55 protein-coding genes (2 of these 55 running past the window's edge) are annotated in these 56,380 nt (G+C 68.9%); 25 read left to right on the top strand and 30 right to left on the bottom strand.

The window, feature by feature from the left end:
* Positions 1-848, top strand: the 3' portion of a protein-coding gene (locus tag ACIG5A_RS16835) for a hypothetical protein (RefSeq protein ID WP_397241113.1). Its footprint begins 322 nt before the window's first position; the window shows 848 of its 1,170 coding nt (coding positions 323-1,170); its start codon lies off the left edge, out of view; it ends in the stop codon at positions 846-848.
* A gap of 127 nt (positions 849-975) precedes the next feature.
* On the opposite strand, the gene ACIG5A_RS16830 is transcribed toward ACIG5A_RS16835, so the two are convergent.
* The 4 genes from ACIG5A_RS16830 to pdxH all read right to left on the bottom strand — a co-directional run bounded on the left by ACIG5A_RS16830 (position 976) and on the right by pdxH (position 5,000).
* Complete coding sequence (locus tag ACIG5A_RS16830; RefSeq protein ID WP_397241112.1) at positions 976-1,335, bottom strand: FKBP-type peptidyl-prolyl cis-trans isomerase; 360 nt, start codon at positions 1,333-1,335, stop codon at positions 976-978.
* Between the two features lie 36 nt (positions 1,336-1,371).
* Positions 1,372-2,685, bottom strand: a complete 1,314-nt coding sequence (locus ACIG5A_RS16825) for a citrate synthase (RefSeq protein ID WP_397241111.1) — start codon at positions 2,683-2,685, stop codon at positions 1,372-1,374.
* A gap of 220 nt (positions 2,686-2,905) precedes the next feature.
* Positions 2,906-4,225 (bottom strand): MFS transporter, encoded by a 1,320-nt coding sequence (locus ACIG5A_RS16820; protein WP_397241110.1) that lies wholly within the window; start codon positions 4,223-4,225, stop codon positions 2,906-2,908.
* Between the two features lie 46 nt (positions 4,226-4,271).
* Complete coding sequence (gene pdxH, locus ACIG5A_RS16815) at positions 4,272-5,000, bottom strand: pyridoxamine 5'-phosphate oxidase (protein ID WP_397241109.1); 729 nt, start codon at positions 4,998-5,000, stop codon at positions 4,272-4,274.
* 131 nt (positions 5,001-5,131) lie between these two features.
* Between pdxH and ACIG5A_RS16810 the strand changes: the two genes are divergently transcribed.
* Together ACIG5A_RS16810 and ACIG5A_RS16805 are read left to right on the top strand one after the other, a co-directional pair.
* A complete protein-coding gene (locus ACIG5A_RS16810) occupies positions 5,132-6,280 on the top strand; it encodes a citrate synthase 2 (protein ID WP_397241108.1) in 1,149 nt (382 codons plus the stop codon).
* Positions 6,281-6,388: 108 nt separating this feature from the next.
* Positions 6,389-7,237, top strand: a complete 849-nt coding sequence (locus ACIG5A_RS16805) for a polysaccharide deacetylase family protein (protein WP_397241107.1) — start codon at positions 6,389-6,391, stop codon at positions 7,235-7,237.
* 3 nt (positions 7,238-7,240) lie between these two features.
* Here the strand turns inward: ACIG5A_RS16805 and ACIG5A_RS16800 are convergent, their stop codons facing one another.
* A complete protein-coding gene (locus ACIG5A_RS16800) occupies positions 7,241-7,876 on the bottom strand; it encodes a hypothetical protein (protein ID WP_397241106.1) in 636 nt (211 codons plus the stop codon).
* 64 nt (positions 7,877-7,940) lie between these two features.
* On the opposite strand from ACIG5A_RS16800, the gene serC reads away from it, so the two are divergent.
* The 3 genes from serC (at position 7,941) to ACIG5A_RS16785 (ending at position 11,383) form a co-directional block, all read left to right on the top strand.
* Positions 7,941-9,065 (top strand): phosphoserine transaminase, encoded by a 1,125-nt coding sequence (serC, locus tag ACIG5A_RS16795; RefSeq protein WP_397241105.1) that lies wholly within the window; start codon positions 7,941-7,943, stop codon positions 9,063-9,065.
* 269 nt (positions 9,066-9,334) lie between these two features.
* Positions 9,335-10,393, top strand: coding sequence for a septation protein SepH (sepH, locus tag ACIG5A_RS16790; protein WP_397241103.1), 1,059 nt, complete (start codon positions 9,335-9,337; stop codon positions 10,391-10,393).
* Between the two features lie 243 nt (positions 10,394-10,636).
* Positions 10,637-11,383, top strand: a complete 747-nt coding sequence (locus ACIG5A_RS16785; RefSeq protein WP_397241102.1) for a DUF6928 family protein — start codon at positions 10,637-10,639, stop codon at positions 11,381-11,383.
* On the opposite strand, the gene ACIG5A_RS16780 is transcribed toward ACIG5A_RS16785, so the two are convergent.
* The gene (locus tag ACIG5A_RS16780) at positions 11,380-11,703 is read right to left on the bottom strand and encodes a DUF2537 domain-containing protein (RefSeq protein WP_397241101.1); all 324 of its coding nucleotides are present in this window, start codon (positions 11,701-11,703) and stop codon (positions 11,380-11,382) included. The genes ACIG5A_RS16785 and ACIG5A_RS16780 overlap by 4 nt on opposite strands.
* Positions 11,700-12,503 (bottom strand): TrmH family RNA methyltransferase, encoded by an 804-nt coding sequence (locus ACIG5A_RS16775; RefSeq protein ID WP_397241100.1) that lies wholly within the window; start codon positions 12,501-12,503, stop codon positions 11,700-11,702. The genes ACIG5A_RS16780 and ACIG5A_RS16775 overlap by 4 nt, the downstream gene beginning before the upstream one ends.
* Before the next feature lie 77 nt (positions 12,504-12,580).
* Here ACIG5A_RS16775 and ACIG5A_RS16770 point away from each other — a divergent pair, with 77 nt between their 5' ends.
* The 3 genes from ACIG5A_RS16770 to ACIG5A_RS16760 all read left to right on the top strand — a co-directional run bounded on the left by ACIG5A_RS16770 (position 12,581) and on the right by ACIG5A_RS16760 (position 15,000).
* Positions 12,581-13,780, top strand: a complete 1,200-nt coding sequence (locus tag ACIG5A_RS16770) for a GNAT family N-acetyltransferase (RefSeq protein WP_397241099.1) — start codon at positions 12,581-12,583, stop codon at positions 13,778-13,780.
* A 184-nt stretch (positions 13,781-13,964) separates the two neighbouring features.
* Positions 13,965-14,375, top strand: a complete 411-nt coding sequence (locus tag ACIG5A_RS16765; RefSeq protein ID WP_397241098.1) for a YccF domain-containing protein — start codon at positions 13,965-13,967, stop codon at positions 14,373-14,375.
* 118 nt (positions 14,376-14,493) lie between these two features.
* Positions 14,494-15,000: a hypothetical protein gene (locus ACIG5A_RS16760; protein WP_397241097.1), complete on the top strand. Its 507-nt coding sequence runs from the start codon at positions 14,494-14,496 to the stop codon at positions 14,998-15,000.
* A gap of 4 nt (positions 15,001-15,004) precedes the next feature.
* On the opposite strand, the gene ACIG5A_RS16755 is transcribed toward ACIG5A_RS16760, so the two are convergent.
* A complete protein-coding gene (locus ACIG5A_RS16755; protein ID WP_397241096.1) occupies positions 15,005-15,442 on the bottom strand; it encodes a MarR family winged helix-turn-helix transcriptional regulator in 438 nt (145 codons plus the stop codon).
* A gap of 83 nt (positions 15,443-15,525) precedes the next feature.
* Between ACIG5A_RS16755 and ACIG5A_RS16750 the strand changes: the two genes are divergently transcribed.
* Positions 15,526-15,765, top strand: a complete 240-nt coding sequence (locus ACIG5A_RS16750; RefSeq protein WP_397241095.1) for a DUF2530 domain-containing protein — start codon at positions 15,526-15,528, stop codon at positions 15,763-15,765.
* On the opposite strand, the gene ACIG5A_RS16745 is transcribed toward ACIG5A_RS16750, so the two are convergent.
* Complete coding sequence (locus ACIG5A_RS16745; RefSeq protein WP_397241094.1) at positions 15,762-17,810, bottom strand: neutral/alkaline ceramidase; 2,049 nt, start codon at positions 17,808-17,810, stop codon at positions 15,762-15,764. The genes ACIG5A_RS16750 and ACIG5A_RS16745 overlap by 4 nt on opposite strands.
* 127 nt (positions 17,811-17,937) lie before the next feature.
* Between ACIG5A_RS16745 and ACIG5A_RS16740 the strand changes: the two genes are divergently transcribed.
* The gene (locus tag ACIG5A_RS16740) at positions 17,938-18,552 is read left to right on the top strand and encodes a TetR/AcrR family transcriptional regulator (RefSeq protein ID WP_397241093.1); all 615 of its coding nucleotides are present in this window, start codon (positions 17,938-17,940) and stop codon (positions 18,550-18,552) included.
* Here ACIG5A_RS16740 and ACIG5A_RS16735 read toward each other — a convergent pair.
* Together ACIG5A_RS16735 and ACIG5A_RS16730 are read right to left on the bottom strand one after the other, a co-directional pair.
* Complete coding sequence (locus ACIG5A_RS16735) at positions 18,540-21,629, bottom strand: sacsin N-terminal ATP-binding-like domain-containing protein (protein ID WP_397241092.1); 3,090 nt, start codon at positions 21,627-21,629, stop codon at positions 18,540-18,542. The two genes, ACIG5A_RS16740 and ACIG5A_RS16735, sit on opposite strands and share 13 nt — an antisense overlap.
* Positions 21,630-21,706: 77 nt before the next feature.
* Complete coding sequence (locus ACIG5A_RS16730; RefSeq protein ID WP_397241091.1) at positions 21,707-22,978, bottom strand: DUF3027 domain-containing protein; 1,272 nt, start codon at positions 22,976-22,978, stop codon at positions 21,707-21,709.
* A gap of 17 nt (positions 22,979-22,995) precedes the next feature.
* Here ACIG5A_RS16730 and ACIG5A_RS16725 point away from each other — a divergent pair, with 17 nt between their 5' ends.
* The 3 genes from ACIG5A_RS16725 to ACIG5A_RS16715 all read left to right on the top strand — a co-directional run bounded on the left by ACIG5A_RS16725 (position 22,996) and on the right by ACIG5A_RS16715 (position 26,213).
* Positions 22,996-23,769, top strand: coding sequence for a glutaminyl-peptide cyclotransferase (locus ACIG5A_RS16725; RefSeq protein ID WP_397241090.1), 774 nt, complete (start codon positions 22,996-22,998; stop codon positions 23,767-23,769).
* Positions 23,770-23,859: 90 nt separating this feature from the next.
* A complete protein-coding gene (locus tag ACIG5A_RS16720; protein ID WP_397241089.1) occupies positions 23,860-25,632 on the top strand; it encodes an MFS transporter in 1,773 nt (590 codons plus the stop codon).
* A complete protein-coding gene (locus tag ACIG5A_RS16715) occupies positions 25,629-26,213 on the top strand; it encodes a DUF2771 domain-containing protein (RefSeq protein WP_397241088.1) in 585 nt (194 codons plus the stop codon). Before ACIG5A_RS16720 ends, ACIG5A_RS16715 begins: the two co-directional genes overlap by 4 nt.
* A 155-nt stretch (positions 26,214-26,368) precedes the next feature.
* Here the strand turns inward: ACIG5A_RS16715 and ACIG5A_RS16710 are convergent, their stop codons facing one another.
* On the bottom strand, positions 26,369-26,791 hold the full coding sequence (locus tag ACIG5A_RS16710; protein ID WP_397241824.1) for a cold-shock protein: 423 nt from the start codon (positions 26,789-26,791) through the stop codon (positions 26,369-26,371).
* A gap of 200 nt (positions 26,792-26,991) precedes the next feature.
* Here ACIG5A_RS16710 and ACIG5A_RS16705 point away from each other — a divergent pair, with 200 nt between their 5' ends.
* Complete coding sequence (locus ACIG5A_RS16705) at positions 26,992-27,234, top strand: hypothetical protein (RefSeq protein ID WP_397241087.1); 243 nt, start codon at positions 26,992-26,994, stop codon at positions 27,232-27,234.
* Positions 27,235-27,641: 407 nt separating this feature from the next.
* Complete coding sequence (locus tag ACIG5A_RS16700) at positions 27,642-28,265, top strand: transglycosylase family protein (RefSeq protein ID WP_397241086.1); 624 nt, start codon at positions 27,642-27,644, stop codon at positions 28,263-28,265.
* An 84-nt stretch (positions 28,266-28,349) separates the two neighbouring features.
* Here ACIG5A_RS16700 and ACIG5A_RS16695 read toward each other — a convergent pair whose 3' ends face one another.
* A complete protein-coding gene (locus tag ACIG5A_RS16695) occupies positions 28,350-28,538 on the bottom strand; it encodes a hypothetical protein (protein ID WP_397241085.1) in 189 nt (62 codons plus the stop codon).
* 274 nt (positions 28,539-28,812) lie between these two features.
* Here ACIG5A_RS16695 and ACIG5A_RS16690 point away from each other — a divergent pair, with 274 nt between their 5' ends.
* A complete protein-coding gene (locus ACIG5A_RS16690; protein WP_397241084.1) occupies positions 28,813-31,053 on the top strand; it encodes a helicase-associated domain-containing protein in 2,241 nt (746 codons plus the stop codon).
* Between the two features lie 10 nt (positions 31,054-31,063).
* Here ACIG5A_RS16690 and ACIG5A_RS16685 read toward each other — a convergent pair whose 3' ends face one another.
* Entirely contained in the window at positions 31,064-31,564 is a 501-nt protein-coding gene (locus ACIG5A_RS16685; RefSeq protein ID WP_397241083.1) for a hypothetical protein, read from the bottom strand.
* A 405-nt stretch (positions 31,565-31,969) separates the two neighbouring features.
* On the opposite strand from ACIG5A_RS16685, the gene ACIG5A_RS16680 reads away from it, so the two are divergent.
* Positions 31,970-32,806 (top strand): hypothetical protein, encoded by an 837-nt coding sequence (locus tag ACIG5A_RS16680; protein WP_397241082.1) that lies wholly within the window; start codon positions 31,970-31,972, stop codon positions 32,804-32,806.
* Between the two features lie 85 nt (positions 32,807-32,891).
* Here ACIG5A_RS16680 and ACIG5A_RS16675 read toward each other — a convergent pair whose 3' ends face one another.
* From ACIG5A_RS16675 to ACIG5A_RS16640, 8 genes are all read right to left on the bottom strand, one after another.
* Complete coding sequence (locus ACIG5A_RS16675) at positions 32,892-34,289, bottom strand: M1 family metallopeptidase (RefSeq protein WP_397241081.1); 1,398 nt, start codon at positions 34,287-34,289, stop codon at positions 32,892-32,894.
* 57 nt (positions 34,290-34,346) lie between these two features.
* Positions 34,347-34,985 carry a LysE family translocator gene (locus ACIG5A_RS16670; RefSeq protein ID WP_397241080.1) on the bottom strand — a complete coding sequence of 213 codons (639 nt, stop codon included), beginning with the start codon at positions 34,983-34,985 and terminating at the stop codon, positions 34,347-34,349.
* Positions 34,986-34,991: 6 nt separating this feature from the next.
* Positions 34,992-35,630, bottom strand: a complete 639-nt coding sequence (locus ACIG5A_RS16665) for a LysE family translocator (RefSeq protein ID WP_397241079.1) — start codon at positions 35,628-35,630, stop codon at positions 34,992-34,994.
* A 39-nt stretch (positions 35,631-35,669) separates the two neighbouring features.
* Positions 35,670-36,338: a DUF3239 domain-containing protein gene (locus ACIG5A_RS16660; protein ID WP_397241078.1), complete on the bottom strand. Its 669-nt coding sequence runs from the start codon at positions 36,336-36,338 to the stop codon at positions 35,670-35,672.
* 40 nt (positions 36,339-36,378) lie between these two features.
* Positions 36,379-38,037 carry a DNA repair helicase XPB gene (locus ACIG5A_RS16655; RefSeq protein WP_397241077.1) on the bottom strand — a complete coding sequence of 553 codons (1,659 nt, stop codon included), beginning with the start codon at positions 38,035-38,037 and terminating at the stop codon, positions 36,379-36,381.
* A gap of 150 nt (positions 38,038-38,187) precedes the next feature.
* Positions 38,188-38,763 (bottom strand): hypothetical protein, encoded by a 576-nt coding sequence (locus ACIG5A_RS16650; protein WP_397241076.1) that lies wholly within the window; start codon positions 38,761-38,763, stop codon positions 38,188-38,190.
* Positions 38,764-38,890: 127 nt separating this feature from the next.
* The gene (locus ACIG5A_RS16645) at positions 38,891-39,634 is read right to left on the bottom strand and encodes a DUF2071 domain-containing protein (RefSeq protein ID WP_397241075.1); all 744 of its coding nucleotides are present in this window, start codon (positions 39,632-39,634) and stop codon (positions 38,891-38,893) included.
* Positions 39,634-39,960, bottom strand: a complete 327-nt coding sequence (locus tag ACIG5A_RS16640; RefSeq protein ID WP_397241074.1) for a metalloregulator ArsR/SmtB family transcription factor — start codon at positions 39,958-39,960, stop codon at positions 39,634-39,636. Before ACIG5A_RS16640 ends, ACIG5A_RS16645 begins: the two co-directional genes overlap by 1 nt.
* A gap of 118 nt (positions 39,961-40,078) precedes the next feature.
* Between ACIG5A_RS16640 and ACIG5A_RS16635 the strand changes: the two genes are divergently transcribed.
* Together ACIG5A_RS16635 and ACIG5A_RS16630 are read left to right on the top strand one after the other, a co-directional pair.
* The gene (locus tag ACIG5A_RS16635) at positions 40,079-40,723 is read left to right on the top strand and encodes a LysE family translocator (RefSeq protein ID WP_397241073.1); all 645 of its coding nucleotides are present in this window, start codon (positions 40,079-40,081) and stop codon (positions 40,721-40,723) included.
* Between the two features lie 132 nt (positions 40,724-40,855).
* Positions 40,856-41,524 (top strand): trimeric intracellular cation channel family protein, encoded by a 669-nt coding sequence (locus tag ACIG5A_RS16630; protein ID WP_397241072.1) that lies wholly within the window; start codon positions 40,856-40,858, stop codon positions 41,522-41,524.
* Between the two features lie 9 nt (positions 41,525-41,533).
* Here ACIG5A_RS16630 and ACIG5A_RS16625 read toward each other — a convergent pair whose 3' ends face one another.
* Both ACIG5A_RS16625 and sigJ read right to left on the bottom strand, forming a co-directional pair.
* Positions 41,534-42,712, bottom strand: coding sequence for a pyridoxal phosphate-dependent aminotransferase (locus ACIG5A_RS16625; protein WP_397241071.1), 1,179 nt, complete (start codon positions 42,710-42,712; stop codon positions 41,534-41,536).
* A 71-nt stretch (positions 42,713-42,783) separates the two neighbouring features.
* Positions 42,784-43,701 carry an RNA polymerase sigma factor SigJ gene (sigJ, locus tag ACIG5A_RS16620; protein WP_397241070.1) on the bottom strand — a complete coding sequence of 306 codons (918 nt, stop codon included), beginning with the start codon at positions 43,699-43,701 and terminating at the stop codon, positions 42,784-42,786.
* Positions 43,702-43,800: 99 nt separating this feature from the next.
* Here sigJ and ACIG5A_RS16615 point away from each other — a divergent pair, with 99 nt between their 5' ends.
* Positions 43,801-44,370 carry a GNAT family N-acetyltransferase gene (locus ACIG5A_RS16615; RefSeq protein ID WP_397241069.1) on the top strand — a complete coding sequence of 190 codons (570 nt, stop codon included), beginning with the start codon at positions 43,801-43,803 and terminating at the stop codon, positions 44,368-44,370.
* A 79-nt stretch (positions 44,371-44,449) separates the two neighbouring features.
* On the opposite strand, the gene ACIG5A_RS16610 is transcribed toward ACIG5A_RS16615, so the two are convergent.
* Positions 44,450-45,616: a 3-deoxy-7-phosphoheptulonate synthase gene (locus ACIG5A_RS16610; RefSeq protein ID WP_397241068.1), complete on the bottom strand. Its 1,167-nt coding sequence runs from the start codon at positions 45,614-45,616 to the stop codon at positions 44,450-44,452.
* 238 nt (positions 45,617-45,854) lie between these two features.
* Positions 45,855-46,325 carry a carboxymuconolactone decarboxylase family protein gene (locus tag ACIG5A_RS16605; protein WP_397241067.1) on the bottom strand — a complete coding sequence of 157 codons (471 nt, stop codon included), beginning with the start codon at positions 46,323-46,325 and terminating at the stop codon, positions 45,855-45,857.
* 173 nt (positions 46,326-46,498) lie between these two features.
* Between ACIG5A_RS16605 and ACIG5A_RS16600 the strand changes: the two genes are divergently transcribed.
* Positions 46,499-46,663, top strand: coding sequence for a DUF5993 family protein (locus ACIG5A_RS16600; protein ID WP_397241066.1), 165 nt, complete (start codon positions 46,499-46,501; stop codon positions 46,661-46,663).
* A 1-nt stretch (position 46,664) separates the two neighbouring features.
* Entirely contained in the window at positions 46,665-47,288 is a 624-nt protein-coding gene (locus ACIG5A_RS16595) for a disulfide bond formation protein B (protein WP_397241065.1), read from the top strand.
* An 18-nt stretch (positions 47,289-47,306) separates the two neighbouring features.
* On the opposite strand, the gene ACIG5A_RS16590 is transcribed toward ACIG5A_RS16595, so the two are convergent.
* Both ACIG5A_RS16590 and ACIG5A_RS16585 read right to left on the bottom strand, forming a co-directional pair.
* Entirely contained in the window at positions 47,307-48,185 is an 879-nt protein-coding gene (locus ACIG5A_RS16590; RefSeq protein ID WP_397241064.1) for an oxidoreductase, read from the bottom strand.
* A 75-nt stretch (positions 48,186-48,260) separates the two neighbouring features.
* Positions 48,261-51,734 carry an amino acid adenylation domain-containing protein gene (locus ACIG5A_RS16585; RefSeq protein WP_397241063.1) on the bottom strand — a complete coding sequence of 1,158 codons (3,474 nt, stop codon included), beginning with the start codon at positions 51,732-51,734 and terminating at the stop codon, positions 48,261-48,263.
* A gap of 146 nt (positions 51,735-51,880) precedes the next feature.
* On the opposite strand from ACIG5A_RS16585, the gene ACIG5A_RS16580 reads away from it, so the two are divergent.
* A complete protein-coding gene (locus ACIG5A_RS16580) occupies positions 51,881-53,497 on the top strand; it encodes a (2,3-dihydroxybenzoyl)adenylate synthase (protein WP_397241062.1) in 1,617 nt (538 codons plus the stop codon).
* A 38-nt stretch (positions 53,498-53,535) separates the two neighbouring features.
* Here the strand turns inward: ACIG5A_RS16580 and nbtS are convergent, their stop codons facing one another.
* Both nbtS and ACIG5A_RS16570 read right to left on the bottom strand, forming a co-directional pair.
* Complete coding sequence (gene nbtS, locus ACIG5A_RS16575) at positions 53,536-54,849, bottom strand: nocobactin biosynthesis salicylate synthase NbtS (RefSeq protein ID WP_397241061.1); 1,314 nt, start codon at positions 54,847-54,849, stop codon at positions 53,536-53,538.
* Positions 54,850-54,941: 92 nt separating this feature from the next.
* Positions 54,942-55,706 carry a DUF2127 domain-containing protein gene (locus tag ACIG5A_RS16570; RefSeq protein WP_397241060.1) on the bottom strand — a complete coding sequence of 255 codons (765 nt, stop codon included), beginning with the start codon at positions 55,704-55,706 and terminating at the stop codon, positions 54,942-54,944.
* 103 nt (positions 55,707-55,809) lie between these two features.
* On the opposite strand from ACIG5A_RS16570, the gene ACIG5A_RS16565 reads away from it, so the two are divergent.
* Positions 55,810-56,380: the 5' end (the start) of a glycerol-3-phosphate 1-O-acyltransferase gene (locus tag ACIG5A_RS16565; RefSeq protein WP_397241059.1), read on the top strand. 1,895 nt of this gene lie beyond the right edge of the window; only the first 571 of its 2,466 coding nucleotides appear in the window; its start codon is at positions 55,810-55,812; its stop codon lies beyond the right edge, outside the window.

Here is a 56,380-nt window from a genome sequence, read left to right as displayed (position 1 = left end):
ACAAAGGCGCCGACAAGGACCTGGTCAACGGCGCGGTGACCGAGGTGAGCCACCGGATCGGCGCCACCGGCGTCGACGCCGCGCTCACCGCGGTGGCGCAGGCGCGCTCGCAGATGTCCTCGGTGCAGTTCACCGCCCAGCTGCTCAACGTCGGCGTGCAGGCGGCGGCTTCGGGCGCCGACCAGTTCAGCTCCGGCGCCGATCAGCTGCTCGGCTTCCTGAACTTCGCCAAAGAGGGCTCGGCGCAACTGACTTCGGCGATCGCGATGCTCAACTCGACCGTCAGTGGCGCGGCCGCGCAGGCGAATCAGCTGGCGGACGCGCTCGGCACCACCGGCATCACCATCGCCCAGGTCTCGCAGACGGCGGGCGCGGTCAGCGGCGGCCTCGACCAGATCCTGCCGCTGCTGCGCGGCCTGCCCTTCGCCGGTGACCCGACGGTGGCCGACATCATCACCAAACTCGAAGCGCTGCGCAATGTTTCGGGCCAGGCGGGTGCCCAGCTCACCGGCGTCGGCGAACTGGTCGGCGGTGCGGTCGATCCGAATACCGATCTCGGCACGCTGCTGCGCACCTTCGTCGACCGATTGGTCGGCGCCAGTGCGCAATTGCAGCAGGGCGCCAAGCTCGCCGAGGGCCTGCCCGCGCTTGCCGATCAGGGCGGCGCCCAATTGATCAGCGCCATCAGCCAGCTCACCGCGGGCGTCACCCAATTGCAGTCGATCGTCAGCAATCTGAGCACGCAGACCGACAAAGCGCTTGCGACGCTGCCGCCCTCGCGCGGTCCCGCCTCGCAGGCCGCGCTCGCCATGGCGCTGACGGATCCGGTCGAGATCGTCCGCGAGTAGCGGAGATACAGCAATGGCCTGTGTCCACTAATGAAACACAGGCCATTGCTACACACTTCTGACGCACCCAGCCCCGCACGGTGCTCGTCTTACGAGCGCCGTTCGCGGCGCCGAAGGCGCTGCGAAATCAATTCGCGTTCAGCAGGTCGATCACGAAGACCAGGGTCTTGCCGGACAGGTGGTGACCGCCACCGGCCTCGCCGTAGGCCAGCTTCGGCGGGATGGTCAGCTGACGACGACCGCCGACCTTCATCCCGGGGATGCCGTCCTGCCAGCCCTGGATCAGGCCGCGCAGCGGGAAGGTGATGGATTCGCCGCGATCCCACGACGAGTCGAACTGCTCACCGGAATCGAATTCGACACCGACGTAGTGCACCTCGACAGTGCCGCCAGGCACGGCTTCCTTGCCCTCGCCGACGGTGAGGTCCTTGATCACCAGTTCGGTGGGCGCTGGCCCGTCCTGAAAATCGATCTGCGGCTTGGTCATTCGGCTATCCCCTTCGATAGGTGGATGGTTGGTGGATCAGCGGTTGTTGATTTCGCGGTAATCGCGCGCGCCGTAACCGGTGTAGATCTGGCGCGGACGGCCGATCTTCAGCGGCTCGCTGTGCATTTCACGCCAGTGCGCGATCCAGCCCGGGAGCCTGCCCATCGCGAAGAGCACGGTGAACATGCGGGTCGGGAAGCCCATGGCCCGGTAGATGACGCCGGTGTAGAAGTCGACGTTCGGGTACAGGCGGCGCTCGATGAAGTACTCGTCGGTGAGCGCGGCCTCTTCGAGCGCCTGGGCGATATCGAAGAGCTGGTCGTCACCGCCGAGCTTGTGCAGGATGGCGTCGGCGTGCTTCTTGGCGATGGACGCGCGCGGGTCGTAGTTGCGGTAGACGCGGTGCCCGAAGCCCATGAGCTTCACACCGTCTTCCTTGTTCTTGACCTTGCGGATGAACTCCTTGACATCGCCACCGCTGGCCTTGATGTCGTCGAGCATCTCGAGCACGGCCTGGTTGGCGCCGCCGTGCAGCGGGCCCCACAGCGCGTTGATGCCGCCGGAGACCGAGGTGAACAGGTTGGCGTCCGAGGAGCCGACCAGGCGCACGGTCGAGGTGGAGCAGTTCTGCTCGTGATCGGCGTGCAGGATGAGCAGCATGTCGAGCGCCGCGGCGACCTCGGGGTCGACCTCGTAGGGCTCGGCCGGGAAGCCGAAGGTCATCCGCAGGAAGTTCTCCACCAGCGACAGCGAGTTGTCCGGGTAGAGGAAGGGCTGGCCGACCGACTTCTTGTACGAGTAGGCCGCGATGGTCGGCAGCTTCGCCAGTAGTCGGATGGTCGATAGCTCGACCTGCTCCGGATCGCGCGGGTCGAGCGAGTCCTGGTAGTACGCGGACAGCGCGTTCACGGCGCTGGAGAGCACCGGCATCGGGTGCGCGTTGCGCGGGAAGCCGTCGAAGAAGCGCTTCAGATCCTCGTGCAGCAGCGTGTGCCTGCGGATCCGGTCGGTGAAGTCGTCGAGCTGGGCCTGGGTCGGCAGCTCGCCGTAGATCAGCAGGTAGCTGACCTCGATGAAGGTCGAGGTGCCCGCGAGCTGATCGATCGGGTAGCCGCGGTAGCGCAGGATGCCCGCTTCGCCATCAATGTAGGTAATGGCGGACTTGGTCGGCGCTGTGTTCATGAAGCCGGGGTCGTACGTGACGTAGCCGGTGCTGGCCAGCAGCTTCCCGAGCTCGATCCCGTCGTTGCCCTCGGCGGCCTTGGTGACCGTCATGGGGAACTCGCCGCCGGGGTAGGTGAGTACCGGCTTGGCGTCGTCGTCGACGTTCGTGATGTTCTCAGCGGGCACGGAAGGATCCCTCTCAGGCTAGAACCGTAGGCATCGCACGCGGTCAGCGGTCGACGCACTTGTACTCAACGGTAGATGTTCACCGACACGGTCTGGCACGGAGGGTAGCCCTCGGCCGGCTCACAATCCGGTCTCACCTCGGGTGAGGCCCTCCGTCCTTGTTGTCGGTATCGCCGTGATCACTGTGTCTGATTTGCGGCACTCCCGGCGCCCTCCGTGGTTACGCTCCGCTGCCTCCTCCGGGCGCAACGCTCGCGCCGCGGGGAACCATTTCGGCACGTGCGCGGCCCACTGTGTAGCGCACGAACATGGGGAAAGCGAGCGCCGCGAGCGCCACGCCGATCACCACGAGTACACCGCCTCCGGCCGCAGCAACAGCAGTACCCAGGCTCGCCGCCGCGAAACCGTGGGCAACATCACCGAGACGCGGCCCACCTGCGACAACCACGATGAACACGCCCTGCAGCCTGCCGCGCATCTCGTCGGTGGCCACCTGCTGCAACATGGTCACCCGCAGCGCCGCCGAGATCATGTCGACCGCGCCGCCGAAGGCCGAGCAGGCGAACGCGATCCAGAGCCCGGCGCCGAGCCCGAGGCCGTGTCCGGTGCGGCCGACGGCGAGCCCGAAACCGACCATCGCAAGGCCCCACAGTGTGATGCAGATCAGCACGGCGAGACCTTGGCGGCGAATGCGCGGTATCCAGCCGGAGAACACCCCGCCGAGCACCGCGCCCGCCGACATCGAGGCGAACAGCAGGCCGAGCGCGAAACCGCCGGTGGCCGGATCGCCGAAGGTCTCGTGCGCGATCTGCGGGAACAGCGCCCTCGGGAAGCCGAACACCATGGCGATCACGTCGACGGCGAAGGAGGCGAGCAGGATTCGCTGGGTCGCCAGGTAGGCGAAGCCGTCGAGCACCGTGCGCAGGCCCGCCTTGCGCGCCGTGCCGGTCGGCGGCAGCGCAGGCAGCCGCCACACCGCCCACAGCGTCGCGAGCAGGGCGATGGCATCGAGGAGATAGAGCGTCGGCAGGCCGATGACCGGAATCAGTACACCGGCGAGCATCGGCCCCGCGATGGCGCCGACCTGGAAGACCGTCATGCTGAGCGAATTGGCCGCGACCAGTTGATCTTCCGGCAGCAGCCGGGGAATGGTCGCGCTGCGTGTGGGATTGTTCACGGCGAAGAACGCCTGCTGCACCGCGAGCAGGCAGAGCACCAGCCACGCATTGCCGATGCCTGCGGCCGCCTGCACCCAGAACGCCAGCGCGGTGAGACCGGTGCCCGCGCTGGTGATCAGCAGCAGTTTGCGCCGGTCCATCACGTCGGCGAGCGCGCCGCCCCACAGGCCGAACACGATCAGCGGCACCAGCCCGAACAGCCCGGCCAGCCCGACATAGCCGGAGCTGCCGGTGATCTCGTAGATCTGCTGCGGTACCGCGACGACCGAGAGCTGCGCCCCGATCATGGTGACGATCCCTGAGGTCCACAGGCGCCGGTAGTGCGGGTGGCGCAGCGGGGTCACGTCGGCGAGCAGTCTCACCGGCAGCAGCGTATCCAGTTACATCCTATGAATCGAGCGCGAATTCTCAGGGCTGCAGGCGTTCGGCCTTCATCGTCGCACCATCGATGCGCACCCTGATCCGGTTGTGCAGCCTGCCGCGGCGGCCCTGCCAGAACTCCACCTCGTCCGGGCGCAGCAGGTAGCCGCCCCAGTGCGGCGGCACCGGAATCTCGTCGACCTCGGCGAACTGCGCGGTGGTCTCGGCGAGCATCCGGTCCAGTTCGGCGCGCGAGCCGATCGGCCGCGACTGCTGCGAGGCCCAGGCGCCGAGCTGTGAATCCCGCGGCCGGGAGCGCCAGTACAGGGTGGTGGTCTCCAGCGGCACCTCCTCGACCGGGCCGCGCAGATGCACCTGCCTGCCGAGCGCGGGCCAGACGAAGGTGGCCGCCGCGAACGGCACCGCGGCCAGCTGGGTCCCCTTGGCCGAGTCGTAGTTGGTGTAGAAGGTCACACCGTCGGGTGAGAGCCCCTTGCACAGCACGGTGCGCGCCACCGGGCGCGGCGTTCCGCTCGCCAGTGACACGGTGGCCACCACCATGGCGTTGGGCTCGGCGACACCGACGGCGGTCGCCTGCTCGATCCAGTGGCGTAGCAACGGTTCCCAACCGCCGGCCAGCCATGCCTCGTCCAGGTCGGTGTCCTCACCGTTGCCGAACGGATTGCCGGCATAGTCGGCCCGCATGGCGGCGAGATCGGTGCTGAAAGCCGGGTCGGCGGTTTCCTGACCGGCAGGTGAATTGTCCAGGTCACGCATGGGGCAAACGTTACTCCGCGGTAGCAAGGAGCTAAGGTTTTGATGATCGGCATGTGCTCGTGCGGAGCGAAAACCTCGACAACGAGAACAAGCCTTTGCGAGCGACCTGCAATTGCAAGGAGAGTCACAACATGACTACGAGCCCTGTGGCGCCCGGTACACCAGCCACCGTGCCCAGCGATTTCGTCAGCGGTCTCGAGGGCGTGGTGGCGTTCACCACCGATATCGCCGAACCGGACAAGGACGGCGGCGCACTGCGCTACCGCGGCGTCGACATCGAGGATCTGGTCGGCGGCCGCGTGACCTTCGGTGACGTGTGGGCACTGCTCGTCGACGGCGAATTCGGCCGTGGCCTACCGCCCGCCGAGCCGTTCCCGCTGCCCGTGCACACCGGTGACGTGCGCGTCGACGTGCAGGCAGGCCTCGCCATGCTCGCCCCGATCTGGGGCTACCAGCCGCTGCTCGACATCGACGACGAGGAAGCACGCGAAAACCTCGCGCGCGCCTCGGTGATGGCCCTGTCCTATGTGGCGCAGTCCGCGCGCGGCATCTACCAGCCCGCGGTGCCGCAGCGCAAGATCGACGAGTGCACCACGGTCACCGAGCGGTTCATGACCCGCTGGAAGGGTGACCCCGACCCCAAGCACACCGAGGCCATCGACGCCTACTGGGTCTCCGCCGCCGAGCACGGCATGAACGCCTCCACCTTCACCGCCCGCGTCATCGCCTCCACCGGCGCCGATGTGGCCGCCTCGCTGTCCGGCGCGATCGGCGCCATGTCCGGCCCGCTGCACGGCGGCGCGCCCGCCCGCGTGCTGCCGATGATCGAGGCCGTCGAAAAGTCCGGCGACGCACGGGCTCTGGTCAAGGGCATCCTGGACCGCAAGGAAAAGCTGATGGGCTTCGGGCACCGGGTGTACCGGGCCGAGGACCCGCGCGCCCGCGTGCTGCGCGCCACCGCCAAGCGACTCGACGCGCCGCGCTACGAGGTGGCCGCCGCGCTGGAGCAGGCCGCACTCGCCGAGCTGCGTGAGCGTCGTCCCGACCGCGCCATCGAGACCAATGTCGAGTTCTGGGCCGCGGTGATCCTCGACTTCGCCGAAGTACCGGCGCACATGATGCCCGCGATGTTCACCTGTGGCCGCACCGCTGGCTGGTGTGCGCACATTCTCGAGCAGAAGCAGCTGGGCAAGCTGGTGCGCCCGGCCGCGATCTACACCGGGCCGGGCCCGCGCAAGCCCGAAGAGGTCGCGGGCTGGAGCAGCGTCCACCACGCCTGATCCCCAGTCGAACACGACGCGAGAAGCTCCGCCTGGAAAGGCGGGGCTTCTCGCGTAATATCCGGGAAACGCTGAAAGAGGGCTGACCCGGAAATGCTGGATAGACAGATGTCGCGCCGCGGACTGTTCGGCGCCGCGGTGCTCGCCGCCGGTGTGGCGGCCACCGGATGTGCTGCCGCCCACGGAGAAACGAATACCCCCGACAAGCCCGCCGGACCGCCGAATACCCCGAAGGCGGCGCCGGTCTCCGAAACGATGACGCCGCCCGGCGGTCCCGCGGCCGTGGCGGCCAGGCACGCGGCCGAGCAGCCGCAGCTGTGGGGCACCGAAATGCGGGGCATCACAAGCACTTTCGCGGCCAATGGCAAGCAGATGGCACTCACCTTCGACGCCTGCGGCGGACCGGGCAACAGCGATATGGACCAGTCGCTGGTGGATTTCCTCACCGTGCAGCAGATTCCGGCCACGCTGTTCGTCAACAAGCGCTGGGTCGACGCGAATCCGGCGCGGGTGGCCCAGCTCGCCGGTAACCCGCTGTTCGAATTGGCCAATCACGGTGTCGCACACAAGCCACTGTCCGTCACCGGCCGATCCGCTTATGGAATCGCCGGAACCGGTTCGGCGCAGGAGGCCGTCGACGAGGTGTGGGCAAACCACGAGCGGCTGACCCAATTGACCGGCAAACCGCCACGCTTCTTCCGCGCGGGCACCGCGCATTACGACGAGGTCGCCGTCGCGATCGTCAACGAATTGGGCGAAACCCCGGTCGGTTTCAGCATCAACGCCGATTTCGGCGCCACCGCGAGTTCGACGCAGGTGCAGAAGTCGATGAATGCCGCGGCGCCCGGGGCGATCTCACTCGCCCACTTCCACCGCCCGCAATCGGGCACCGGCGCGGGCATGATCGCCGTACTGCCGACCCTGCGCGCCGCGGGGTTCACGTTCGTGCACCTGTAGCCGCTATTCCTCGCCCAGCGACGCCGCCCAATCCACAGCGACGGATTCGCCGCGGTCGACGGTGAAGAACGCGACCTCGAGGTGCTGACCGAGATCGACGAGGCCGATCGCGGCGAGCGGGACCGGTTGGACGATGCGCACCCGCCACGGTTTCGGCTCGTCCCACGCGCGCAATTCGAGGTCGAGGCGGAGCACCGGATCGTCGCGGCCGGAGTAATCGGTGGCGACCGGCGTCGCGGCGAGCACGGTGGCGTCGGCGCGGCGACCGTCGGCGAGGATCTTCGCGATGCTGGCCCGGCCCGCCTCCTCGATATCGGGTACATAGAGCACCAGCCGGTCGCGGTCGCCGGGGTCGACGCGGCAGCACACCACATCTCCCGGCTGCATCCACTCCAGATCCGCCTCGAGCACGCGCTGGCGTACCCGGACCTCGTAGGGCTCCTGGCCATGAATGTGCACCTGGACCCAGAAGTCGTGCCCCGGTTCGTTGCGCCGCGGCCGCGCGGTCAAGATCGTCGCGGAGCCGAGCACGCCGCGAATCAGCAACTCGCGCCTGGCGTCATCGGAAATCGCCGGTGCGCGCAGTCCGAGAGTTCGCCTACCACGCAGTCGCCATCCCGAGTTGGCCGCCGAGTTCATGGGTGCACACGTTAGCTGGAGTGTGGTCGGGGACACAGCAATACCACCTACTACCCTGTGTGCCATGACCACTGCCTTCCCGACCATTCCCGACGATCTCAAGCCCGCCGATGGTCGATTCGGCTGTGGCCCGTCCAAGGTGCGACCGGAACAGCTGCAGTCCCTGGTGACTGTCGGCGCGTCGGTGTTCGGCACCTCGCATCGGCAGAAGCCGGTCAAGGACGTGGTCGCGCGCGTCCGCAGCGGCCTGCGCGAACTGTTCGCGCTCCCCGACGGTTACGAGGTCGTGCTCGGCAACGGCGGCACCACCGCGTTCTGGGACGCCGCCGCGTTCGGCCTGATCCGCGAGCGCTCGCTGCACCTGACCAACGGCGAGTTCTCCAGCAAGTTCGCCTCGGTGGCCAAGGGCAACCCGTTCATCGGCGATCCGATCGTGGTCTCGGCCGAGCCGGGCAGCGCGCCGGTGCCGGTGTCGGATCCGTCGGCCGACCTCATCGGCTGGGCGCACAACGAAACCTCCACCGGTGTCGCGATTCCCGTGCAGCGCCCGGCGGGTTCGGAGCACGCGCTGATCGCCATCGACGCCACCTCCGGCGCGGGCGGCCTGCCGGTGAACATCGCCGACGCCGACGTCTACTACTTCGCGCCGCAGAAGTGCTTCGCCGCCGACGGCGGCCTGTGGATCGCGCTGATGAGCCCGGCCGCGCTGGCCCGCGTCGAGGAGATCAAGTCCTCGGGCCGCTGGACCCCGGAGTTCCTCTCGCTGCCGATCGCGATCGACAACAGCACCAAGGACCAGACCTACAACACCCCGGCACTGGCCACCCTGCTGCTGTTCGCCGACCAGATCGAGTGGCTCAACGGCAACGGCGGCCTGGACTGGGCGGTCAAGCGCACCCTCGACTCGTCGTCGCGGCTCTACGCCTGGGCCGAGTCCAGCGAGTTCGCCACCCCGTACGTCACCGATCCCGCGCACCGCTCGCAGGTCGTCGGCACCATCGACTTCGCCGACTCGGTCGACGCGGCCGCGGTGGCGAAGGTGCTGCGCGCCAACGGAATCGTCGACACCGAGCCCTACCGCAAGCTCGGCCGCAACCAGCTGCGCGTCGGCATGTTCCCGGCCATCGATCCGGAAGATGTCACCCAGCTGACCCGCTCGATCGACTGGGTCGTCAACAAGCTCGGCTGAATCTCTTTGTAGCCCAAGGGCCCGTCTGATCCGCCGTCGCGGAAATCAGGCGGGCCCTTTGGCGTATCTCGTCGGGTAGCCTCGTAAGTCCAGGCGTCTCGCGAACGTCTGGCAAATCGGACAGCTCAAAGTGAATAGAGCAGATTAGCGGGATGTGAGAGGCTGTTGGTTGATTTTGGCCCCGCGTGTCTTGCCACATGGTTCCCGCGAGTGCACTACTGTTTCGGAAAGTGGGCGGTGTCGCGAGCCGACGCGATAAGGAGGTAACGGTGCGTGAACTTCGAGTGATCGGGGTGACGCCCGACTCCACGCACATCGTGTGCATCGACACCGAGTCCGGTCAGAAGTATCGGCTGCCCGCCGACGACAAGCTTCGAGCCGCTGCACGCGGAGACCTTGCCCGATTCGGCCAGATTGAGATCGAAATGGAAGCAACTATGCGTCCCCGCGATATTCAGGCCCGTATCCGCGCAGGCGCGTCCGTAGAGCAGGTCACCGAGGAATCCGGCATGCCGGCGAGCCGGGTGGAGCGTTTCGCCTACCCCGTGCTGCTGGAGCGGGCGCGCGCCGCCGAACTCGCGCAGAAAGCCCACCCGGTGCGGCCCGACGGCCCCGCGGTGGAGACCCTCATCGATATCGTCACCGCCGCCTTCACCGAACGCGGGCACACGCTCGAGAACGCCGAGTGGGATGCCTGGAAGGACGAAAAAGGCTACTGGGTCGCGCAGTTGCAGTGGCAGAACGGCCGTTCCGAGATCGCCGCGCACTGGCGCTACCAGCCCGACGCGCACGGCGGCTCGGTGTCGCCGCTCGACGATCCCGCCTCGGATCTGATCGATCCCGACTTCGGCCGCGCGCTGCGCGGGCTCGCCACCATCCTGCCCGCCGCACCGGCCGAGGCCGCCGCGCCCGTACCAGCGCCGGAGCCACCGGTGGTCGAGCCACGTCCCGCGGCGCCCGCCCGTACCACGGGCAGGCAGAGCCAGCCGACCCTGGACGAGTACTACGAACAGCGCGCAGTCGCCGGTGGCACCGCCGCCGCCGTCCCGGCCGCGACCAGCCCGACCGCGATCCCGGCCGCTCCGGCGCCCGCCGCGGCGACGGCGAGCACCACGACGGCACCGGCCGCGAGCACCCCCACCCCGGCGCCCGCACCAGCACCCGCGGCGCCCGCCGCCTCGGCCTCGACCCCGGCCGCGCCGGAAGAGAACACCAAGCCGGGCAACGGAAAAGCCGCACCGGCCAAGCCCGCGCGCAACAAGCGCGGCAAGGCGCCCATGCCGTCCTGGGAGGACGTGCTACTCGGGGTCCGTAGCTCGGGCCACTGAGTTTGCTGCAGCGGCCACATCGGTTGCTGAGGGCTGGGGATCGGCGAATTTCTGAGTCCCGCTGGCGTGTTCGCGGGCCGAACACACGCCGTTGGCCGCACAGTGCGGGTAGATTTTTCGGTGTGTCGTCGACTTGGGCGTCGGCGTCGGGCAGTTCGCGGTAGCTGGGAGTTGTTCGGTACACACCGGGAGTTGCTCGAAGTTCGCGGAGCTGTTTCGTGCAACCATCGGGAGGTGCCGGAAATGCTGTCGAAAGCCTCGTCCCTCTGGTACGTCGACGCAACCGACCCGCTCGCGATCCTGCGCGCCAACCACGACCCCGATCCGGATGCCGCACTCGCGCTGGCCAGGCAACTGCACGCCGACCGCGATGTCGTGCCGATCATGGTCGGCACGCTCGGCGGCTGCGCTGGCCCGGAAACCGACGAGGTCTACATCGGCTGCTATCCCGGGGTGACCGTGGTGTGCTCGGCCGAGGCGTCGCTGATCCGTCCCACCGAGCTGCCGGAACTGCTTGTCCGCCCGCTCGCCTCCGAGCACACCTATCTGGTCTCCTTCGACGCCGCGCTCGGCTGGGGCGCGTTCGCGCATTGGGAGCGTGGCGAATTCCGTCGCGCGTTCAGTTCCAGCCGGGTGAACATCCTCGAGGACGAAGGCCTGCCGCTGGTCTGGGAGCGGCCGTACTGGGCGGGCGACCATCCGGTGCACTGGCAGGCGGGGGAACTCCCTGATCCGCAGTCGCTGCCGTTCGATCCGCCCGATTTCGCCGATGCCGCCAACAACGAATGGCTCGGATTCCATTACCGCGCACCGGCCGCCGACGGCGCGCTGATCCCGCGCGACATCTCGGTGTGCGGATTCACGCTGTACCCCAAGGGGCAGGCGCCCGACCCGGCGACGCTCGCACCGCCACCGGACGAGAGCGAGGCGGAGGCGGGTCGCAAACGCGGGCTGCTGCGCTGGCTGCGCGGCCGCGATCGCGTGTCCTAGAAGAGCACGCCGAGCAGCAGCACCAGCCAGCCGAGCAGCACGCCCACCGCGATACCGGCGGCAACCCAGCGCGTCACCGGCGTGGTGCGCCAGCGCCACAGCGTCGGCGCCGCGCCGCCCGCCGCAACGAGATTCACCACGATCGAGAGCAGCGTCCCGAACCTCTCGACCTGCGCCAGCGCCGAACCGAAGCCGTAAACGGCCAGCGCGGCGAGCAGCGCCACCATGATCGCCACCAGCAGGCCGCCGCCCCACGGCGTCGGATCCCGATCCGGCTGCGACCGCGGATACGAACCGTCCGGCAGATAGCCGCCCGTCACGACAGCCGCACTCGTTCGTAGAAGGCCATCGCCGCCGCGGTGGCCACATTCAGTGAGTCGGTGCCCGCCGACATCGGAATCCGTGCGCGAATATCGGTGGCGCGCATGGCTTCTTCGGTCAGCCCCGGGCCTTCCGCGCCGAGCAGCAGCGCCACCCGTTCCCCCGTCATCGCCGTGGCCAGGTTCACCGCCGCCGGGTTCGGCGTCAGCGCGATGATCTGAAATCCTTTGCGCCGCAGTATATCCAACCCGCTGGGCCACTCCGGTATCGACGCGAACGGCACCCGAAGCACATGCCCCATGGATACGCGCACGGCACGCCGGTACAGCGGGTCGGCGCAGCGATCACCGAACAGCACCGCCTCGGCGCCGAGCCCGGCGGCATTGCGGAACATCGAACCCAGGTTCTCGTGATCGTTGACGCCCTCCAGCACCGCGACGGTGCGCGCCTTCTCGGTCACCTCGTCCAGGCTCAGCTCCTCGGGCCGCCGCGCCACCGCGAGTACACCGCGATTCAAATGGAAGCCGACCACCTCCGCCATCACCTCGGCGGAGGCCCGATAGAACGGCACGTCGACACCGGCCAGATCCTCGGCCAACTCCTCGTACCGCTTGGCCACACCGAGCAGCGCGCTCGGCGCGAACCGCGAATCCAGCATGCGCCGGACCACGATCACGCCCTCGGCGATCACCAGCCCTTTGCGTCCCGGCAGATCCGGACGTCGATCCGCGTGCTTGAGATCGCGAAAGTCGTCGACGCGCGGATCGGCGACATCGTCGATATCGATCACCTCGGCCACGGGGTCTATCCTGCCGGGCACCCCGGCCCCTCGAAATTCGGGTGCGGGAAGGGGCGAATTCGTGGGATCGTCCGGGCATGACGCTGGGATCGGGCATCACCATTCGATCGGCAGAGAAATCGGACGACGAGGGGATTCGGCTGCTCGTCGAGACCTCGTTCGGCTTCCGGCACAACGAGCGGCAGCTGAAGCGGGGGCCGTTGATCTTCCCGCCGGAGGAGGCGATCGTCGCGGTCGACGGTGAGCGGGTCGTCGGCAACGTGCGGTCGCGGACGATGACGGTGACCGTGCCCGGCGAGCGGACGGTGGAGGCGACCGGTATCGCCGCGGTCGGCGTGGCGCCGACGCATCGGCGGCGCGGCATCCTGCGGGCCATGTACACCGAACAGCATCGGCGCACCGAGGAAGCCGGGCTGCCGCTGACCATCTTCACCGCGAGCGAGGGCGGTATCTACGGCCGGTTCGGCTACGGGCCGGCGGTGCGCGAGAACTCGGTGAGCATCGATCGGCGCTTCGCCCAATTCCGGCCGACCACGCCGGATCCCGGCGGCGTCGAGCTGGTACCGCTGGCGCGGGCGGAGGGTCGGCTCGAGCCGCTCTACGATCGGTGGCGGCGCTTGGTGCCCGGTGCGCAGGTGCGCCCGAAGGCGTGGTGGGGCAGCATCTTCGACGCGGCGCCGCAGCCCGACGGCAATACCCCGTTCGCGCTGGTACATCCGGACGGGTACGCGCTCTACCGCCATCACTACAACGATTCGGTCGCCTCGGTCGAGGTCATCGAATTCCGTGCGGTGACCACCGAGGCCCACGCGGCCCTGTGGCGCACGCTGTTCGGGCTCGACCTCGTCCAGCGCGTCGACGCCGTCATCGGCGACAACAACCCACTCCCCTACCTGCTGACCAACCCGCGCCTGGTCCGCACCACCCAGCGCGAGGACGGCCTGTGGGCCCGCCTCATGGACGTCCCCGCCGCCCTCGCCGCCCGCACCTACCGCCGCGACCTGGATGTCGTTCTCGCCGTGACGGATCCGTTCCGCGCAGCGGGCGGCACGTTCGCCCTCCGCGTCCGCGACGGCATCGCCGAGTGCGAGCCGACCACGCGCTCCGTCGACGTCGAACTCGGCATCGACGTGCTCGGCAGCATGTACCTCGGCGCCTACCCCGCCCGAGCCTTCGCCGCGGCGAACCGATTGCAGGTCAAGGACGCCGCCCACCTGCGCGCACTGGACGACGCCTTCGCCTCGGACCGCGACGCGGTACTCGGCTGGTTCTTCTGAGCGGCCACAAGATCATCAGGAACTGAGGTAACTGCCCTCTCGCACGGTACTTACATCAGTTCCTGATGATCGGCTGTCCAAGTCTGTATCGGCGTGTCCGGGGCGGCATGGCGGTGGTTGTCGGTGGTGGAAGTCGGGGGAAACCCTGATGCCGGGATACCGGGTGGGCTGGCATCCTGTGGTCATGAAGCCGATTCAGTTGATCCTGAACGTGTTGTGGCTGGTGTTCGTCGGGTTTTGGATGGCGCTGGGCTACATCCTCGCGGGGGTCATCTGCTGTGTTCTGATCATCACCATTCCGTGGGGGATCGCGTCGTTCCGTATCGCGGCGTACGTGCTGTGGCCGTTCGGGCGGACCACCGTCGAGAAGCCGAGCGCGGGCGTCGGCTCGCTGCTCGGGAATGTCATCTGGTTCATCGTCGCGGGCTGGTGGCTCGCGCTCGGGCATCTGCTCACCAGCATTCCGCTGTTCCTGTCGATCATCGGGATCCCGTTCGGGTGGGCCAATCTCAAGCTGATTCCGGTGTCGTTGTTCCCGCTCGGGCGCGAGATCGTCGACAGTGACCAGCCGTTCGGTGCGCGCTACGGGGCCTGATGACCGGGCGATGATCAAAAAATGATGCCAGGACGTAAATGTTCGATCTGCCGCTACCGATGAACCGGTTGGTTCGCTGTCACGAACCGAAACCTCATCCGAGTAGGACAGATTCAGCATGAACGCAATCTCCAGGCTCGCCGTCGGCACATTGCTGACCGGTGCGGCGCTGCTGTCGATCACTCCCGCCTATGCCGCCCCCGAGAACACCGGCTCCTCCGGCGGAACACCGTCGGCGCCCACCGAGACCACCCCCGCGAAACCAGCCCTCGCGCTGCCGCCCGCGCCCGACGGGAGCTCCGATCCCCTCGGCTCGTCCAGCGGCACCAACTCCGGAAAGTGCTCCGGATGGGTGAGTTTCGAGGGTTCGTTCACCGCGTCCACGTCCCTGACCGCGAAGGTCTGGGGCGACAAGGTCGAATCCGAGAAGCACGCCTTCGACTTCGGCGGGTACCTCGACGGCGCCGAGAACGCGCCGGCGATCGGGACCCGAGGCGGTAAATGGATCATCTACCGCTCCAACAAGTTCGACCTTGCCGTCCCCTACGTGAAGGGCGCGGGGCTGTACCTGCACAAGAACGACACCACGGCGTTCCCCGAATGGGACAAGCTCTGCGACTACTGAGCGACTACTCCGATTCGGCGACGATCTGCTTCATGATCCCGACGGCGCGGGTGAGCACGACGAGCTGATCGTCGGTCAGACCGGACAGCTGATCGGTCATCCATGCCTCGCGCGCGCTGGTCTCGTCGTCGATCAGCGCGCGCCCCGCCTCGGACAGGGAGACGATGATCTGCCTGCCGTCCGTTGGGTGCGGTTTGCGCTCGACCAGCGCCATATCGGACAGCGAGGCGATGACCCTGGTCATCGATGGCGGCTGGACCCGCTCCTTGGCGGCCAGCGCACCCGGCGTCATCGCGCCCTCACGGGCCAAGGTGGCCAGGGCGGAGAGCTGGGTCAGCGAGATCTGCGAGTCGGCGCGGCGGCCCCGCAGATGGCGCGTCAGCCGAACCACCGCCAGCGAGAGCTCGCCGGCGAGGGCTCGAACATCCGATGGCGTTGTCACAGTGGGAGACGATACGGGACACGCCGCCCGCGGGGTGCAGGTTGGCACAGCTACTCCCAAGCATTGCGAGTTAGGCTGCTCCGGTGAGTGAGAACGTGCCCCAGATCCCGCCGCGATTCACCGATCCGCGGCCGGTACTCGCGGTCGGCAGCGCACTCTGGCTGATTGCCACGGTCGTGGTGTTCGCCGCGGGCGACCGCTGGGCATCGGCGCGTCCGGTGTGCCTGATGGGCCTGGTCGTCGGCGTGCTCGCGCTCGGCATCTTCCTCGTCCAGCGCCGCGCCGCGCGCCGCGGCGACAAGGGCGCCCAGACCGGGCTCTAGCCCACGTCGAATTCCGTTGTGGTGCCGGTGAACGGGTGCAGCGCGCCGTCGGGGGTCAGACTGTCCGCGTAGTGCCGGAGGCGGTAGCGGCCCGGTGCCGCGTCAACGGGAATGTCCCAGGTGAAGCGGGCCACCGATTCGGCAGCGCCGCGTTTGCTCCAGTGGAAGCGCACGGCCCATTCACCCTCGTTGGCCACCCGGATCCAATCACCGGAACCGTTGCGCCGCTGCACCTCCAGGAAGGTGCCGTTGCGGCGCGGATTGTGTTTCGGGTGGGCGGAGACGAATTCGGCGGCCACCTGCGCACCGCGCGGGTAGGCGGGGGCGGGCTGGATGAGCACGTCGCCGAAGTCGCGGCCCGGTGGTGTGGCGTCCGGACCCGGTGCGGGCTGGAAGTTGGGCTGCAGGTGCGACACATCGCGCGGCGCCGGACCGCGCGGCACCTGCTGGCGCGCCACGAAAGCCGCTGCCAAGCGGGTGAATTCCTGCTGATACGCGCACAGGGTGTAGCGGCCGAACAAGGTGGAGCCGCCCTCGTACTGCTGCGAATCGTATTCCTCTGGGGTGGCGACGTATTCGTGGTAGGCGTTCGCGTACCCCTGCATCAGCACCCGCTCGAGCGGCACGCCGAGGGCGGCCGCGACGGCGCGGCGGACGCGCAGCCCGGACACGATGGTGAATTCCGCACCGGCACAGGCCAGATACAGCTCACCGATGCGGACGAGCTGGATCGGCACCACATTCGGCACCCATGGCACCGGCGGCAGCAGGCCGAGCGGCGCCACGATCGCCTTGGGCGCCTGGGCATCCGCGAGCCAGGCGGGCGCGGGCCGGTTCGGGTCGCCCAGCGCGTCGATGAACGGGTTGCGGACACCCTCCGGAATCGGGATGCCCGGTAAACCGGGCCCGTCCTCGACGCTGCCCGCGATCAGCGAGACGCCGGCGGCGGCGGGCGCGGTATGCCTCGGCTGCCCGTCCGGGGTGAACCGGCCGTCGACCGCGATATCGGCCAGGTCGATGTAGCACAGCATGGCGTCGACCGGGCCGCTCAGCGAGCGTGCCTGGGCGAGTGCGTCTTTCGAGGCGCGGTACTGGCGCTCACCGATGATCCTGGTGTTGTCGAACTCGTCCTCGGTCGGGCCGGAGCCGGGGCGCAGATTCAGGTTCGGCGACAGGTCGCCCGCATTGGTCTGCGCGAACGCGGCGATGAAATCCGGTGCGCCGTCGAGATATCGGGCGCCGTGCTCGATGTGTTCATAGGAAAAGGCGGCGTATCCCTTGTTATCCGCGCTGATCAACCGGTTCTGATTGGTCATCGAAGTGTTGTGGGTGGCGAACCAGGTGATGGCGCCTGCCGGTTTGCCACCCTTGACGAACGAAAGCACCGTCACCGCGGGATCGATGGCATCCGGAAAGACTTGTTTGTCCGCATCGGGATTGCGCTCGAACGCAATTCGGGATCGATTCACGCTGGCGTCGTGCAGTTCGCCGTGGCCGAGCGCGAGCGAGCCGGGGCCGAGGTCGGCGTCCGCGGCGACGATCGCCTCGACGATCCCGTTGACCTCCGCGTCGTAAACCTGTTGCTGGAAGCCGAGAATCGACAGGTTGTAGGCGTAGTCGTTGCTGGAACCACCGCAGGTCGCGTGCGAATGCGTCGAGGTGAGCAGCACGTTCTGCTCGGTGTAGCGGTCACCGAAGCGGCGCGCGAGCTCGAGCAGTACGCCGCGGTGCACGGATTGGAAGATCATGCCGTTCTCGGCCACCGCGAACACGATGCGCCGGTTCGAATCGTCGATGATGAACGCGCGGGCGCGCGGGCGCAGGTGGATGCCCGCGGTCTGCTGTTCGAGCTGGGAGTAGCCCATCATCCCGCATTCGGCGGCGGGACCGGTGATATCGGAGATGCCGATACCGATCAGGTAGCCGCTCTGGGCCGCGGCGGCCGGGCCCGCGGCCAGTGTCGTCGCGCCGAGCGTCGTCGCGGCGGCCAGCGTGGCAGAGCCCGCCACGGTCCCCGCCAGAACGACTCTGCGTGACATCGGCATCCGCGTACTCCCTTCGATCTGATGGCAGCGAACCACACAACTGGTCATCCGTCCAGTCCAGCATTTTCGGTCCCGCGAATTGACTGTTCGCGCCGCGAGCGCTTAACTCGCTGAGGTGTCCTCCCGATTGAGCGTCGAAGAACGACGGGCCCACCTTATCGAGGCCGCGATTGGTCTTGCCGAAAAAAAGGGCGTGGCGGGCGTGACCACGCGCGATGTCGCTCAGGCGGCAGGCGTTTCGCTCGGTGTGGTGCATTACTGTTTCGAAAACAAGGACGCGCTGATGACCGAGCTGGTCAAAGCGTTGTCGATGGAATTACGCGATTCCGTCGACGCCAATGAAACGGTATGGCAAGACGTCGGAAGTGGAAAAGAAGCGCTTCAAAAATTGATACGTTCCGGATTGGAACTGATGTGGCTCAACATCGAAGCCACACCGGAACGCCAACTACTCACCTACGAAACGACGACCTACGCGCTGCGCGAGGGCGAACAGACGCCGGCGAAACTCGCCATCGCCCGCGAGCAGTACGCGTTCAACGACACCACCGTCGCCGACATCCTCGACCATGCGCGCGACGCGACCGCCAACCAGTGGTCGGTGCCGGTGCAGACGCTGAGCCGGTTCACCCTCAACGTGATCGACGGTGTCGTGCTGCGCTGGCTGGTGGACAACGACAGTGAGAAGGTCCGCGCACAACTGGATCTGCTCAGCGAGATGGTGGCGAACTACGCGGTGTAGCCCGGTGCGTGGGGTGCGGCGACATGGGTCGTCGTGCCCTCGCGCCAGTACGGGACGGCGATCGTCGCCTCCCATGCGCCACGCAGCCGCACCCGAAGCTCGGTGTGCAGCACCAGTTCCCCCTCCTGCGGCGGCAGGCCCCAGAGTCGCCGCAGCACCACGGCGATCGGCTCGGCCGTCCAGGAACCGCGGCGGCCGGTGCTGAGCACCTCCGCGGTGACCTGTTCGGAAACCAGCGGCAGATCGAGCAGGGTGGCCAGCGCGGGCGCGTGCTCGACATCGCCGAACACGAGGCGGTCCGGTGGGAGCGCGAGACCGAACCACGGCCGATCGAGCACGAGCGCGTCGGCGGCATCGACCACCGCACCCGAGAGTGCGCGCACCTTGTCGGGCAGCTCCAGCGCGGTCAGATCGAGATGGTCGGCGGCGACCGCGGCGGCCAGCCTGGCATTGACGCGGGAAACCACCTCGGGCTCGGGCATTCTCGCGGGATCGGCGAGCGCGTCGAGCAGTGCGGCGGCCAGGTCCTGGGTGATCCCCGCCGGATTCGCCAGCACCGCGCGCAATGCGTCGACATCACCTCGGGTGAGCCCGGCGACCGCGAATTCCGGGAGCAAGCCCGCGAATTCGGCGTCGGCGGGATGGCGATAGTGACCGAGCGGGATGCCGTCCAGCCTGGCATGCCTGCGCAGCCACCACGCGGTGTAGCCGTCCGGATCGGTGAGCAGGCGCCGGGTGCGCGGCTCGAAAGCCAAGTAGCGCAGCGCCTGTGGCCAGGCGGCGTCGTCGACCAGATCGAGGTCGCGCACGGCGGTCAGCTCCGGCGGATCCGCGGACAGGCTCGACCACCATGCGTCCTCGTCGTCCAGATCATGATCCGGACCGGTCGGATCGGATTCGACGACGACGCCGAAATCCCAGCCGACACCCACCGCGCGCAGCGCGTCCTCGCCGTAGCGGTCGACCAGCTCCGGATCGGCGGTGCCGAACGGCGAATCCGCGACGAGCAGATCGGCCAGCGGCGCGTCGGGCAGCAGCAGTTCGTCGGCGGGCCTCGAATCCCCTGCGGTATCCGGCAATTCGAGCAAACCGAGCCAGGACGGCAGCGCGGCCGGATCGACGTGCGCGGCCAGCCGCAGCACCGCGTCGGCGGTATCCGGATCCCCCGGATTGTCCTCGAGCTCGGCGTGCAACGCGGGATCGCTCAGCAGATCCACGGCGGCGGCCGAACGCGCACCGAGCCTGGCCAGCAGCGGATGCGTGGCCTCCGGATGCACCAGCCGCGCCCAGTGCACCGGAATCGCCTCGGCCAGTTGATCATCCAGCACCACCGTGCGCGGCCCGGTCACCAGCCGTCCATCGGCCAGCGGAACCGCAAGCGCGCCAAGCTCTTCGGCCGCCAGCGGATCGACCACGAACGGCTCCAACGCCTCGTACAGCTCCCGCCACCACGAGGGCGGCCGCTCCAGCCCACCCGAAAGCTCCGCCAACCGCGCCAGCCCGAGCCGGTGCACATCCAGCACCCCGAGCGCCTCCCCCTGCGCCCGCCCCGCCAGCTCCGGCACCACCAACGGCCCGACCACGTCGTCGAGCAGCGCGGCCAATTCCGCTGTGAGCCCGGTGAATACGCTCGCCCGAGTAGGCACGGCAACAGCATCGGCAACAGCACCCCGCCGCACCGGCACACCGGAACCGCCCGACCACGGATCGAGCGTTTCATCGACCGACGCGCCGACCACGGACGGCTCCGCCTGCGGCGGGATATCCGAAGGACCTGACACGGCACCGGCACGCTCGGCGAACGAATCGCCCAGCTCGCCCGAGTCCACAGTTCCGGGACCGGGCTGCGCCTCGGCACCTCGCGCGGTGGACTCGACCGACTCACCGAGATCAGCCACCCCGACGCGGGCCTGAGCCTCGACGCCATGGACAACCGAATCATCCAACCAGCCATGATCTTCCGACGCTTCAGCCAGCGGTCGGTGGTCATCGGCGAGCGGATCCACCTCGTCGGCGACGCGTGCGCCCGTTCGAGCTGGGCGCGGGGCGACTACGGGGAGCCAGGGGTTGGTTTGGAGTTCGCGGATCAGGGCTTCGCGGAGGAGGCCGTCGGCTTCGCTGCGGGCGAAGGCAGGGGGTGGGACCAGGACCAGGCGGTCGCGGGGCGGGAGGGCGGCGGCGAAATCGGCGTAGCCGGTGGCCAATTCGGTGAGGCGGGCGCCGGGGAGCAGGCGGCGGCGGTCGGGCTGCATGGCGATGTCGGCGATCAGCAGTGCGGGCAGCGACAGCTCCTCGTCGGAGCGGGTCGGGGCGCGCAGGACATCGGGGGCCGTTGGTACCGGTCTGCCGTCGCGGATCGGCAGGAGCCAGCGGGCGCGCTCGGTGCGGAATTGCCACCAGATCCGCTGGTGCGCATGCGGTCCGCCAATTCGCAGTTCCTGTAGGCCAGGCTGTTCGGTATCGATGAGTTCGCTGGTGAACTCGTCGTCGCCGATGCGGATGCCGTGCAGCGCGGGAAGTTCAAGCAGCAGGTCGGCGGCTTCCGCACGCATCGCCTCTAGCAGCGCGGCCGCGTCGATGTCATCGCGCAGATGCAGGACGACCTCGGTGTCCGCGCCATTCGTCGGCGGCGTGTCCACCGGCCAGGCGAGGCGCAGTACCGGTGGCACGAAATCCCCCGCGCCGGACGCGCTGCCCTGGGTGTCGATCGCGTTGTCGCGCAGTGCATCCCGGGTCAGCTGCGCGGAGAACCGCAGACCGCCGGTGATCGAGCGGATCTCGAGCTCGTCGGCCACCGAGCGGACGGCGGTGAACCCGACGCCGAATCGGCCGACCGTGGCCGCCGGATCCGCCTTCCCCGAGGCGCGCAGCGCGGTCAGCGCGTGCACGCCGGGAAGATCCAGCGGCGCACCGGTATTCGCGATGGACAAGGTCCCGCCGTCGAGCCGCACCGACACCCGGCCGGGACTCCCCGCCTTGGCGGCGGCGTCGGCCGCGTTCTGAGCGAGCTCGGTCAGCAGCCGATCCCGGTAGCCCGCGCGCACCAGATCCGCCTCGGTGGCCGCGTCCTCCCGCAACCGCGTCGGCGAATCACGCCATGCGGCAACAACAGCCGCTCGCAGCCCCGAGGTGCCGAACGGATCGGCCCCCGCACTCAGCTCTGCGGCGATGACTCGAACCCCGGCCGAACCTCGGAACCCGACCCCTGCGCCGCCTGCGGTGCAGCGTCCGCATTCGACCCCGAGTGGGCATCAGCACCCGCGCCGGTGGTGTCCTCGGCATCCGACTCGACCGCGGGTGCCTGCGACTCGGCGTCGATCGGCTCTGCGGCCGGTGCGGACTCAGCGATCGCGCCGTTCGTCGTCGCGGCACCGGAAATGTCGGCGGCCGAACTCGATTCGGCAACATCGACGACCACCGCGGAGTCCACGGCGATCGTCTCGGCCACGGCCTCGCCTGATTCGAAGGCCTCGGCGCGCACCGCGGACTCGGTAACCCTGATGGCGTCGGCGACCTCGGTATCAGCGGCGGTCACGGCACTTTCCGCGACCACGACACCCTCCATGACCGCGGCACCTTCAGCGACCTCGGTGCCAGTGGCAACCTCGGCGCTTTCAGCGACCACTGCCTCCGCGACAGCCGACGCGGCCGCGGCCGCTTCGGTAGTAGCCGGGCGCAGCTCGTCCGCGGGGATCATCTCGACGGCGGCGTCGTCGTATGCCTCGTACAGCGGGGAGCCGCCGCCGGTGGGGGCGACGACGTCGGAGTGGGCGCCGCAGCCGTAGGTGGTGTGGACGACGCGGCCGTCGGCGCCCATGGCGTTGCCGCAGACGCCGAAGGCGGCGCGCAGTGCACCGGCGAGTGGCAGGTAGAAGCCGCAGAGGCCGCAGGTGGACGGCGCCGCCTTGGCCATATCGGTGTCGGGTCCGAATTCGGTGTACCAGCGCTCGGCGGCCTCTTCCCTGCCTTCAAGGCTGAGGACCTTGGGGCGGCCGAGGCCGATCTCCAACGCGACCTCGTCGACGGCCGGGTCGCCGCTCGCGACGTAGCCGGGCACCAGGCGCGGATCGTTGGGCGGCGGCGCGAGCAGATCGCCCGGCGCGAGATCGCCGGGGCGTACGCGCTGATCCCACGGCACGAAGTCGGGCGCGATCAACGCGTCAGGGCCGGGCAGCAAGGCCGACTCGCTGACCGTCGCGTAGTCGGCGCCGGGCGGCGCCGCCACCACGACGGCCCACTGCCAGCCGCGGTAGCCGGGCAGCGTGGCCTCGAACCGGTGGGTTGCCGCGCTCTCGTTCTCGGCGCTGACGCCGAGGTGCGCGCCGACTGCTGCGGGCTCCAGCTCCAGGAGCGCACGGCGGGCAACGTCGACGGCATCGGCCAGGATCGGCCTGACGCCGGACTCCGAAACAGAAACTGCGCTCACGGCCTACATTTTGCCGTATGGAACGCAATCGGCGTTCGTTGGCCGCCATTGTCCTGGTCAGCCTGCTCGCCACGGGCGGGTGTGCGGCCGGGGACAACGCGACGCCACGGATGAAGATCGAGATCGTCGGCACCAGGCCGCACGACCCGAGCGCCTTCACCCAGGGCCTGGAAATCGACGGCACCTGGCTCTATGAGAGCACCGGGCTGGTCGGCGAGTCGACGCTGCGGATGACCGACCTCGGCACCGGAGCTGAGCGGGCGCGAATCGAAGTACCGCCGCCCTTTTTCGCCGAGGGCGCGACACGCGCGGGCGACACGCTGTGGCAGCTCACCTGGCAAGAGCATGTCGCGTTCGCCAGGGATCCGGTCACCCTCGCCGAAAAGGCACGCGCCGGTTTCGACGGCGAGGGGTGGGGGCTGTGCGCGCAACCGGGCAGGCTGGTGATGAGCGACGGCTCCGACACGCTGACCTTCCGCGATCCGGTCACCTTCGCGCCGACCGGTTCGGTCCGGCTGACCAGCAGGCGTCAGGCGCGCCTCAACGAACTCGATTGCGCCGCGGACGGTTCGGTGTACGCGAATTCCTGGCCGACCGACGACATCCTGCGCATCGACCCGAACACCGGCGACGTGCTCGCGGTGATCGATGCCGCGGGCCTGCTGCCGCCGCAGGAGCGCCTGCGGACCGACGCGCTCAACGGCATCGCCCAGCTACCCGGCACCGACCGCTTCCTGATCACCGGCAAACGCTGGCCGACCCTCTTCGAAGTCCGTTTCGTCCCCGCGTAGACCTGGCGGTAGCGCGAGCTAGGTCACGTCGATCGGCCCGACCTGGAGCGTCGATGAACGCCGCCGATCGTTGTGCGCGAGAATTGACGGGTGACTACTCCTCGCGAACCCTCCGGTCCCGACCGTGATCGGTGGGATGGCGAAGAGGCTCCTCCGATCCAGCGGCACCCCGGTTTCGATCGCTATCCGCCACCGAACGCGCCGGTGCAACGCCCGCGCCGCGAGCACCGGCAACCGGCGCCTTCGGAGTCCGAAACCCGCCGCCTACCCGGGCCGCGCCGCGAGCCGCAGCCATCCGATCGCAAACCTCCCGAGACCCGCCGCCTGCCGATCGGCGATCCGGATCTTCCCGCCGACGAGGCGACACCCCAAGCCCCGCAGAAGGTTCCGCGCAAGCTGACGGTCACCAGGGTGGCCGCGATGCGCGGCCGCCAGCTCACCGAGCGCGGCATCGCCACCTTCCAGCGCGCGGCCAAAGCGGACGGTGCGGACAAATCCGGCCTCACCGCGCTGACCTACGCGACCATGGCGAATTTCGCGCTCGACGCGTCGATCGCGGTGGCACTGGCCAATACGCTGTTCTTCGCCAGCGCGACCGCGGAGAGCAAATCGAAGGTCGCGTTGTATCTGCTGATCACCATCGCGCCGTTCGCGGTGATCGCCCCGCTGATCGGACCGCTGCTCGACCGGCTGCAGCGCGGCCGCAGGCTGGCACTGGCGACCTCGTTCGCGGTGCGCGCGGTGCTCGCGGTGGTGCTGATCATGGCCTTCGACACCTGGGCGTTGTATCCGCTCGCGCTCGGCATGATGATCGGCAGTAAATCGTTCTCGGTGCTGAAGAGCGCGGTGACGCCACGGGTGTTGCCGCCGGAGATCGATCTGGTGCGCACCAATTCGCGCCTGACGGTGTTCGGCCTGGTCGGCGGCACCATCGGCGCGGGCGCCGTCGCCGCGGCCGCGGCGGCGATCGCCGGTTCGACCGGCGCGCTGGTGTTCGCCACGCTGATCGCGGTCGGCGGCACCTATCTGAGCCTGCGCATCCCGCGCTGGGTCGAGGTCACCGAGGGCGAGGTGCCCGCCACCCTCGGCTATCACGGAGCGCACGAGGGCACCGAAATACTGCATCCCGGCGAGGAATCCGCGGTACCGCCGCGCAAGCGCAGGCAGCCGCTCGGCCGCGAGGTGGTCACCGGACTGTGGGGCAACAGCGCCATCCGAGTGCTCACCGGCTTCCTCACCTTCTACGTGGCCTTCGTGGCCAAGGCGACCGAGCACCGCCCGGTGCAGCAGGCGGCCATGCTCGGCGTGGTCGGTGTCGCCGCCGCCGTCGGCAACTTCGCGGGCAACGCGTCCGGCGCGCGGATCAAACTGGGCAGGCCGTCGCTGATCGTGCTCGGCTGCACCGCCGCGTGCGCGCTGGTCGCCCTGTTCGCGGTGTTCGCGGACAACCTGCTCGGCGCCGCGCTGGCCACACTGGTCGCCGCGGGCGCGAGCGCACTGGCGAAGGTCTCGCTCGACGCCTCGATCCAGGACGACCTGCCCCCGGAGTCGATCGCCTCCGGCTTCGGCCGCTCGGAAACCGTGCTGCAGCTCAGCTGGGTGGTCGGCGGCGCGGCGGGCGTGCTGCTGCCGACCGACTATTGGAAGGGATTCGCCGTCGTATCGGCGATACTCATCCTCGGGCTGATCCAGACATTCGTCAGCTACCGCGGTCACTCCCTGCTGCCGGGCCTGGGCGGCAACCGCCCGCAGCACGCGGAACAGGAAGTGCCGCACCCCGATCACGCGCCGCGCCGCAGCGCACCGCAACCCGGTGGCGATACCACCAGGCTCCAACGAGGGACAGGAGATCCCATCTGGTGAAAACGCTCAACGCCCGCACGATCGTCGCGCTCGTGGTGGCCGCACTGGTGGTGGCGACCGTGGCCTTCATCGGCGTACTGACGGTGCTGATCCGCAATGCCGACGAACCACCGGTGAAGATCACCGCGTACGCGCACGGCAAGTCGGTCACCGTGGCGCCCTTCACCTATTGCGCGGTGTCGATGGCCGATTGCCGGGTGCTGCCCGCGGGCAACGCGGCCCAGGGCACCGTATTCGCCACACTGCCCTGTGCACAGGACACACCGGACTGCCACACCGGCGAGATCGCGAACCTCGAAGTGCCCGTTGGCTATCCGCTACAGCTGTCGCTACCGAAGAAGGTCGCCGACGCGCCGTGGCTGGCCCAGCTGGTCTACATGCAGCGCAACGGTGATCGGGTCGACCGCGTCATCAGCCGCAACGACTACCCCGCGGGCACACTGGCCCTCACCATCGAATCGCAGCCGGAACCGGAGCTGCGACTCATCGGCGTCGAGTTCCAGCTGCCGATTCTGGCGCGCGACGAGACCGGGCGGGAGTTCTTCTTCCCGCACGCGAGCTGGTCGATCAACACGTATTGATTGGCCGCGCCTGCGGCGCGGCGTGTTCGCGGCCCCCTGGTGTCTCGCGTTCGGCCGGTCGAGACTCGCGCCTACGGCGCATGCGCTTCGACAGGCCGGACGCGAGACGGGCTGCGAACGGCCCTCGTAAGACTCGCGCTGCGCGGGGTCACATGCTAGTGGTCGAGTTCGCGGGCTACCGCGCGGACGACCTCGGAAATGCGCTGCGCCAGTTTGCGATCCGGGTACTTGCCCTTGCGCAGATCCGGCTGCACCTTGGTTTCCAGCAGCGTGATCATGTCCTCGACCAGCCCGTGTAGCTCGTCGGGGCTCTTGCGCGGATGCGTCGGCTGCTTGTCCCGCGCGGCGCGCTCCTGCCCCTGACGCACCGAAGGCGGCGCCTCTAGGAGCTTCAGGCTCAATGCCTGGGGACCGCGACGGCCGGCGGCCATCCCGAATTCGACGCGCTGACCGGGCTTCAGGCCTTCGACACCATCGGGGAGCGCGGACGAACGGACGTAGACGTCCTCACCCTCGTCCTGGGAAAGGAAGCCGAAGCCCTTTTCGACGTCGTACCACTTCACCCTGCCGGTCGGCACTGCGCTCACCCGTTCATCATTCGAAACCCGAGCCCTGGTGGCCCGAGAACATCCGTCTGCCCGAACCCGCCGCGCGAAATCGCCGCGTGCAGGTTCTGCCAGTTTGCGAAAAGAACGCGCCCAGCAGGTATGCGGGACGCGGTTCTACCGAGTCTACCCCGGTGTGAATAACGCAAGCACATCAGTTTTACGGTCGAGCGGTGACGAACCCCTCCGTGCCGCCGCCCTCCGGCGGCTCGCCGCGCCGCTCCGCCGACTGGTTGCTGCGCCTCGCGCTCGGCCTGTTCGCGGTTGGTTTGCTGGCGATCATCGCCATCTTCTTGACGCCGGTACTCAGCGAGACAAAGCCGGGGTTGTGGCTCTACGGGATCGCGATGCTGACGCCGATCGGCTTCCTGCTCGCGATCGTCTACGCGCTGTGGTCCGGCCGCCGTTCTCGCTGAGCTCGCCCCAAGCGACCAACCGGCCCTGAACCAGTTACCCCGGGCAACCGTTACCGAATCTCCGATGTGATCCTAGTCACATAACGGAGAGGTCACGGAGCGGTGACGGCGCTCACCCGCCCGGATCCCACGTCCTCTAGCTGCACGGAAGCACTCGCGTGGCAACCGAGACCGTCTCGAGACCGAGCGGTACACGCCGGTTACCAAATGGTGATTTTTCGCGGCGATCGTCGTACGGTCTAACCCAGCCGGGGCACCCCGGCAACCACCGGTCCGCACGCACCGAACCTCGCCCCGCGGATACCGGAACCCCGACGGAAATCAGGGGCGAGGGCGGGACGGACGACCTCTCAGTCCGAACCCGACCGATGACCCTCGCAGGTGCGTCGAGAGGAAGACAACCCGATATGAGTGGACGCCATCGCAAGCCAACCTCGACCGGGCGCACCGTAGCCAAGGTCGCCGTCACCGGCGCCATCATGGGCACCGCAGGTGTGGCCCTCGCCGGTAACGCCAGCGCGGCACCTGACACCGATTGGGATCGCCTCGCGCAGTGTGAAGCAGGCGGCAACTGGGGCATCAACACCGGCAACGGTTTCCAGGGCGGTCTGCAGTTCTCCCCGAGCACTTGGAACGCCCACGGCGGCCAGGAGTTCGCCGCGACGGCCAACCAGGCCAGCCGCGAAGAGCAGATCGTGGTCGCCGAGAAGGTGCTCGCCTCCCAGGGCTGGGGCGCATGGCCCTCCTGCTCGTCCCGCTTGGGCCTGAGCAGCGCACCGTCGCCGCGCACCGCCCCCTCCACCAATGCTCCCCGCTGGGCCCCGGAAGCCCCTGCGCCGCAGGCCGCGCCGGACAGCTCCCAGCAGATCTTCTCGGCCGTCGACCGCGCCATCGAAGTCGTCCAGGCCCAGGGCGTTCAGGTGCCCAAGGAAGCGCTCGATTTCCTCAACGGCGCCAAGGCGAGCGGCATGAAGCTCGACCCGACGATCGTGAACTTCTTCGAGGCCAACAAGGGCCTGCTGCCCTCCTGACCCAGTCGTTCACCAAGAAGGGCCCCACATCGCTGAGGATGTGGGGCCCTTCTTCGGTATTTGTGAAGCTTTCGCGAGCACGGCCTAGCGGTTGATCACCGTGTGCGGGTGCATGTACGGCAGCTGCTCGGCCGGGACCGGAAACTCGGTGTCCTCACCGTACGGCGAGAGCCCACCGGAACGGGCCGACGAGAGTTCGGTGACCGCGTGATCACCGTCGGCCACCTTCGGCCAACCATTGTCGACATAGGGTTTCTTCGATTTGTTCACCACAAGGCCCATTGTGGCATGTGACGGTCCCCCAGCAACTCGGCGGCGGCTACAACGTGTCCACTAGGCTGGAGCGATCGGATTGTGACGCAACGACTGATCTCGGGAGCACATGGGTAACTCGTCGGGGACGCCCAAAACGGCACCAAACAGCACACCGTCGGCCCGCGTCGGAAGTCCCGGGGCACCCACGACCGGCAAAAGGCGCGGAGAGGCGGGGGAACCTGCGACCGATTCCCTGGGGCTTTGGCTCGGCGCGCGCAGCGATGAACAGCTGGTGGCGCTGCTCGAACTTCGGCCGGATCTGGCTGTCCCGCTGCCCTCGTCCATGGCGGTGCTCGCCGCGCGCGCCGAGCAGCGTGCATCGGTGCTGCGCGCCACCGATGATCTCGACACGCTCGAGTTCGCCATTCTGGAAGCCCTTGCGGTGCACGGGACTATGCGGCCGCCGCACGACAGCACACCGCTCGGTCGCAAAGCGCTGCAAGCGCAGTTGAAAGCACGGGTGCGCAAGGCGGCGCTCGACGCCGCGCTGGCGCGGCTGACCGCCCGCGCGCTGGTCTGGATCGACGGCGACGACCTGTATCTGGTCCCGGCCGCCATCGAGGCGCTGCCGTGGCCGATCGGCAGCACCACCCAGCTGCCCGACGCGCTCACCGAACCGGAGGTGCGTGCCGCGCTCGACGAGATCGCGACGCCCGAGCGCAACCTGCTGGAGAAGCTGGCCACCACGGGGCCGCGCGGGCGCACCAGGGACGCCGCGCCGGGCACTCCCGCCGATCGGCCGATCCAGCAGCTGCTCGGCAGGCAGCTGCTGCACTGGATCGACGACGAGACGGTGGAACTGCCGATCACGGTCGGCCAGGTGCTGCGCGACGAACCGGTGACCCACCCGCACGCGCTCACCCCGCCGGAACCGGCGGCGAAGAAGCTCACCCCCGCCGATGTCAACGCCGCCGCCGCGGGCGAGGTCGGTGAGTTGCTGCGGCATTGCGCGGCCATCCTGGAGGCACTCGGCCAAACGCCTGCCCCCGCGCTGCGCGCGGGCGGGCTCGGCGTGCGTGAGCTGCGCCGGGTGGCCAAACACGCGGGCATCGACGAACCGAGGGCCGGGCTGCTGGTCGAGCTGCTCGCCGCGGCCAAGCTGGTGGAGAAGGGAATGCCGGATCCGGCACCGGAATTCGACTCCACCGACGATTTCTGGGCGCCGACCCCCGGCGCGGACGGCTGGCTGGAGAGCCCGTCCGCGCGGCGCTGGGTCGTGCTGGCCACCGCCTGGCTGGAGCTGGACCGGATGCCGTGGATGATCGGCATGCGCGACGCCAACGACAAACCGCTGGCCGCCCTCTCGCTGGAACTGCGCAACCCGGTGGCGCCGCGCGACCGGCGCGCGGTACTCGGGCTGCTTGCCGAATACCCATCGGGCACCGCGCTCGATCCCGGCGATATCGGCCGGGTGCTCGCGTGGCGGCAACCGCGGTGGCGCAGGCACTTCCGGCTGGAGGCGGTGGAGCACACGCTCGCCGAGGCGGCGGTGCTCGGCCTGGCCGGACGCGGCGCGCTCGCCTCGGCGGGGCGCGCGCTGTTACACGGCGCACCGACCAGCGCGGCCGATGCCGAGGCCGAGATGGAGTCCGCGCTGCCCGCACCGGTCGACCACGTGCTGGTGCAGGCGGACCTGACGGTGATCGCGCCGGGCCCGCTGACCCCGGAGCTACAGCAGCGGGTCGCGCTCGTCGCGGATGTCGAATCCGCGGGCGCGGCAACGGTTTACCGGATCAGCGAGCAGTCGGCGCGGCGCGCGCTCGACGCCGGGATGACCGCGGCGGAGCTACACGCGCTGTTCACCACGCATTCGCGCACGCCGATACCGCAGGCGCTGACCTATCTGATCGATGACGTGGCGCGCCGCCACGGGCAGTTACGGGCGGGGATGGCGCAATCCTTTGTGCGCAGCGACGATCCGGCGCTGCTCGCGCAGGTACTTGCCGCGCCGGTGGCGAGCGCGCTCGCGCTGCGGGCGATCGCGCCGACGGTGGCCATCGCGCAGGCGCCGCTCGGCGAACTGCTGGAACAGCTGCGGGCGGCCGGATTCGCGCCCGCCGGTGAGGATTCCGCGGGCGGCATCGTCGATCTGCGGCCGCGCGGCGCCCGTATCTCGGTGCGTGCCAACGCGCGTCAGCCGTATCGACCGACGCCGCCGAGCACCGAGCAGCTGGAAATGCTTGTCGCGGAGCTACGCGCGGGTGAACGGGCGGCCAGCGCACGCGCCGGGCAGGCGGTGCGCCCCGACGGCACCCGCACCAGCACCGCCGCCACCCTGGCGCTGCTACAGCTCGCGGCGCGGGTGCGGCGGTCGGTGAATATCGGCTACGTGGACGCCAGCGGCGTTGCCTCGCAGCGGGTGGTCGAACCGTTGAAGGTCGGTAACGGCCAGCTCGACGCGCTCGACCCGGTAACCGGCGCGGTCCGGCATTTCACACTGCACCGGATCGCGTCGGTCGCCTTGCTCGAATGATCCCGGTGGCTCAGGCCTTCGGCTTGGCCAGACAGAACGTGGTCTTGGGCTCATCGATGGTGATGAACTTCTCCGCGTTCGAACCGCAGGCCAGTTCGTCGGCCTGGCCGTCGATGCGCTGCACCACCTTGAAGCTGGCCTCGGGCGCGGCGCAATCCGCCGACTTCCAGCCGCTGGTGCCGATCTCGGCATAGCACTTGCTCTGCTTGAAGTTCGGCGCCAGGCAGAGGAACCCGTTCGAGGTGTCGTCGGAGCCGACCATGCGATTCCCGCATTCGGTCTTCTTGTCGGAGGTCTTGGCCACCTTGTAGAGGGCCTTGTCCGACGAGCAGTCGACCGTCTCGACCTTGGCATCCGCCGACGCGGCACTGACGACGCAGTCACCGACCTTGGCCTTGGCCGACGTCTCGGACTTGCTTGACGAGCAACCGGTCACCGCGATCACTACCGCGGCCACCGCCACGAGGGCGAGCACGATGCGTGCCAGCAGCCTCGCTCCTGGAAACTTCACCTGAAAACCTCTCTCACCGAACGTGTTCACGCGGTCCGTGAACGTTGGTGAGGATATAGGGGGAGTGACTCCCCCGCCTCCCCGCGACTGCAGGCCAGACAAAGTGCCACAGCAGTTAGCGTTGGCAACCGGCGGTAATGCCGTGGTTCAGCTCTGGACGTACCCGACGAGTTACCCATGTGCTCACGAAATCAGTCGTCTCGTTTGTAGGTGCGATGTACAGGCTCAGAACAACTGGCCCATGCCCAACAGCGAGAAGCCGAGCAGGCGGGGGAGCAGGGTGCCGAGCAGTTGGAAGCCTAAGTAGTTCATTAGCAACACCTTTCGCGTTTCCTTCAAAATTCGGACAAGCGTCCAATCCAACGAGGGTGTCGTTGCGAATCCTCGGATCGTTACGCTTGTCCCATGTCGCTCGACGACGTGGCCGCCGACCTGTACGGACTCGAACCCGGTGAGTTCGTCACCGCCCGCGCGGCCATGGCCGGTGCGGCGCAGGAAGCGGGCGACAGGGAACTCGCCGCCGCCATCGCCAAGCTGCGCAGGCCGACGGTCACCGCCTGGGTGGTGAACGTGCTGGCCAGGGCGGAGCCCGAGGAGGTCGACGCCCTGCTGCGACTCGGCGCCGCACTGCGCGCGGCCCAGCGTGAACTGTCCGGCGATCGGCTGCGCGAGCTGACGACGCAGCGGCAGCAGGTGGTCAACGCGCTGGCCAAGCGGGCGGGTGCGCTGGCGGCCGACCGGGGCAAGCCGGTGAGCGAGACCGTGCTGCGCGAGGTGGCCCAGACGCTCACCGCGGCACTGGCCGATCCGGAGGTCGCCGAGCGGGTGCATACCGGGACGCTGGCCACCGCCGCCACCTACGCGGGCTTCGGGCCCGCGGGGCCGGATCTGGTCGCGGTGCCGGAGACCGCCGCGCCATCGAAAGCGGATGGCAAGCCGAAAACCGGCGCACCGCGGGAAGACCCGCGCCAGGAACTGGACGACGCGCTCGCCGCACTCGAATCGGCCCGCGCCGCACTGGATTCGGCGCAAGCCGAAGCGACGAAGGCGACCGAGCGACTGGCCGAGGTGGACACCCGCCTCGGCGCACTGCGCGCCGAGCTCGAACATGCCGAGCAGGAGCGGCAATTCGCCCGCACCGGCGAGCGCACCGCCAAGGAACTCGTCCACACTTCCCAGCGGCAGCTCGATCGGGTCGAGCGCCGGGTGCAGCGCGCCCGCGATCGGGTCAACGACGCGTAGCCGTGAGCCCCGGCTTATCACAGCGAAACAACCGCACCGAACTGCCGCGGCACCCGAGTCCGGCCTGAAGTCGCGGAGAGGCGGACTAGCTGCCCGGATAGAGGTATTCGTCCGGCGGCAGTTCGGTGCGGTTGAGCCAGGCGGTGAAGAAGCCGGTGAGATCCTTGGCGGTCTTCGACTGCACGAACCTGCGGAACTCCGGCATCGAGGCGTTCCCGTACGCGTGCGCGGCGTTGAATTCCCGCACGGCCGCGAAGAACACCTCGTCGCCGAGCTGTTTACGCAAGGCGTGCAGGAACAGCGGGCCCCGGTAGTAGACGGAGGTGAATTCGTTTCCGGCGCCGGGATTCTCCAGCGGGATGTCCCAGAACTGCTGCTTGTCGCGCACCTTGTCGATGGTCTCGCGGTACTCGGCGTCCACGTCCTTGCCGTCCTTGCGCTCCGGCCACAGGTAGTCGGCGGTGTAGCTGGCGAAGCATTCGTTCAAGCAGATATCGGACCACTGGCGCACCGATACCGAATCGCCCCACCACTGGTGCGCGATCTCGTGCACCACGGTGTTCAGATCGGTCCACGGCGCGTAGATCGGCCTGGTCTGGGTCTCCAGTGAGAACTCCAGCTCGGCGTCCACGTAGATGCCGCCCGCGGCGTCGAACGGGTAAGGGCCGTACAGGCTTTCGATGAAGTCGAGGATCTCGGGCAGGCGCTGCTCGTTCTCGCGGTTCTTCTCCGCGTTCGGCGCGAACGCGGAGACCAGCGGAGTGCCGTTGGCGCGGCGCTGTTCCAGGAAGCTGAACTTATCGATGGCGACCGTGGTCAGATAGCCGATCGTCGGCTGATGCGATTCCCAGCCGACGGTGCGCCGCCCGCCGATCACCGTGTCCTGCGTGCGCACACCGTTGGACACCACCTCCCATTCGGCGGGCACGGTCGCGCGCAACGCGAAAGTCGCCTTGTCCAAAGGGGTGTCGTTCAACGGGTACCAGGTGGTCGCGCCGTGCGGCTCGCCGGAGACGAACGCGCCGCCGCTCGGCGCCAGGGTCCAGCCCTCGCCCTCGGTCGCCACGGCCGGGCCCGCGTAGTCGACGGTCACCGTGAACGGCAGGCCGGGCAGCAGCGGCAGCAACGGGGTGATGGTCAGCTCGTGGTCGCCGTTGCGGTCGAAGCCCGCGGGCAGGTTGTTCACCGACACCATGCGCAGCTCCGGGCCGGCGTAATCGAGGTTGAACCTGGTCAGCAGCTGCGTCGCGGTCGCATCGATGCGAGTGGTGCCGGTCAGCAGGTGGCTCGGCGGGTCGTAGTCGATGGTCACGTCGTAGTGGCGGGCGTCGTAGCCGCCGTTGCCGTCCAGCGGATAGTAGGGGTCACCGAGGCCGGGCGCTCCGGCCAGCGGGTCGGCGATGGCATCGGCGCCGGCGGGCAGTGGAATTCCCGTCAGCAGCGTCGCGGCGATCGCACAGGCCGTCAGCCAGGACAACCTCATGAACGACCACCCCTTTCTCGGCCACCCCTTCACCGGTACCGAGGTACCGTAGCCGCTTCAGTCCGCTCTGCCGGTGAGCGCCACCGACGCGCCGAGCCCGACGATCAGCATGCCGCCCGCGCCGCCGACCGCCTCGAGCCGCTTCGGCGACTTGGCGAACCAATCACGGGCGAACGCGGCCGCCAGCCCCCAGGTGCTGTCGGAGACCAGCGCGATGGCAAGGAAGATCGTGCCGAGGATCAGGAACTGCAGCGGCAGCGATCCGGCGTCCGGGTCGGCGAAGTTCGGCAGCACCGCGGCGAAGAACACGATCGACTTGGGATTGGTCAGCCCGACGAGCAGGCCCTGCCGGAACACCCTGACGTCCGTCGCGCCATCGACCCGCCCATCGAGTGCCTCCCGCAACGACTTTCGCGCACGGAAGGCCTGCACCCCGAGATAGACCAGGTACAGCGCACCGGCGAATTTCACCACGGTGAGCGCGAGCGCCGAGGCCGCGAGCAGCGTGCCGAGCCCGACCGCGACGAGCACCAGTGTCACGTAGACGCCCGCCGCGTGCCCGAGCACCGAGATCAGCGCGGCGCGGCGGCCGAGGGCGAGCGCGCGCCCGATGGTGAACAGCACACCCGGCCCCGGTATGAGGATGATGACGAGGGACGCGGCGAGGAAGGCCAGCAGATGGCCGGTGGGAATCATGGCGCCTCACTCACTGGTCGCGGTGAGCGCGACGGACGCGCCCAAGCCGACGATCAACACTCCGCCCGCGCCGCCGACCGCTTCGAGCCGCTTGGGCGATTTGGCGAACCAGTTCCGCGCGGCCGCGGCGGCCAGTGCGTAGGCGCTGTCGGAAATCAACGCGATGACGAGGAACACCATTCCCAAGACCAGGAATTGGAGCTGCAGGCTGCCGCGCGCCGGATCGGCGAAGTGCGGCAGCACCGCGGAGAAGAAGACGATGGCCTTCGGGTTGGTCACCCCGACCACGAAGCTCTGCCGGAAGACCCGCGAGCCCCTGGTCGGCTCGACACGCGCACCGAGCGCCTCCCCCAGCGACTTTCGCTCCCTGATCGCCTGAATACCCAGGTGGATCAGGTACAGCGCGCCGGCGAATTTGACGAGGGTGAGCGCGATCGCCGAGGCGGCGAGCAGGGTGCCGAGCCCGAACGCGACGAGCAGCAGGCACAGCATGACACCGGTCTGGTGCCCGACGACGGAGATGAAGGCGGCGCGTCGGCCGAGCGCGAGCGCACGGCCGACGGTGAAGAGCACGCCGGGACCGGGAATGATGACGATGAGCACGGACGCGGCGATGAACGCCAAGAGATCGGGCGTTGAAACCATCACCCGAGTCTATGCAGTGGCGCAAGGGATTTCGCGGTGTCAGCGGCCGAGGCCGCCGGGCAGCTGGTGCGGGTCGAGCAGCAGCCGCTTGGCCGAACTGCGGCGCACCATGTCGGCGAGCCCCAAATTATCGCTGAGCAGGCGCCATTCGGTTTCGCTTATGGCGGCGCGGGCCCGATCGATGACGGTGCCGTCCCGCGTCCCCCACGCGATCGGCATGGCGCTCACCGACTGCCAGCGCTCCCCCACCGCCCGCGGCGTCCGGTCGGTGCGCACCGTGACCGAGGGCACCCGCTCACCCGCGCGGGCCTGATGGCCGGGTAATGCGCGAACCTTCCTGATCACCAACGCGTATCGCGGATCCCTGGCCTCCGGCTTGGCCACGTCGACCAGGGCGAGCAGAACGACGCCGCTCGGATGCGTCTCCGAGACGACGGCGGGCACCAGCGCGCCGTTGCGGTAGAGCTTGTCGATGCTCGACCGGTGCGGCGTCCACAGCGCCACCCACAGCGCGACGACGGTGCCGAGCGCGAAGGCGATGGCGAGCAGATAGGCCCACGGATGGTTCAGGTAGACGAGCGAGGCGGTCACCGCGAGGCCGAGCAGCGTGGCCGCGATCGCCAGCACACGCAGGCGACGGACTTCGGCGAATACCTCGTTGACCGCATGCGCGTGCCTGCGGTCCACCGGGAATTCGAAGCGTCGCACGGTTCATTCCTAGCACACGTTGTGGAGGGCGTGCCTCCGCTTATCCGATGGCCGGACCCAGCAAGTCGTCGGCATCGGTGATGCGATAGGCATACCCCTGTTCGGCCAGGAAACGCTGCCGATGCGCGGCATATTCGGCGTCCAGGGTGTCACGGGCCACCACCGAGTAGAAATGTGCTTGTCCGCCATCGTGTTTCGGCCGCAGCAGCCGTCCGAGGCGCTGCGCCTCCTCCTGCCGCGAGCCGAAGGTGCCCGAAACCTGTACCGCGACCGAGGCTTCCGGCAAATCGATGGAGAAGTTCGCCACCTTGCTCACCACGAGCACCGGCACCTCGCCGCGCCGGAACGCGTCGAAGAGCTCTTCGCGCTCCTTGGTTTTGGTGGAGCCCTGGATCACCGGCGCGTTCAGCGCGGCGCCGAGCTCGTCGAGCTGGTCGAGGTAGGCGCCGATCACCAGGGTCGGCGCATCCTTGTGCCTGGCCAGGATCGACTCCACCACAGCGACTTTCGTCCGCGCCGTCGAACACAGCTTGTAGCGCTCCTCCGGCTCGGCGGTCGCGTAGGCCATCCGCTCGGCATCGGTGAGCGTGACCCTGACCTCGACGCAGTCGGCCGGTGCGATCCAGCCCTGCGCCTCGATATCCTTCCACGGCGCGTCGTAGCGCTTCGGGCCGATCAGCGAGAACACATCGCCCTCGCGACCGTCCTCGCGCACCAGCGTCGCGGTGAGGCCGAGCCTGCGCCGCGACTGCAGATCCGCGGTCATCCGGAACACCGGCGCGGGCAGCAGATGCACCTCGTCGTAGATGACCAGGCCCCAGTCGCGGCTGTCGAACAGCTCGAGGTGCTTGTACTCGCCCTTGGTCCGGCGGGTGATCACCTGATAGGTGGCGATGGTGACGGGACGGATCTCCTTGCGCTCACCGGAGTATTCGCCGATCTCGTCCTCGGTCAGCGAGGTGCGCGCGAGCAGCTCGCGCCGCCACTGCCTGCCCGCGACGGTATTGGTGACCAGGATCAGCGTGGTCGCCTTGGCCTTGGCCATCGCGGCGGCGCCGACCATCGTCTTGCCCGCGCCACACGGCAGCACGACCACACCGGAGCCGCCCGCCCAGAACGAATCGGCGGCCATCTCCTGATAATCGCGCAGATGCCACTTGCCCTCGGTGTAGTCGAGCTCGATCGGGTGCGCTTCGCCGTCGACATAGCCGGCCAGATCCTCGGCGGGCCAGCCGATCTTCAACAGCATCTGCTTGATCCGGCCGCGCTCGGACGGATGCACGATGACGGTGTCGGCATCGATGCGCTCGCCGAACATGGGCGCGAGCTTCTTGTGCCGCAGCACCTCTTCGAGCACCGCGCGGTCGAGGCTGACCAGCACCAGCCCGTGCACCGGGCTCTTCACCAGCTGCAACCGGCCGTAGCGGGCCATGGTGTCGACGATGTCGACGAGCAGGGGCTGCGGTACGGCGTAGCGCGAGAAGTTGACCAGCGCGTCGACCACCTGCTCGGCATCGTGTCCCGCGGCGCGCGCGTTCCACAGCGCCAGCGGCGTCACCCGATAGGTGTGCACATGCTCGGGCGCCCGTTCCAGTTCGGCGAACGGTGCGATGGCCTGCCGCGCCGCATCGGCCAACTCGTGGTCGACCTCGAGTAGCAGCGTCTTGTCACTCTGCACGATCAGCGGACCGTCCGTCACAGTCCCTCCTTGCTTCGATTCCCGCCCATTCTTCCCGACCCCACCGACAGCGCGGCGACCTGCGGGTACCCCAGCAAGAAGGTAGCGCGAGCCGCGCACCGTTTATTCCGGCGGGTGCGCAGCTCGCGTAGATCAGATGACTCGGGTGGGTCAGATGACGATGAAGCCGAGCACGCCGCCGATCACCGCGCCGACCGCGGCCATGACGAAGATGCCGGGAATGCACCCGATGATGAAGAAGATCAAACCCAGCGCGCAGCCGACGATGCCGCCCGCCGCGACACCGACGATGATGCCCGCACCGGCGCCGATGACGCCGATCTCCTGCGCGGGCTGGCCCTCGGTCACCGTGAGCTGGTCGCCGGGGCGCATGGTGAGGGTGCTGCCGTCGGCACTCACCTCGGTCTTCAGATGGACGGCGCGGCCCGCGGCGGCGTACACCGTCGGCAGGCGCTCCAGCATCGTGCCGTCGGCCGCGCTGATGGTGACGGCGCTGCCGTCCGGCGCCACGTCGAACCGTCCGTTGGTCAGGCGCGTGGTCACGCCCTGGCCGTCGTCGGATACGCCGGTGGCATATCCGACGCCCCCTGATGAGCCGCTCACCGTTCCCGGAGCGGTAGCACTCGGCGGCGTGAGCACGGCGGATTCACCGTGCGCGGTCGCCGCCGCGAGACCGGTGGCCGCGATGGCCAGCAGGGATGTCGCCACGAGCTTGCTGAATTTCATGCGATCGCCTCTCAGTCGATGCTGTTCGACCAGCAATTCTCAATTCGGGCATGACACGCTCGCCCATCATTGATTGCTGAGGCGTTGCTGACGGGGACGGTGTCGGCGTGTCGGCAACCCGATTCGTTCAGAGGCCCAACGGCTCCGGGACCGAAAGCCGCATGGACTCGACCGTTCGCCACCGCGCGGGGACATCGCGCATGACCAGCGCGCAGTCCAATGTCGCACTGCCCGGCGGGAATCGGGCCGGATCCTCGAAGAAGCTGGAGTGCACGGCGATGAGCTCGACCGGTTCGACCCGCCAGGCATCGGTGGCGAGTTCGACGCCGTCCAGCCGTCGCGGATCCGCGCTGCACGAGTAGCCGCCGCAGCCCTGGCGGAAGAACTCCGAGGCGGTGGCCAGATCGGGGAACAAGCGGCTGCCCGCGAAATCGTCGGCCAGGCGCGCGTCGACGGCGACGCGGGTGGATCCGTCCATGGTCGCGTACTCGACGTGCAGGTCGGTGCCGGTCTCGCGGACATCGAAGTCGGCCAGATGATGCACGCCGGGAAACAGTCGCCCGCCGACGACCGTGTTGAGCCGCGAATCGGTATCGCGGCGCGGAATGTAGACACCGGTCCGCACGCCGTCCGGCCCATCCCATTCGACCGCGATGCGGTGCGCGGCATTCTCGCTGCGCACCCCGATACCGCTGGGCAGATACGGCGGGCGGACCTGGCCCAGGCGGATCAGGCAGATACCGGCGACGGCCCAGTCGCCGACCAGCTGCGGCCGCAGCGGAGCGGGCAGCAGTCCGGCGGCGACCGCCGGGTCGACGCGGTAGTTCACCAGCAGGCGGCGCTCGATCACGCTGGCCAGGGTCGGAATCATCAGATTTCCTCGGTGTCGTTGTGCCGGTTGCGCTTTCGTCGCGACAGCACCTCCTCCGGACAGACCGCGCTCAGAAAGCGGCCGACCGAGAGCGCGAGGCGCTCCTCCACCAGGGAGTAGAGGATCCGGTTGGCGTCGCGGCGCTCCTTGATCAACCCCGCGCCGCGCAGGACGCCCAGATGTCGCGACACCGACGGGCCGCTGAGCGGGAACCGTCCGGCGATCTCCCCCGCCGCCAGCTCGCCCTCGCGCAGCTCCATCAGGATCTGGCGCCTGGTCGAATCCGCGAGCGCACGGAAGATGCTCGCCTCGTCCGCTGTCTCCATACTTTGAATTTAGCACAATAGCTAAATAGCTAGAGACGAAGCGGCCGTTAACAGGGCGGTCCAGCGGCCGTGAAGTGGACCGAGACGGACGGCCGACCAGTGAGTGAGGATCGAAGGCATGATCGAGATGACCGCGATTCTTGGCGTGGCCGCTGCGGCGTTGGGCATGGTGCTGACCCCGGGGCCGAACATGATGTACCTCGTCTCGCGGACCGTATCGCAAGGCAGGCGTGCGGGATTGGTGTCGCTGACCGGAGTCGCCGCCGGCTTCGGCGTCTACCTGACCGCGGCGGCCGCTGGCATCACCGCGGTATTCGCGGTGGTACCCGGTCTGTACCTGGCGGTGAAACTGGCGGGCGCCGCGTACCTGCTGTGGCTGGCCTGGCAGGCGATCCGGCCGGGCGGCACCTCGGTCTTCGCGCCGAGCGAGCTGCCGATCGATCCGACGCGCAAGCTGTTCACCATGGGTCTGGTCACCAACCTGCTCAACCCGAAGATCGCGATCATGTACATGGCGCTGATCCCGCAGTTCGTCGCGCCCGAGCACGGCCGGGTGTGGCTGCAGAGCCTGAGCCTCGGCGCGGTGCAGATCACGGTCGCGCTGACGGTGAACTGCCTGATCGTCCTCGGCGCAGGCAGCATCGCCACCTTCCTCACCGGCCGCCCGCTGTGGCTGCGCGCCCAGCGCTTCGTGATGGGCACCATGCTCGGCGCCATCGCGGTCCTGCTCGCCACCGACCGCGCCCGCCCGCTGCCCGCCTGATGGGCGCAGCCGGACGAAGTCCGTCCCCAGACCGCGCATGGCCGGAGCGAATGCGGAGGTACGCCTGACACCGCGCCCGCGGATCGGCCACGTCGATACGAGTGGCGCGCGCTGTTGTGACACGGTGTGCGCATGGTCTACAGCGACATCGTGGCTACGCAGCTGAGTACCGCGGTCAACGCACTGCAGCACGCCGGAGAGTTGGTCGCGGTCTTCGCGTTCGCGGCGTCGGGCGCACTGCTGGCCGTGCGCAGGGATTTCGACATCTTCGGGATCGTGGTGCTCGCGGTCAGCACCGCGCTCGGCGGCGGTGTGATCCGCGATCTGATCATCGGGCGCACGCCGCCGCTCGCGTTCACCGACCTGAGCTACCTGTGGACCTCACTGCTCGCCGCGGTGATCATCTTCTTCCGGCACCCACCGCGCAGGCTGACCCGAGGGCCGCTCGAGGTCGCCGACGCGGTCGGGCTCGGATTGTTCTGTGTCACCGGCACGGTCGCCGCCTACTCACACGGCCTCGCCGCGCCGTCGGCGGCGCTGCTCGGCCTGGTCACCGCGATCGGCGGCGGCGTCATCCGCGACCTGCTCGGCGGGCAGACACCGAGCGTGCTCCGGCCCGACCAGATCTACGCGGTGCCCGCACTGGTCGGCGCCGCCATCACCGCGGCGCTGCTGCACTACGGCTACTACCGCGGCTGGACCGGCGGCCTCGCCGCACTCGGCGCGATCGCGCTGCGCCTGCTCGCGCTGCGCTTCAATTGGCATGCGCCGCAAGCACGCAGGCACCCGACCGCGCCGTGACGACCGCGCTCAGCCGACGCGCACACCGGCGCGCAAGCGCCGCACCGCCTCGTCGAGCACCTCGTCGCGCTTGCAGAAAGTGAAGCGCACCAAGTGATCCCATGACGCCTTGTCATCGGCGAACACGCTGACCGGTACCGCGGCGACACCGATGCGCTGCGGCAGTTCCCGGCAGAACGCCAAACCATCGGTGGCGCCCATCGGGGTGATATCCGCGACCACGAAATAGCCACCGGCGCTTGCCTTCACCCCGAACCCGGTCTCGGCGAGCGCGGCCGAGAGGCGTAAACGCTTGTCGGACAGCGCGTCTCGCAGACCATGCACCCAGTTCAACTCGCTCTCGATGGCGTGCGCGACGGCGGGCTGGAACGGCCCGGCGCCGACGAAGCTCATGAACTGCTTGGCGGCGAGCACACCGTTGATCAGATCCGCCGGGCCCAACGCCCAGCCGGTCTTCCAGCCGGTGACGCTGAAAGTCTTTGCCGCACTGGACACCACGACGGTGCGCTCGGCCATGCCTGGCAGCGTGGCCAGGCTGACGTGCTCGCCGCCGTCGAAGACCAGATGCTCGTAGACCTCGTCGGTGAGCACGAGCAGATCGTGCTCGCAGGCGATTTCGGCGATCGCGGTCAGATCGGCGCGGTCGAGCACGGTCCCGGTCGGATTGTGCGGGGAGTTGACCACGAGCATGCGGGTGTCGGGGGTGATGGCGGCGCGCAGGCTGTCCAGATCGAGGACGAACCGGTCACCGTCGGCGACCAGCTTCGCGGTGCGCCTGCGCGCACCGGCGAGCGCCACCGCGGCGGCGTAGGAGTCGTAGTACGGCTCGATCAGCACCACCTCCTGACCCGGTTCGACCAGGCCGAGGATGGCCGCGCTGATCGCCTCGGTCGCGCCGACGGTCACCAGCACCTGACTGTCCGGGTCGTAGTGGATGCCGTAGCGGCGGGCCCGGTCCTCGGCGACGGCGCGGCGCAGCACCGGCATGCCGCGGCCGGGCGGGTACTGGTTCAGACCGTCCGCGATGGCGCCGCGGGCAACCTCGAGCATGCCTGCCGGGCCGTCGGTATCCGGGAATCCCTGACCGAGGTTGACCGCGTCGTGGCGGACGGCGAGCTCGGTCATCTCGGCGAAAATCGTGGAGGCGAAGGGCCGCAAACGGGCCACGGTCGCGGGGTGCGAGGGCATATTCGGAGCCTAGTCGAGAGCCGCCGAATGCATCCTATGACTTCAGCCCGAGCATAGGCCGCCGACCGGCATCAGCCGAGGCGGATGCCGGTGAGCTTGGCCGGATTCGCCAGATCGTAGGCGCCCCAGACCAAACCGTCCCGCACCGCGAAGCCCATGACCCGCGCGGGTGACCCGCCGAGCCCGAACTCCGAGGGCAGCCCCTTGACCACCAGGCCGAGCTGCCCGTTGACCGTCGCGAATTCGTAGTCCTGCGCCGGGTCGGTGCCGTCCAGCCCGTACTCGAGCATGAGGCCGAGGAAGAAGTGCGCGATCTGATCGGCTCCGGTGAGCACGCCGGCCGCGGTGGAGGTGGTGCCGTTCGCGTCGCCGATCAGCACCGAATCCGGATGCAGCGCGGCGGTCACCGCGGCGATATCACCCGAGGACAGCGCGGTGAGCAACCGCCGCACCGCCGCCTCGTGCTCGGTATCGGAGACCGGAGCGGGCGTGTGCGCCACCGCTTTTCGGGCGCTCTCCGCGTACTGAACGGCCTCCTCCGCCGAAACGCCGAGTATGCCCGCGATCTCGTCGAACGGCACCGCGAGCCCGTCGTGCAGCACGACGGCGACCCGCTGTGGCGGGGTCAGGGTGTCGAGCACGACCATTGCGGCCAGGCGGCACTCCTGTTTGCGCACAACCGATTCCAGTGGATCCGCCGCGCCCGACGGGGTCACGCCGGTCACGATCGGCTCCGGCAGCCACTGGCCGACGTAGCTTTGCTTGCGCACCGCGGCGCCGCGCAGGCGGTCGAGGCAGATACCGCCGACCACGGTGGTCAGCCAGGCGCGCAGGTCATCGATCTCGTACTGGCGCGCACCCGCCAACCGCAGCCAGCTCTCCTGCACCGCGTCCTCGGCGTCGCTGACGCTGCCCGTCAGCCGGTATGCGACCGAGAGCAGATGCGCCCGATGCGATTCGAACAAGTCGGCGAGAAGAGCGGCAACCATCGCGCTGATTGTACGGCTCGCACAATCGGTGGAATCCGGCGCCTCGACACCGAAGTTGATCTAGATAATCCGGGCCGGTTTCCGTGTCACCATGGCGCGGTGGAAGAACGCGCGCTGTCCGACGGAACGGTCTGGCTGACACCACCGACCGAGGCCGATATCGACACCATCACCGAGTGCTGCCAGGACCCCGACATCGGCGCGTGGGTCACCATCCCGGTGCCGTACCGGCGCTCGGACGCCGAATCGTTCCTTGACAACGTCGTCGCGCCCGGCTGGGCGGGCCGCAGCCCCACCTGGGCGCTGCGCCTGCGCGCCGACGGACCCGTCGTCGGCATGATCGGCCTCGACCGCCTCGACGAATCATCGAACGAGATCGGCTTCTGGGTGGTGCCCGAGCACCGCCGCCGCGGGCTCGTCTCCCGCGCCATCGCGCTGGTCTGCGAATTCGGCTTCAGCGCGGACGGTTTGGCGCTGCAGCGGATCACCTGGCGCGCGATCGTCGGCAACCACGCCTCGGCGGCGGTGGCCCGCCGCAACGGATTCCAGTACGAGGGCATCGCGCGCCTCGGCAGCCTGCAACGCGGCGTGCGCCACGACAACTGGGTCGCCGGACGGCTCGCCACCGACCCGCCGGGACCGGCGGGCGACTGGCCGGAAGGGGTGTGACGAACCCGCTCCGCGACCGCGATCGAGCGCGCGGCGAAACAGCATGCCGCGCAGCTCGATTCCGGCGGGGGTGTGGCGATCAGCTGTCCCGGCGCTGCCGCACCGCCTCGGCGAGGCGATCCAGCTGCGCGGCGGTGGTGTCCCAGTCCAGGCACGCGTCGGTGATCGACTGGCCGTAGGTCAGCTCGGCGGCGTGTCCGAGGGTCAGATCCTGGCGACCGGCGACGAGGAAGCTCTCCAGCATCACCCCGACCACGCCCGCTTCGCCAGCGGCGATGCGGCCCGCGATATCGGTGACCACGTCGACCTGCCTGTTGTGGTCCTTGTTGCTGTTGCCGTGGCTGGCGTCGACGACGAGGCGCTGCGGCAGCGACGCCTTCTCCAGGCGCAGGCAGGCCTCGGCGCACGAGGCGGCGTCGTAGTTGGTGCCGGTGCTGCCGCCGCGCAGGATCACGTGGCAGTCCGGATTGCCCGCGGTGCGGATCAGCGCGGCGCGCCCGTCCAGGTCGGTGCCGGGGAACACGTGGCTCGCGGCCGCCGCGCGCACGCCGTCCACCGCGACCTGCACATCGCCGTCGGTGCCGTTCTTGATGCCGACCGGCATGGACAGCGCGCTACTCAACTGGCGGTGCACCTGGCTGGCTGCGGTGCGCGCGCCGATCGCGCCGTAAGCCACCAGGTCGGCGATGTACTGCGGGGTGATCGGGTCGAGGAATTCGCACGCCACCGGCAGGCCGAGCGCGGTGATGTCGACAAGCAGTTTGCGGCCGAGGCCCAAGCCGGTGTTGACGTCGAAGGTGCCGTCCAGGTGCGGATCGTTGATCAGCCCCTTCCAGCCGAGGGTGGTGCGCGGCTTCTCGAAGTAGACCCGCATGACCACGTGCAGCCGATCGTCGAGTTCGGCGGCCTTCACGGCCAGCTTGCGCGCGTAGTCGAGCGCGGCGTCGGGATCGTGCACCGAACAGGGGCCGACGATGACCATCAGGCGGTCGTCGTCACCGTTGAGCACGTCGACGGTGGCCCTGCGGCCGGCGCGGACGGTGTCGGCGAGTGCGTCGGTGATCGGGTGCGCGCGGCGCACGTCGGCCGGTGAGCGCAACGGGCTCAGGCTCAGCGTGCGTTGGTCGTCCAGGTCCGCGACATTCGCGTCAACCCCGGAGGCGGCAGCGCGCGTAACCACGGAGGGCTCGCGAATGTCGCCAGTGGGTACTGTGTGCCGCGAATCGACATCGGCTGCGGTCGTCATAGTGGATGGTTTCCTTTGGTGTAAGGCCGACCCACGGAGACAAAGCGAGCCGGTCAGAATCCGGCTCGGGGTGGAAGGTGGTCAGCGCAGCAGGTTGCCGCAGACCGACCCACCCGGGGCCGGCTTGCTAAACCAGAAATACGCGCGCTGCACGTCGGCGACTGTACCAGGCATGTACCAAGTGGTGAACAGGCCGTGCCGCAGCCCACAGTTCCCGCCCGAGCCGGATAGGTGCGGCTCAGCCCCACTGGCCGGGCACATAGCTGCCCGCTGGGGTCCGCGCGATGACGTTCATCCGGTTCCACGCGTTGATCATCGCGATGGCGCCGATGAGCGCGCCTGCCTGCTCCTCGTCGTAGTGCTTGCGCACCTGCGCCCAGGTCTCGTCGCTCACTTTGCCGCCGTCGGCGATGCGGGTCGCCTCCTCGGTGAGCGCCAGCGCGGCGCGCTCGGCCTCGGTGAACACCGTCGCCTCGTGCCAGGCGGCGACCAGGTTCAGGCGCACGGAGGTCTCGCCGTGGTGCGCGGCGTCCTTGGTGTGCATATCGGTGCAGTAGCCGCAGCCGTTGATCTGGCTGGCGCGGATCTTGATCAGCTCGTGGGTGGCCGCGGGCAGGGTGGAGTCACCGATGACCTTCTCGGCCATGACAAGTCGCTTGTAGAGGCCGGCGATGACGGGATTGGTCATGAGGTCGAGGCGGGGTTCCATGTCGGATCCTTTGTTCGTGTTCCGTTGGGTTCGCTAATAGGACGGTTGAGCCCACCGGGGTGTGACACCCCGTCGCGTGATCCGCATCACCTCCGCGCCCGCCGGATGACACGGACCGGTGGGCGGCGTGTCCGGACATTCGCGGCGTCGACCGCTAGTAATGTCCGCCAGCTATGGACACGCTCATCTTCGGCGGGCTGCTCGCGGCGCTGGTCGTCCTGTATCAGCAGCGCTCCCGGCGGGTGGTGCTCGGCGCCTCGCTTGTGCTGCTCGTCGCGACGATTCTGCTTCTGGCACACCACATCACCGGTGGCCTCGGCCACGGATTGAACTACTGACATGGCCGTCACGCAGACCGCGACGGCGCGCGCGGGCTTCGCCGGGCAGCTCCAGTACTGGCTCGCCTGCGTTTTCATGATCGGCTGGTCCGGCGTGATCTGCGGCGGGCTCGGCATGCAGTTCATCGCGTGGGAGTACCCGTGCCCGCTGTGCATGGTGCAGCGCATGTTCATGGCGCTCGCGGCCCTCGGGGCCGCCGTCATCGTGCGCAAGGGCATGAACGGCACCATCGCCGCGCGCGACTACATGATGGGCTGGGGCCTGGCCCTGACCGGTTGTGTCGCAGGCGGATTCGCCGCGTGGCGGCAGACGATGCTGCATATTCTGCCTGGCGATCCCGGCTACGGCGATCCGGTACTGGGGCTGCATCTCTACGTGTGGGCGTGGATCCTGTTCGTCGCCGCCATCGCGACCATCGCTGTGGCGCTCGCGTTCTCGCATACGACGGCGGCGAGCGCGATACCGGCGAAACCCCATCGGCTCATCGGGCTGATCGCCTTCGGCTTCTTCGGCATCGTGCTCGCGGTCAACCTGGTGGCGATATTCCTGCTCGAGGGCTTCCACTGGTTCCTGCCCGACGATCCGGACCGCTACCAGCTCTTCTACGACCTGCACATCCTCTGAGCGAGCGCGGACGTCACCTCACGCGGCGAAGTCGAAGGTGACGCCCGTCAGCTTCTCCGAAAGCTCCCACAGCCCACGCGCGGTCGCCTCGTCGCGCGACAGCTTCGACGAACCGGAGGGGCCGGGGTAGCCGCGCAGGCCGCCCAATCCGGTCGGCCCGTAGTAGCCGCCGTGCTTCACCTCGGCGGTCGCCGCGAAAAGGCCTGGCAGCGCGCCCATCTCGGCGCTCTGCGCGAACAGCCGGTTGCCGAGCGCCATCACCGTGTCCAGGATGGATTCGGTGTGCGACTGCAGGTCGGTGGAGGCGTAGCCGGGGTGTGCGGCCACCGAGATCTGCGACGCGCCCGCCGCGGTCAGGCGGCGATCCAGCTCGTAGGCGAACATCAGGTTGGCCAGCTTGGCCTGACCGTAGGCCGCCCAGCGCTGATATTTGCGGCGCTCCCAGTTGAGGTCGTCCAGATCGATCTTGCCGATACTGTGCGCACCGCTCGCCACCGTGACGATCCGGTCCGAAATCTTGGGCAGCAGCAGCCCGGTCAGCGCGAAGTGGCCGAGATGGTTGGTGCCGACCTGCATTTCGAAGCCGTCGGCGGTGCGGCGCAGCGGCAGCGCCATCACGCCCGCGTTGTTGATCAGCACATCGGCCCGCTCGATCGAATCCGCGAACGCACGCACCGAGGCCAGATCGGCGAGATCGAGCTTGCGCACCTCGGCGCGCTCACCGAGGTCGGCGGCCACCCGCTCGCCCTTGGCGACATCGCGGCAGGCGAGCACGACCTGTGCGCCCGCACCGGCAAGCGCGCGGGCGGTGACGGCGCCGAGGCCGCTGTTCGCGCCGGTGACGATGATCGTCCGGCCACTCTGATCGGGGATGTTCGAGGTGTCCCAACGGCTCATGGGCCGGAGTCTAGTGCGCCCGGCACGGGTTCTCAGCCCATGCCGGACCGCCTCGGTAACTAGTTCCCTGCGGTGTCACGCCTGGGCGAGGATCTCCTCGTCGGTCATCGCCGCGACCTCCAGATACAGCTTGGCCACGGTGTCCAGGCGATCGGGCGTGCGCTCGCGGTCGGCGAGCCGCCGCGCCAGCCCCGCGACCGTGCGGCCGACCAGTAGATCAGCGACCAGCGCGTGGTCGACCTCCAGCCATTCGCGGACCCGGGCGACGGCGGTGGTGGCAAGCACGGAATCGCCGCCCGCGCCGAAGAAGTCGTCGTGCGCGCCGATGGCCTCGACACCGAGCACCTCGGCGACGATGGCGGCCAGGGCGGCCTCCAGCGGACCGCTCGGCGCGGCATCGGCCGTCTCGGTGGCGCTCGGGGCGAGCAGCTCGAGCACCGCGCGGCGGTCGAGTTTGCCGTTGCCGGTGAGCGGCATCCGGTCGAGTATCTCGATGCGGGTGGGAATCATGTAGCCGGGCAACAGATCCCGTACCGCGGCCACGATCTCCTCGGCGGTGCCTGCCGCGCCGGATACCGCGGCGACCAGCTTCGGCGCGCCCTTGCCGACCACCGCGGCCACCGCGTGCCTGACACCAGGCGCGGTGCGCAGCCCGGATTCCACCTCGCCGAGTTCCACCCGGTAACCGCGGATCTGCACCTGATGGTCGGCGCGGCCGAGGAATTCGATGGTGCCGTCCGGCCAGTAGCGCGCCATGTCACCGGTGCGGTACCAGCGGATGCCGTCGTGCATGACGAAACGCTCGGCGGTGCGCTCCGGGTCGTTGCGGTAGCCCGCCGCGACATTCGCACCGCCGACCCAGAATTCGCCGGGCACCCAGTCCGGGCAGTCGCGGCCCGCCGAATTCACCACGCGGCAGCGCACATTGCGCAGCGGCACACCGAACGGCACCGTGGCCCAGTGCGCAGGCGGGTCGGCGACCTCGCAGATGGTGTTGTGGATGGAGGTTTCGGTGGCGCCGCCGAGTCCGGAGAACCGGCAGCCCGGCACCTGGCGGGCCAGCCTGCGCGCGAGTTCGGCGCCGACCCAGTCGCCGCCGAGCGTCACCGCGCGCAGCGAGTCGCCCAGGTGGTCGCCGCCGACCTCCAGGATCATGTCGAGCATGCTCGGCACACAGTTGAGGATCGAAACCCGATGGTGGCGCAGCAGTTCCACCCAGCTGGTCGCCTCTTCGCGCTGCGCGGCGCTGACCGCGACCACCGCGCCGCCCACCGCGAACATGCCGAACATGTCGTAGACGGAGGCGTCGAACTCCAGCGCGGACAGCCCGAGCACCCGGTCGGCCGCGCCGACCTCGAACCACGCGTTCACCGCGTCGATGGTGTTCATCGCACCGCTGTGGCGCACATCGACGCCCTTCGGCACACCGGTGGACCCGGAGGTGAACAGCACGTAGGCGATCGCGGCCGGATCCGGAATCACCGGCGCCGCCAGCGGTTTCGGGTTGGCGCGCGCGAGCGACAGCGGCAGGCAAGCGATATCGGTCCTGCCGAGATCGGCGCCGTCGACGGTCAACGCGGCGACCACGTCGCCGGTGCGCAGGATTTCCGCGCGCCGCCCGACCGGCTGATCGAAACCGATCGGCACATACGCCGCGCCCGCGGCGAGCACGCCGAGCACCGCGAGGATCTGATCGGGCCCCTTGGGCAGCTGCACCGCGACGGTCTCGCCCTGGCGCACCCCGGCCTCGCGCAGCGTGGCCGCGACCGAAAGCGCCTGTGCGGCAAGCTCACCGTAGCTCCAGCCGCCGTCGGCACCGTCGAACTGCCACAGCACCGCGGGCGCGTCCGGCGTGGTGCGGGCGTAGTCGAAAAAGCCCTCGTGCAGCGCGCGGCCGGAGACCGGGCCGTCGGTCGCGTTCACCGTGGCGCGCACCGCGGCCTGCGAAACCGGCAGGCGCACCGCGGCTTCCGCGCTCCAGCCCGCCTCGCCGGCGCCGAGCCTGCCGATCGCCTCGGTGTAGCTGGCGAACATGGCGTCGATCATCCCGGCGGGGAAGGCCGATTCGCGCACGTCCCAGTTGAGCAGCAGCCCGCCGCGCACCTCGGTGACCTGCGCATCGAGCAGGACCTGCGGCCCCTGCGAGATGATCCACACCGGCTCGCCGAAGGTTTCGGTGACCGCGGTGGCGAACAGCTCGCCCAGGTTCAGCGCGCTGGTGTAGACGATCGGCGCGAGCACCGGCTCACCGCGCGAGCGGCCGAGATCGCGCAGCACCTCGAGCCCGGAATAGGCGGTGTGCGCGCCGCTTTCGTGCATCGCCCGCTGCAATGCCCTAGCTCGCTCGGTGACGGTGACGTTCTCGCGCACATCGACCTCGAGCATGATCGACGAGGTGAAGTCACCGATCACCCGGTCGATCTCCGGATGCACCGGTTCCCGGTGGAACAGCGGCACATTCAGCAGGAATCGGCTCTGCGCCGACCAGCCGCCGATGGTCTCGGCGAATACCGCGGCGAGTGCCATGGCGGGCGTGATGCCGCGGGCATGGGCGGCGGCGAGCAGTCGCTCCTTCGCCTCCGGCGCCAGCCAGTGGTTGTATCGGACGGTCCGGTGCGGCTCGGCGCGCTCGCTGATCGGGATGGCCGGCAGCTCCGGCGCACCGGGCATGTCACCGAGCCGGTCCTGCCACCACTGCCGATCCCGTTCCCTGGCAGCGGTATCGACGGCGCGCTCGGTGCGGTAGCGCCGGTAGCTGTAGGCCTGCGGCGGCACCGTGCCGCCGTGATAGAGCTCGGCCAGATCGGCGATCAGCACGCGGTAGCTCATCGCATCGCCCGCGAGCATGTCGACGTCGAGATGCAGCCGGGTGCGGCCGTCGGCGAGCAGGCTCAGCGTGACATCGAGCACCTGGCCGTCCTCGATGGCCAGCCGCTGATGAGTCTTGGTGTCGCGCAACCGTTCCAGCTCCGCCGCCGCGGCCTCCGTGGTGTAGTCGCGCAGATCCGCCACCGAGTACACCGGCCTGCCCGGTGTCAGCACGGTCTGCTGGGTGCCGTCCGGCAGGAACCTGGTGCGCAACATGGGGTGCGCGGCGACGAGGTCGGTCACGGCGCGGCCGAGCCGATCGGGATCGACACCAGCACCGTCGAATTCGACGTAGAGGTGTGCCGCGACACCGCCGAGATCCTGCTCGTCGGACCGGCCGATCCAGTAGGCATGCTGCATGCCCGCCAGCGGGAACGGCGCGAACTCGTCCGCCGCCACCACCTCGGTGTGCTCGGGCTGCTCCGCGGCCTGCTCACCGCCGAGCAAGCGCGACCACTGCGCCACCGACGGACTCGCCGCGAGCTGCGCGAAGTTGATCTCCAGCCCGCGCTTGCGCCAGCCGCCCGCCAGCTTCATGGTGCGAATGGAGTCCAGCCCCAGCTGGATCAGGTCGGCCTCGTCGGTGATGTCCTCGGCGGACACCCCGATCTGCTCGGCGATGGCGGCCCGGATCTCCTCCGGGCCGATGGCCGCGTCCCCCTGTCGCTGTGCTGACTCCATGTGGCGCTGTCACTCCTTGGTTGCCGCCCGCCGCGGGCGGATCGAGACTGCTCGGCCGTAGCCTAACCCATTGAGATAGGGTTGCCTAACCTATGTAATTCGCCACTAGTGCCACCGCTCCGATTCGAAGCAATGCGAGGTAGACCGTGACTTCGACTTCCACCGCGCCCACCCACCGCGACGGGTACGTCCCCTTTCCCGACGCCGACGCGGCCGCCTATCGCGCCGCGGGCTACTGGACCGGCCGCACACTCGACGGCCTGCTGCGCGCGACCGCCGAGGCGCATCCGCACCGCCCCGCACTGCTGGACGACGCGGGCATGCACAGCTACGCCGAGATCGACGCCGCCGCCGACCGGATGGCCAGCGGACTGCTCGCCCTCGGGATCACGCCGGGCGACCGGGTGGTGGTGCAGCTGCCGAACGTGCCGGAATTCCTCACCGTGCTGTTCGGCCTGCTGCGGGCGGGCATCATCCCGGTGCTGACGCTGCCCGCGCACCGCAGGGCCGAGATCGAGCACCTGGCAAACCTTTCCGGCGCCGTCGCCTACCTGATCGCCGACCGGCTCGGCGATTTCGACTACCGCGAACTCGCCGCCACGGTCGAGCAGGCCGTGCCGACGCTGCGCCACGTGCTCGTCCTCGGTGATCCCGGCCCGTTCACCGACCTGAATTCGGTTCCCCGCGACGGCGGTTCGCTGCCGAAGATCGATCCGGGCGATATCGCGCTGATGCTGGTCTCCGGTGGCACCACCGGGCTGCCGAAGCTGATCGCGCGCACCCACGACGACTACGCCTACAACGCGACCGCGAGCGCCGAGGTCTGTGCGCTCACCGAGGACGACGTCTACCTCGCGACTTTGCCCGCGGCACACAACTTCCCGCTGGCCTGTCCCGGCATCCTCGGCACGGTGGCCACCGGCGGCGCGGTCGCCTTCGTCACCGATCCGAGCCCGGAGAACGCCTTCGCCACCATCGCGCGCCACCGGGTGACGGTCACCGCCGTTGTGCCGCCACTTGCCCAACTGTGGTGCGCGGCAACCGAATGGGAGGACGCCGACCTGAGCTCGCTGCGCCTGCTCCAGGTCGGCGGCGCCCGGCTGGCCGAGGTGAACGCGCGCGAGGTGACCCCCGCGCTCGGCGCGACCTTGCAGCAGGTGTTCGGCATGGCCGAGGGCCTGCTCAACTACACCCGCCTCGACGATCCGGCCGAGCTGCTCGCGACCACGCAGGGCAGGCCGCTCTCGGCCGCCGACGAGGTCAGGGTGGTCGACGCCGACGGCAACGACGTCGCACCGGGCGCGGAGGGCGAGCTGCTCACCAAGGGCCCCTACACGATTCGCGGCTACTACCGGGCGCCCGAGCACAACGCGCGCGCCTTCACCCCGGACGGCTACTACCGCAGCGGCGATCTGGTCCGCCGCCTGCCGAGCGGCCACCTGGTCGTCTCCGGCCGGATCAAGGACGTCATCAACCGCGGCGGCGAGAACATCTCCTGCGACGAGCTGGAGGAGCACCTGCTCGCATATCCGGGCGTCAGGCACGCCGCGGCGGTGGGCCTGCCCGATGCCGCGCTCGGCGAAAAGGTCTGCGCCATCCTGGTTGTCGAGGGCGAGATGCCTACGCTTGCCGCGATCAAGACCTTCCTCACCGGTCGCGGACTGGCCACCTACAAGCTCCCCGATGTGCTGCGCCGGGCGGATACGCTCCCGATCACCGCCGTCGGCAAGATCGATAAGAAGGCACTGCGCGCGGCAGGCTGACAGACGAAAGGGCCGGGCAGCCGCCCGGCCCTTCGTCGCTACGCCTTGACCACGTAAGGCGCTATGCTGCCCAGCTTTTCGCAGGTCTCCTCGAATTCCCGCTCCGGGCGCGACTGTTCGACGATGCCCGCGCCCGCGCGCAGCCACGCGCCCTCGGTGGTCTGGTAGACCGCGCGAAGCACCAGCGTCGCCTCCATCGCACCGGTCGGGGAGATCACCACCACCGCACCGGAATACAGGCCGCGCGGCGCACCGTCGAGCCGGAAGACCGAGTCGACGCCCGCGCGCTTGGGAATGCCGGAGGCGGTCACCGAGGGGAACAGCACCTCCAGCGCGTCCCAGCTCGAGCGATCCGCGGCCAGCCTGCCGCGCACCGTCGAGGCGAGATGCTGCACGCTGCCGCGCTCGCGTACCGCCATGAAATCCGAGACGGCCGGCGTGCCGGGATCGGCCACCGCGGAGATCTCGGCGAACGAGGTCTGCACCGAAATCGCGTGCTCCACGATCTCTTTCGGATCGGTGATCAGATCCGCGCGCGCCGCCATGTCGACCGCGGCGCCGAGCCCGAAGGCCCTGGTGCCCGCCAGCGGTTCGGTGGTCACCACCCGTTCGTCGTCCACCGAGGCGACCAGCTCCGGACTGAAGCCCGCCGCTTCCAGCCCGCCGAGCCGCAGCAGGAAGGACCGGGCTGGGGTGTTGTGCGCGCGGCCGAGCCGGAACGTCGCAGGCACGTCGACCACGAACGGCACGTCGACCTTCCGCGACAGGATGACCTTCTGATAGCGCCCGGAACGGATTTCGGCGACCGCCTCGGCCACCCGCTCGCGGTATCCGGTCGGATCGATCCGCACATCGGCAGGATGCGCCAGCGGCAGCGCGGTGTCCTGCGAAGCCGCGATGAGCTCGTGGATGGCATCGGTCTCCTCGGGCGTCGCACCGGACACCACGACCCCGAATTCGCCGACCCGCACCTCGATGCGCGGAATCATCAGGTGCGCCAACGCTGTTCGCGGATCGAGGTGCTGGGTCGCGTCGAGCGCCCATGCACAGAATTCGAAACCGATCCAGCCGTAGGCCTGTCGCCCGCCGAGCGGCAGCATGCCGAGCGCCCGATCGATCACGCTCGCCGGGCTGCCTTCCCATGCGCTCGTGGTGGTCTCGCCCGCCCACACCACCCGCAACTCGTCCACATCGAGTTCGACGCTGCCGATCGGATCGGCGGCGAACACCCACTCCCCCGGACGTTCGTACATGACGTACTCACCGAACCGGTCGGCCGACGCCAACCGGGCCATCGCTGCCGCCGGATCTGTCACAAACTCCACACGCAAGCGTTCATCCGTGGTCGACAACGATCCTCCAAGGTTATGCTGGCCTAACTTAAACGACGTTAGGTTAGCATTACCTGGCTAATAGCAACCTGTGTAGACGACCACAGCGACGATCAGGTCTTCGGCACCGCGACGGCCGACCGCTCGACACTCAGCAAACTTTCCGCACTGTGTTCGGCGTGATAGGCCGCGCCACCACCGCGCAGGCCGAACAGCCGCTTGCTGTAGATCAGCCACACCACCGCCGCGATATTGACGACCAGCGCCGCGATCCGCAGCGCGGTGACCTTCTCGGTCAGCTCGTAGATCTCCAGCGGCAGGAAGATACTGGTCGCCACCACCGCGAAATACTCGCCCCAGCGCCGCACCAGCCACAGCCCGACCGCCTCGATCGCCTGCAATCCCGCGTACGCGAGGATGCCGATCGCGATCCACAGCAGCGTCGTATTGGACAGCGTGAACGCCTCGGACGCCAGATGCACCAGCTTGGAGCGGTCGATATCCCAGCCGATCTGATCGGCGAACGGCCGCAGCAGCGGCAGGTCTCTGTCGAACGCGGCGCGCATGGTCTCGCGCGAGGAACGGAACTTGAACACCGCGACCGCGGCCACCACGAGCAGCAGCCCGCGCGCCAGGCGCTCGATGGCCAGCGCGCGCATCAGCCAGCGATCACGCAGCAGCCGCCCGCGCGGCACCTCGGGCGCATGATCGGCCGGACCGGCACCCACCGGTTCCCCAGGGACGAAGGTGCCGCAGCGCAGGCAGCGCCATGCCTCGCCCGCGACGGTGTCCACCCGCAGCCGCTCCCGTAGCTCCGGCTCATCCGGTGCGTAGGTGTAGTGGCCGTGCCACCCGCACGCGCGCAACGCCCAGTCCATTCGCGCAGCATAGACGGCGCCGCGCAACTCGCCAGCTGGAGTTCCTGCGCGAATTGCACTGGCGGGCTTCAATAGGGGGATCGTCAGTTCGGAGGGACCAGCCATGATCGAGCACCGCGGGAACGCCCCCGCCGCCGTGCAGCGTTACGCGCAGGCCGAATCGGTGGTGGCGCTGATCGATGCGTCGTCGAGCGTGGAGCGCGAGCTGGTCGGCACGTGGCTAGCGGACGGCGGCATCACCAAGGAGTTCGGCACCAGCGCGCCCATCACCCAGCTCGACCTGGACGCGGGCGCGATCGCCGATCGCCTGGTCGGACGCCGCGACGATCCGCTGGTCGTGCCCATCAGGGTGCTGTGGCTGCCGGAGGAACGCGACGGCGTGCGCCGGGTCACCTTCAGCGATCTGGCCATGCTCAGCAATCCGCGAAAGCCGCACCGGTTCGCACAGCGCAGGCTGGTCGGCAAGGCGCCGGACCGCCACGTCGTGCTCACCGGTCAGCCCGCGCTGCTCAGCGAGCTGCGCGCGAACAATCCGGAAGCGGCCGCGCTGTTCTCGGCGGGCACCGCGGAGCCGTTCGCCCGCGCCATCGCGCGCGCGGCGGTGGTCGCGCTGGAGCGCGCCGAGCGCACCATCATCGGCGACCGGTACAAGGTGCCCCGGCTGGTGGCCGAGG

Origin of the sequence: Nocardia sp. NPDC052566, assembly GCF_044547285.1 — a bacterium.
Lineage (GTDB): Bacteria > Actinomycetota > Actinomycetes > Mycobacteriales > Mycobacteriaceae > Nocardia.
The sequence above is the reverse complement of the archived record's forward strand: the minus strand, read 5'-3'. Positions and strand labels throughout refer to the sequence as shown.

What these genes read in the sequence shown, in the direction of transcription:
- ACIG5A_RS16830 (WP_397241112.1), bottom strand. Translation starts at nt 1,335, where the DNA reads ATGACCAAGCCGCAGATCGATTTTCAGGACGGGCCAGCGCCCACCGAA.
- pdxH (WP_397241109.1), bottom strand. Translation starts at nt 5,000, where the DNA reads ATGCGTGACCTGGACAATTCACCTGCCGGTCAGGAAACCGCCGACCCG.
- ACIG5A_RS16810 (WP_397241108.1), top strand. Translation starts at nt 5,132, where the DNA reads ATGACTACGAGCCCTGTGGCGCCCGGTACACCAGCCACCGTGCCCAGC.
- ACIG5A_RS16805 (WP_397241107.1), top strand. Translation starts at nt 6,389, where the DNA reads ATGTCGCGCCGCGGACTGTTCGGCGCCGCGGTGCTCGCCGCCGGTGTG.
- ACIG5A_RS16800 (WP_397241106.1), bottom strand. Translation starts at nt 7,876, where the DNA reads ATGAACTCGGCGGCCAACTCGGGATGGCGACTGCGTGGTAGGCGAACT.
- serC (WP_397241105.1), top strand. Translation starts at nt 7,941, where the DNA reads ATGACCACTGCCTTCCCGACCATTCCCGACGATCTCAAGCCCGCCGAT.
- ACIG5A_RS16785 (WP_397241102.1), top strand. Translation starts at nt 10,637, where the DNA reads ATGCTGTCGAAAGCCTCGTCCCTCTGGTACGTCGACGCAACCGACCCG.
- ACIG5A_RS16770 (WP_397241099.1), top strand. Translation starts at nt 12,581, where the DNA reads ATGACGCTGGGATCGGGCATCACCATTCGATCGGCAGAGAAATCGGAC.
- ACIG5A_RS16765 (WP_397241098.1), top strand. Translation starts at nt 13,965, where the DNA reads ATGAAGCCGATTCAGTTGATCCTGAACGTGTTGTGGCTGGTGTTCGTC.
- ACIG5A_RS16760 (WP_397241097.1), top strand. Translation starts at nt 14,494, where the DNA reads ATGAACGCAATCTCCAGGCTCGCCGTCGGCACATTGCTGACCGGTGCG.
- ACIG5A_RS16745 (WP_397241094.1), bottom strand. Translation starts at nt 17,810, where the DNA reads ATGCCGATGTCACGCAGAGTCGTTCTGGCGGGGACCGTGGCGGGCTCT.
- ACIG5A_RS16725 (WP_397241090.1), top strand. Translation starts at nt 22,996, where the DNA reads ATGGAACGCAATCGGCGTTCGTTGGCCGCCATTGTCCTGGTCAGCCTG.
- ACIG5A_RS16700 (WP_397241086.1), top strand. Translation starts at nt 27,642, where the DNA reads ATGAGTGGACGCCATCGCAAGCCAACCTCGACCGGGCGCACCGTAGCC.
- ACIG5A_RS16680 (WP_397241082.1), top strand. Translation starts at nt 31,970, where the DNA reads ATGTCGCTCGACGACGTGGCCGCCGACCTGTACGGACTCGAACCCGGT.
- ACIG5A_RS16675 (WP_397241081.1), bottom strand. Translation starts at nt 34,289, where the DNA reads ATGAGGTTGTCCTGGCTGACGGCCTGTGCGATCGCCGCGACGCTGCTG.
- ACIG5A_RS16670 (WP_397241080.1), bottom strand. Translation starts at nt 34,985, where the DNA reads ATGATTCCCACCGGCCATCTGCTGGCCTTCCTCGCCGCGTCCCTCGTC.
- ACIG5A_RS16665 (WP_397241079.1), bottom strand. Translation starts at nt 35,630, where the DNA reads ATGGTTTCAACGCCCGATCTCTTGGCGTTCATCGCCGCGTCCGTGCTC.
- ACIG5A_RS16650 (WP_397241076.1), bottom strand. Translation starts at nt 38,763, where the DNA reads ATGAAATTCAGCAAGCTCGTGGCGACATCCCTGCTGGCCATCGCGGCC.
- ACIG5A_RS16645 (WP_397241075.1), bottom strand. Translation starts at nt 39,634, where the DNA reads ATGATTCCGACCCTGGCCAGCGTGATCGAGCGCCGCCTGCTGGTGAAC.
- ACIG5A_RS16640 (WP_397241074.1), bottom strand. Translation starts at nt 39,960, where the DNA reads ATGGAGACAGCGGACGAGGCGAGCATCTTCCGTGCGCTCGCGGATTCG.
- ACIG5A_RS16635 (WP_397241073.1), top strand. Translation starts at nt 40,079, where the DNA reads ATGATCGAGATGACCGCGATTCTTGGCGTGGCCGCTGCGGCGTTGGGC.
- ACIG5A_RS16630 (WP_397241072.1), top strand. Translation starts at nt 40,856, where the DNA reads ATGGTCTACAGCGACATCGTGGCTACGCAGCTGAGTACCGCGGTCAAC.
- ACIG5A_RS16625 (WP_397241071.1), bottom strand. Translation starts at nt 42,712, where the DNA reads ATGCCCTCGCACCCCGCGACCGTGGCCCGTTTGCGGCCCTTCGCCTCC.
- sigJ (WP_397241070.1), bottom strand. Translation starts at nt 43,701, where the DNA reads ATGGTTGCCGCTCTTCTCGCCGACTTGTTCGAATCGCATCGGGCGCAT.
- ACIG5A_RS16610 (WP_397241068.1), bottom strand. Translation starts at nt 45,616, where the DNA reads ATGACGACCGCAGCCGATGTCGATTCGCGGCACACAGTACCCACTGGC.
- ACIG5A_RS16605 (WP_397241067.1), bottom strand. Translation starts at nt 46,325, where the DNA reads ATGGAACCCCGCCTCGACCTCATGACCAATCCCGTCATCGCCGGCCTC.
- ACIG5A_RS16600 (WP_397241066.1), top strand. Translation starts at nt 46,499, where the DNA reads ATGGACACGCTCATCTTCGGCGGGCTGCTCGCGGCGCTGGTCGTCCTG.
- ACIG5A_RS16595 (WP_397241065.1), top strand. Translation starts at nt 46,665, where the DNA reads ATGGCCGTCACGCAGACCGCGACGGCGCGCGCGGGCTTCGCCGGGCAG.
- ACIG5A_RS16590 (WP_397241064.1), bottom strand. Translation starts at nt 48,185, where the DNA reads ATGAGCCGTTGGGACACCTCGAACATCCCCGATCAGAGTGGCCGGACG.
- ACIG5A_RS16585 (WP_397241063.1), bottom strand. Translation starts at nt 51,734, where the DNA reads ATGGAGTCAGCACAGCGACAGGGGGACGCGGCCATCGGCCCGGAGGAG.
- ACIG5A_RS16570 (WP_397241060.1), bottom strand. Translation starts at nt 55,706, where the DNA reads ATGGACTGGGCGTTGCGCGCGTGCGGGTGGCACGGCCACTACACCTAC.